This is a genomic window from Achromobacter sp. MFA1 R4 (assembly GCF_900156745.1).
Lineage (GTDB): Bacteria > Pseudomonadota > Gammaproteobacteria > Burkholderiales > Burkholderiaceae_B > Achromobacter.
In genome coordinates this window covers 4,887,445-4,945,115 of record NZ_LT707065.1, presented here as the reverse complement: position 1 = coordinate 4,945,115, position 57,671 = coordinate 4,887,445, and the positions used below count along the sequence as shown (strand labels likewise).

Annotated in this window: 43 protein-coding genes and 1 pseudogene (2 of these 44 only partly in view); 26 read left to right on the top strand and 18 right to left on the bottom strand. The window is 67.4% G+C overall.

Annotated elements, in window-relative coordinates; genetic code table 11:
* Together BXA00_RS22615 and BXA00_RS22610 are read right to left on the bottom strand one after the other, a co-directional pair.
* Window positions 1-1,134: the 5' portion of a NarK family nitrate/nitrite MFS transporter gene (locus BXA00_RS22615; RefSeq protein WP_076520634.1), read on the bottom strand. The gene continues 252 nt to the left of window position 1, outside the view; 1,134 of the gene's 1,386 nt are visible here — the first part of the coding sequence; its start codon is at window positions 1,132-1,134; its stop codon lies beyond the left edge, outside the window.
* 27 nt (window positions 1,135-1,161) lie between these two features.
* Window positions 1,162-2,421: a nitrate/nitrite transporter gene (locus BXA00_RS22610; RefSeq protein WP_076520633.1), complete on the bottom strand. Its 1,260-nt coding sequence runs from the start codon at window positions 2,419-2,421 to the stop codon at window positions 1,162-1,164.
* 241 nt (window positions 2,422-2,662) lie between these two features.
* On the opposite strand from BXA00_RS22610, the gene BXA00_RS22605 reads away from it, so the two are divergent.
* A complete protein-coding gene (locus BXA00_RS22605; RefSeq protein WP_076520632.1) occupies window positions 2,663-3,919 on the top strand; it encodes an NnrS family protein in 1,257 nt (418 codons plus the stop codon).
* A gap of 12 nt (window positions 3,920-3,931) precedes the next feature.
* Here the strand turns inward: BXA00_RS22605 and BXA00_RS22600 are convergent, their stop codons facing one another.
* The gene (locus tag BXA00_RS22600) at window positions 3,932-4,888 is read right to left on the bottom strand and encodes a molecular chaperone DnaJ (protein WP_076520631.1); all 957 of its coding nucleotides are present in this window, start codon (window positions 4,886-4,888) and stop codon (window positions 3,932-3,934) included.
* Window positions 4,889-5,062: 174 nt separating this feature from the next.
* Here BXA00_RS22600 and BXA00_RS22595 point away from each other — a divergent pair, with 174 nt between their 5' ends.
* The 11 genes and pseudogenes from BXA00_RS22595 to BXA00_RS22545 all read left to right on the top strand — a co-directional run bounded on the left by BXA00_RS22595 (window position 5,063) and on the right by BXA00_RS22545 (window position 24,107).
* On the top strand, window positions 5,063-6,244 hold the full coding sequence (locus BXA00_RS22595) for an efflux RND transporter periplasmic adaptor subunit (protein ID WP_076520630.1): 1,182 nt from the start codon (window positions 5,063-5,065) through the stop codon (window positions 6,242-6,244).
* A 15-nt stretch (window positions 6,245-6,259) separates the two neighbouring features.
* Window positions 6,260-9,340, top strand: coding sequence for a multidrug efflux RND transporter permease subunit (locus tag BXA00_RS22590; protein WP_076520629.1), 3,081 nt, complete (start codon window positions 6,260-6,262; stop codon window positions 9,338-9,340).
* Window positions 9,337-12,405, top strand: coding sequence for an efflux RND transporter permease subunit (locus BXA00_RS22585; RefSeq protein WP_076520628.1), 3,069 nt, complete (start codon window positions 9,337-9,339; stop codon window positions 12,403-12,405). Before BXA00_RS22590 ends, BXA00_RS22585 begins: the two co-directional genes overlap by 4 nt.
* Window positions 12,406-12,686: 281 nt before the next feature.
* The gene (locus BXA00_RS22580; protein WP_083714313.1) at window positions 12,687-15,644 is read left to right on the top strand and encodes a caspase family protein; all 2,958 of its coding nucleotides are present in this window, start codon (window positions 12,687-12,689) and stop codon (window positions 15,642-15,644) included.
* Window positions 15,645-15,664: 20 nt separating this feature from the next.
* A complete protein-coding gene (locus BXA00_RS28960) occupies window positions 15,665-17,479 on the top strand; it encodes a hypothetical protein (protein ID WP_076520626.1) in 1,815 nt (604 codons plus the stop codon).
* A 128-nt stretch (window positions 17,480-17,607) separates the two neighbouring features.
* A pseudogene (locus BXA00_RS28955) lies at window positions 17,608-18,408 on the top strand (efflux RND transporter permease subunit); the annotation flags it as partial.
* Window positions 18,409-18,530: 122 nt separating this feature from the next.
* Window positions 18,531-19,523: a polysaccharide pyruvyl transferase family protein gene (locus tag BXA00_RS22565; RefSeq protein ID WP_076520624.1), complete on the top strand. Its 993-nt coding sequence runs from the start codon at window positions 18,531-18,533 to the stop codon at window positions 19,521-19,523.
* A gap of 298 nt (window positions 19,524-19,821) precedes the next feature.
* Window positions 19,822-21,378 carry an efflux transporter outer membrane subunit gene (locus BXA00_RS22560; RefSeq protein WP_156902850.1) on the top strand — a complete coding sequence of 519 codons (1,557 nt, stop codon included), beginning with the start codon at window positions 19,822-19,824 and terminating at the stop codon, window positions 21,376-21,378.
* Window positions 21,375-22,538 (top strand): HlyD family secretion protein, encoded by a 1,164-nt coding sequence (locus tag BXA00_RS22555; RefSeq protein ID WP_076520623.1) that lies wholly within the window; start codon window positions 21,375-21,377, stop codon window positions 22,536-22,538. The genes BXA00_RS22560 and BXA00_RS22555 overlap by 4 nt, the downstream gene beginning before the upstream one ends.
* Entirely contained in the window at window positions 22,528-23,613 is a 1,086-nt protein-coding gene (locus BXA00_RS22550; RefSeq protein WP_076520622.1) for a DUF2955 domain-containing protein, read from the top strand. The genes BXA00_RS22555 and BXA00_RS22550 overlap by 11 nt, the downstream gene beginning before the upstream one ends.
* Window positions 23,610-24,107 (top strand): transporter suffix domain-containing protein, encoded by a 498-nt coding sequence (locus tag BXA00_RS22545; protein ID WP_076520621.1) that lies wholly within the window; start codon window positions 23,610-23,612, stop codon window positions 24,105-24,107. Before BXA00_RS22550 ends, BXA00_RS22545 begins: the two co-directional genes overlap by 4 nt.
* 54 nt (window positions 24,108-24,161) lie before the next feature.
* Here the strand turns inward: BXA00_RS22545 and BXA00_RS22540 are convergent, their stop codons facing one another.
* Window positions 24,162-25,094, bottom strand: a complete 933-nt coding sequence (locus BXA00_RS22540) for a LysR family transcriptional regulator (protein ID WP_076520620.1) — start codon at window positions 25,092-25,094, stop codon at window positions 24,162-24,164.
* A gap of 112 nt (window positions 25,095-25,206) precedes the next feature.
* Here BXA00_RS22540 and BXA00_RS22535 point away from each other — a divergent pair, with 112 nt between their 5' ends.
* Both BXA00_RS22535 and BXA00_RS22530 read left to right on the top strand, forming a co-directional pair.
* Entirely contained in the window at window positions 25,207-26,640 is a 1,434-nt protein-coding gene (locus tag BXA00_RS22535; protein WP_076520619.1) for a M20 family metallopeptidase, read from the top strand.
* A 17-nt stretch (window positions 26,641-26,657) separates the two neighbouring features.
* Window positions 26,658-27,638: a tripartite tricarboxylate transporter substrate binding protein gene (locus BXA00_RS22530; RefSeq protein ID WP_076520618.1), complete on the top strand. Its 981-nt coding sequence runs from the start codon at window positions 26,658-26,660 to the stop codon at window positions 27,636-27,638.
* An 84-nt stretch (window positions 27,639-27,722) separates the two neighbouring features.
* On the opposite strand, the gene BXA00_RS22525 is transcribed toward BXA00_RS22530, so the two are convergent.
* The 3 genes from BXA00_RS22525 to BXA00_RS22515 all read right to left on the bottom strand — a co-directional run bounded on the left by BXA00_RS22525 (window position 27,723) and on the right by BXA00_RS22515 (window position 31,421).
* Window positions 27,723-28,301 (bottom strand): YSC84-related protein, encoded by a 579-nt coding sequence (locus BXA00_RS22525; protein WP_076520617.1) that lies wholly within the window; start codon window positions 28,299-28,301, stop codon window positions 27,723-27,725.
* Window positions 28,302-28,418: 117 nt separating this feature from the next.
* Window positions 28,419-30,794 carry a catalase gene (locus BXA00_RS22520; protein ID WP_076520616.1) on the bottom strand — a complete coding sequence of 792 codons (2,376 nt, stop codon included), beginning with the start codon at window positions 30,792-30,794 and terminating at the stop codon, window positions 28,419-28,421.
* A 12-nt stretch (window positions 30,795-30,806) separates the two neighbouring features.
* Window positions 30,807-31,421 carry a hypothetical protein gene (locus BXA00_RS22515; protein ID WP_076520615.1) on the bottom strand — a complete coding sequence of 205 codons (615 nt, stop codon included), beginning with the start codon at window positions 31,419-31,421 and terminating at the stop codon, window positions 30,807-30,809.
* A 344-nt stretch (window positions 31,422-31,765) separates the two neighbouring features.
* Here BXA00_RS22515 and BXA00_RS22510 point away from each other — a divergent pair, with 344 nt between their 5' ends.
* The 4 genes from BXA00_RS22510 (at window position 31,766) to BXA00_RS22495 (ending at window position 35,332) form a co-directional block, all read left to right on the top strand.
* The gene (locus tag BXA00_RS22510; RefSeq protein ID WP_076520614.1) at window positions 31,766-32,116 is read left to right on the top strand and encodes a DUF3325 family protein; all 351 of its coding nucleotides are present in this window, start codon (window positions 31,766-31,768) and stop codon (window positions 32,114-32,116) included.
* Between the two features lie 171 nt (window positions 32,117-32,287).
* Window positions 32,288-34,282, top strand: a complete 1,995-nt coding sequence (locus BXA00_RS22505; protein WP_076520613.1) for a ribonucleoside triphosphate reductase — start codon at window positions 32,288-32,290, stop codon at window positions 34,280-34,282.
* A 95-nt stretch (window positions 34,283-34,377) separates the two neighbouring features.
* The gene (gene nrdD / locus BXA00_RS22500) at window positions 34,378-34,560 is read left to right on the top strand and encodes an anaerobic ribonucleoside-triphosphate reductase (protein WP_076520612.1); all 183 of its coding nucleotides are present in this window, start codon (window positions 34,378-34,380) and stop codon (window positions 34,558-34,560) included.
* Window positions 34,526-35,332, top strand: coding sequence for an anaerobic ribonucleoside-triphosphate reductase activating protein (locus BXA00_RS22495; RefSeq protein ID WP_172805884.1), 807 nt, complete (start codon window positions 34,526-34,528; stop codon window positions 35,330-35,332). The genes nrdD and BXA00_RS22495 overlap by 35 nt, the downstream gene beginning before the upstream one ends.
* On the opposite strand, the gene BXA00_RS22490 is transcribed toward BXA00_RS22495, so the two are convergent.
* Complete coding sequence (locus BXA00_RS22490) at window positions 35,323-36,762, bottom strand: PLP-dependent aminotransferase family protein (protein ID WP_076522075.1); 1,440 nt, start codon at window positions 36,760-36,762, stop codon at window positions 35,323-35,325. The genes BXA00_RS22495 and BXA00_RS22490 overlap by 10 nt on opposite strands.
* Window positions 36,763-36,878: 116 nt before the next feature.
* On the opposite strand from BXA00_RS22490, the gene BXA00_RS22485 reads away from it, so the two are divergent.
* The 3 genes from BXA00_RS22485 (at window position 36,879) to BXA00_RS22475 (ending at window position 40,109) form a co-directional block, all read left to right on the top strand.
* Window positions 36,879-38,168, top strand: a complete 1,290-nt coding sequence (locus BXA00_RS22485; protein ID WP_076522074.1) for a hydroxymethylglutaryl-CoA reductase, degradative — start codon at window positions 36,879-36,881, stop codon at window positions 38,166-38,168.
* Between the two features lie 70 nt (window positions 38,169-38,238).
* On the top strand, window positions 38,239-38,724 hold the full coding sequence (locus tag BXA00_RS22480; RefSeq protein ID WP_076520610.1) for a hypothetical protein: 486 nt from the start codon (window positions 38,239-38,241) through the stop codon (window positions 38,722-38,724).
* Window positions 38,721-40,109: a tripartite tricarboxylate transporter permease gene (locus BXA00_RS22475; RefSeq protein ID WP_076520609.1), complete on the top strand. Its 1,389-nt coding sequence runs from the start codon at window positions 38,721-38,723 to the stop codon at window positions 40,107-40,109. Before BXA00_RS22480 ends, BXA00_RS22475 begins: the two co-directional genes overlap by 4 nt.
* Here BXA00_RS22475 and tssI read toward each other — a convergent pair.
* A complete protein-coding gene (gene tssI / locus BXA00_RS22470; RefSeq protein ID WP_172805883.1) occupies window positions 40,093-41,202 on the bottom strand; it encodes a type VI secretion system tip protein TssI/VgrG in 1,110 nt (369 codons plus the stop codon). The two genes, BXA00_RS22475 and tssI, sit on opposite strands and share 17 nt — an antisense overlap.
* A 279-nt stretch (window positions 41,203-41,481) precedes the next feature.
* On the opposite strand from tssI, the gene BXA00_RS22465 reads away from it, so the two are divergent.
* Window positions 41,482-42,639 carry a nitronate monooxygenase family protein gene (locus BXA00_RS22465; RefSeq protein WP_076520607.1) on the top strand — a complete coding sequence of 386 codons (1,158 nt, stop codon included), beginning with the start codon at window positions 41,482-41,484 and terminating at the stop codon, window positions 42,637-42,639.
* 13 nt (window positions 42,640-42,652) lie between these two features.
* Here BXA00_RS22465 and BXA00_RS22460 read toward each other — a convergent pair whose 3' ends face one another.
* Together BXA00_RS22460 and BXA00_RS22455 are read right to left on the bottom strand one after the other, a co-directional pair.
* Window positions 42,653-43,321 carry an HAD family phosphatase gene (locus tag BXA00_RS22460; RefSeq protein WP_076520606.1) on the bottom strand — a complete coding sequence of 223 codons (669 nt, stop codon included), beginning with the start codon at window positions 43,319-43,321 and terminating at the stop codon, window positions 42,653-42,655.
* A 94-nt stretch (window positions 43,322-43,415) separates the two neighbouring features.
* Window positions 43,416-44,624, bottom strand: a complete 1,209-nt coding sequence (locus BXA00_RS22455; protein WP_076520605.1) for a CynX/NimT family MFS transporter — start codon at window positions 44,622-44,624, stop codon at window positions 43,416-43,418.
* A 118-nt stretch (window positions 44,625-44,742) separates the two neighbouring features.
* Between BXA00_RS22455 and BXA00_RS22450 the strand changes: the two genes are divergently transcribed.
* Entirely contained in the window at window positions 44,743-45,654 is a 912-nt protein-coding gene (locus BXA00_RS22450; RefSeq protein WP_076520604.1) for a LysR family transcriptional regulator, read from the top strand.
* Here the strand turns inward: BXA00_RS22450 and BXA00_RS22445 are convergent.
* Window positions 45,645-46,445: a DUF169 domain-containing protein gene (locus BXA00_RS22445; RefSeq protein WP_076520603.1), complete on the bottom strand. Its 801-nt coding sequence runs from the start codon at window positions 46,443-46,445 to the stop codon at window positions 45,645-45,647. The genes BXA00_RS22450 and BXA00_RS22445 overlap by 10 nt on opposite strands.
* 224 nt (window positions 46,446-46,669) lie before the next feature.
* Between BXA00_RS22445 and BXA00_RS22440 the strand changes: the two genes are divergently transcribed.
* Together BXA00_RS22440 and BXA00_RS22435 are read left to right on the top strand one after the other, a co-directional pair.
* Window positions 46,670-47,419, top strand: coding sequence for an SDR family oxidoreductase (locus BXA00_RS22440; RefSeq protein WP_076520602.1), 750 nt, complete (start codon window positions 46,670-46,672; stop codon window positions 47,417-47,419).
* A 27-nt stretch (window positions 47,420-47,446) separates the two neighbouring features.
* On the top strand, window positions 47,447-47,947 hold the full coding sequence (locus tag BXA00_RS22435; RefSeq protein WP_076522073.1) for a GNAT family N-acetyltransferase: 501 nt from the start codon (window positions 47,447-47,449) through the stop codon (window positions 47,945-47,947).
* Window positions 47,948-48,272: 325 nt separating this feature from the next.
* Here the strand turns inward: BXA00_RS22435 and BXA00_RS22430 are convergent, their stop codons facing one another.
* Window positions 48,273-49,079, bottom strand: coding sequence for a DNA-3-methyladenine glycosylase I (locus BXA00_RS22430; protein WP_076520601.1), 807 nt, complete (start codon window positions 49,077-49,079; stop codon window positions 48,273-48,275).
* Between the two features lie 289 nt (window positions 49,080-49,368).
* On the opposite strand from BXA00_RS22430, the gene BXA00_RS22425 reads away from it, so the two are divergent.
* Window positions 49,369-50,649, top strand: a complete 1,281-nt coding sequence (locus BXA00_RS22425) for a hypothetical protein (protein ID WP_076520600.1) — start codon at window positions 49,369-49,371, stop codon at window positions 50,647-50,649.
* A 470-nt stretch (window positions 50,650-51,119) separates the two neighbouring features.
* Here the strand turns inward: BXA00_RS22425 and BXA00_RS22420 are convergent, their stop codons facing one another.
* From BXA00_RS22420 to BXA00_RS22400, 5 genes are all read right to left on the bottom strand, one after another.
* Window positions 51,120-53,096, bottom strand: a complete 1,977-nt coding sequence (locus tag BXA00_RS22420) for a TRAP transporter large permease subunit (RefSeq protein WP_076520599.1) — start codon at window positions 53,094-53,096, stop codon at window positions 51,120-51,122.
* Window positions 53,093-53,716 carry a TRAP transporter small permease subunit gene (locus tag BXA00_RS22415; protein WP_076520598.1) on the bottom strand — a complete coding sequence of 208 codons (624 nt, stop codon included), beginning with the start codon at window positions 53,714-53,716 and terminating at the stop codon, window positions 53,093-53,095. The genes BXA00_RS22420 and BXA00_RS22415 overlap by 4 nt, the downstream gene beginning before the upstream one ends.
* A gap of 125 nt (window positions 53,717-53,841) precedes the next feature.
* The gene (locus tag BXA00_RS22410; protein ID WP_076520597.1) at window positions 53,842-54,969 is read right to left on the bottom strand and encodes a TRAP transporter substrate-binding protein; all 1,128 of its coding nucleotides are present in this window, start codon (window positions 54,967-54,969) and stop codon (window positions 53,842-53,844) included.
* A 293-nt stretch (window positions 54,970-55,262) separates the two neighbouring features.
* Window positions 55,263-56,786, bottom strand: a complete 1,524-nt coding sequence (locus tag BXA00_RS22405) for an amidase (protein ID WP_076520596.1) — start codon at window positions 56,784-56,786, stop codon at window positions 55,263-55,265.
* 12 nt (window positions 56,787-56,798) lie between these two features.
* Window positions 56,799-57,671, bottom strand: the 3' portion of a protein-coding gene (locus BXA00_RS22400; RefSeq protein ID WP_076520595.1) for a tripartite tricarboxylate transporter substrate binding protein. It continues 108 nt past the right edge of the window; the window shows 873 of its 981 coding nt (coding positions 109-981); the start codon falls outside the window, past its right edge — the gene reads right to left on this strand; its stop codon occupies window positions 56,799-56,801.

Sequence of the window (57,671 nt, the reverse complement as noted above, 5' to 3'; positions counted from 1 at the left end):
GGCCTGCGTGCGCTCACGCAGGAAGATCACGGGGATCATGCGGAACGTCGAGCCATTGCCCACGCCGGTCAGCGCGAACAGCACGATGAACATCGTCAGAAAGCCATTGAAGTCGCCCGCCCGGCCGCCGGCCGGCAGGAACATCATCACGCCGGCCACCGCGGCAATCATCCCGGCGAAGGTGAACAGCGTGACCCGCGCGCCGCCCAGCTTGTCCGAGATCCAGCCGCCCACGGGGCGCGTCAGGGACCCCACCAGCGGGCCCAGGAACGCATAGGCCATCGGGTTCACCGTAGGGAACAGGGTCTTGGTCAGCATGGCAAAACCCGCCGAGAAGCCGATGAAGGACCCGAAGGTGCCCACGTACAGCCAGCACATCAGCCAGTTGTGCTTGCGCTTGAAGATCACGGCCTGGTCGGCGAACGAGGCGCGCGCGTCGGCGATGTCGTTCATGCCGAACCACGCCGCGATCGACGCCAGCGCGATGGGCAGCACCCAGATGAAGCCGGCGTTCTGCAGCCACAGGTTCTGCTGCGCGCCGTTGGCGGTGATGACCTGGGGGTCGCCGCCGGCCACGCCGAAGACGCCCACCGAAATCACGACCGGCACCACGAACTGCACCAGCGACACGCCCAGGTTGCCGATCCCCGCGTTCAGGCCGGTGGCCAGGCCCTTCTTTTCCTTGGGAAAGAAGAAGCTGATGTTGGCCATGCTGGAACTGAAGTTGCCGCCGCCCAGGCCGCACAGCAGCGCCAGGATCAGCAGCGTCGGAAACGAGGTGGTCGGGTCGCGCAGGGCAAAGCCCATGCCCAGCGCCGGAATCAGCAGCGAGGCGGTCGAAATGGCCGTCCACCTGCGGCCGCCGAAGACGGGCACGAGGAACGAATAGAAGATGCGCAGCGTGGCGCCCGACAGCGCGGGCAGCGCCGTCAGCCAGAAAAGCTGGTTCTTGGACAGCATGAAGCCGGCGCGGTCCAGGTTGACCACGACCACGCTCCACAGCATCCAGATGCTGAACGCCAGCATCAGCGCCGGGATCGAGATCCACAGATTGCGGTTGGCGACGCGCGCGCCGGTCTGTTTCCAGAAACCGGGATTATCCGGCTCCCAGCGCGCAAGAACATGAGTGGACATGGGATTCTCTCAGGGGGTGGGGGTGGGTCAGGCGGCTTGCTGCCGGGCGATGGCCGCGCTTTCGGGCCGGAAACTGAAATGCATGAAGACGAGCGACACGCAGACGGTGCCGTACAGCAGCATGAACGCGCTGGAGCGGATGCCCGTCAGGTCCAGCAGCACGCCGAACATGATGGGGAGCACGAAGCCGCCCAGGCCACCGGCCAGGCCGACGATGCCGGACACGGCGCCGATGTTGCCGCTGAACTCATCGGAGATGAACTTGAAGACCGAGGCCTTGCCGATGGCCATCGCGATGCCCACGATGAACAGCAGGATGGTGAACGTGACGGGGCCCAGGGCGATGCCGAACGAGCGCGGGCCGCCGGCGGTCAGGATGGTGAACTCGGTCTGCGGGTAGCTCAGGATGAAGAACGCGACCCAGCACACCCACATCACCCACCACGTGGTCTTGTAGGCGCCGTAGCGGTCGGAGATCCAGCCGCCCAAGGCGCGCAGCACGCCGCCGGGCAGCGAGAAACACGCGGCCAGCAGCGCGGCCAGCTTCATGTCGAAGCCGTACTCGCCGATGTAGTACTTGGTCATCCAGAGCGCCAGCGCCACGTAGCCGCCGAACACCACCGAGTAGTACTGGCAATAGCGCCAGACGCGCGGGTCCTTGAGCATGGCGAACTGCGCCGACAGCGACGCGCCGCCCGCCACGCGGTGCGAGGGATCGGACGACGAAAACAGCCAGAAGAGGATCGCGGTGACCAGCAGCGCCACGGCGTACACCTGGGGCACGATGACCCAGGCGCCGCCCGCGGACGCGATCAGCGCGGGCGCCACGAACTTGGTGATGGCCGAGCCGGAATTGCCCGCGCCGAAGACGCCCATCGCCAGGCCCTGCTTGTTGCGCGGAAACCAGCGGGCCACGTAGGGCGTGCCCACCGAGAACGAACCGCCGGTCAGGCCGACAAAGAGCGCCAGCACCAGGAAGTGCCAGTACTCGGTGGCGTAGGACAGCAGCCAGATCGGCGCCACCGCCAGCAGCATCAGCACAAAGAAAACGGGACGGCCGCCGTAGCGGTCGGTCCAGATGCCCAGGGGCACCCGGACGAGAGAGCCGGTCAGGACCGGCATGGCGGCCAGCAGGCCGAATTGCGTTTCGGACAGGCCGAGCTGATTCTTGATGGGAATGCCCAGCACGGCGAAGATCATCCACACCGCAAAGCAGATGGTGAAGGCAAACGTACTGGATATCAGGACCCGCATCGGCGCGCCGGCCGAGGATTGATGTGCTGCCATGGTTAGTCTCGCTTTTGCTGACGAATTCCTATGTGGCTAGCCTAAGGAGGCCGCCTTCGGCTCACCATTCCCCAGCCGGCCAAAGGGGCATTTCCGATGTGCCTAGTCATGCGGGCGATCCGGCCAGGCTTGCGCTGGATCAATTCCGGCCGACACGGCGGCCGGCCCGCGGAGTTAATATGTATTTCAAATACACGTTAAAAACCGCAACCCCGCGCCGGCATGGCGCAAGGGCCAGACCATGACAACGCTGCTCTCCATCGAAGAACCCGCACGGCCCGCGCGCCGCCCGCCGCCCTCCTGGGCCGCCTTCACCGAGATGGGGTTTCGCCCGCTCTACCTGGCCGGGTGTTGCTGGGCGCTGATTTCCGTGCTGCTGTGGGTGCATGCGCCCGCGCGCCTGACGGGCGTGCTGAACGGCATGTTCTGGCACGCGCACGAAATGCTGTGGGGCTTTGTGGCGACGATTGCCGTGGGCTTTCTGCTGACGGCGGGGGCCAACTGGACCGGCAGGAACCCGCTGCGCGGCAATCCGCTGGCCGTACTGTGTGCACTGTGGATCGTGGCGCGCGTGGGCTACCTCGTGCCCGGACGGCCCGCCTTCCTGGTCGCCGCGGCGGCCGATGTGCTGTTCTTCGCGTGGGCGGCCGGCGCGCTCGGACGCGCGGTGGCCGTCACGCGCAATCAGCGCAACTACGGCGTGCCCTTCCTGCTGCTGGCGCTGGGCGCGACCAATGGGCTTTATCTGTGGGCCACGGTCCAGGGCGACTACCTGACGCTGATGCGCTACTTCAACGCCGGCCTGCTGTCCATGGCCGTGCTGACCCTGCTGATCGCGCGCCGCGTCATGCCCTTTTTCGCCAAACGCGCCGTCGCCGGGCTGGACATTCCCCCGCACACCCGCAGCGGTCATTGGCAATTGGGCGCCGGCATCGTCGCCATCGCCTGCCTGCTGGCGGGCGCGCAGCAGGCCGCCGCGCTGGCGCTGGCGGCAAGCGGCGCGGTCGCGCTGGTCCAGTGGGTGTCATGGAAGCCGTGGGCCGTGCGCCGCGTGCCGTTGCTGTGGATCCTCTATGCCGGCTACCTCGGCCTGGGCATCGGCTTGCTGGTGGGCGCCGCGCAACTGGGCGGATTTGTTGTGCGGCAGGCGTGGCCGGCCCACGTCATCGGCGTGGCGGGATTCTCGGTGCTGATCCTGGGGATGGTGACGCGCACGGCCCTGGGCCATCTGGGGCGGCCGCTGCAGACGGACCGCAGCATGGTCGTGAGCTACGCGCTGATGATCCTGGCGGCGCTATTGCGGCTGGCGGCCCTGCTGCCCACGGCCGCCACGCTGGGCCTGCTGCATGCGTCGGCGACCGCCTGGGCGCTGGCGCTGGGCCTGTACCTGTGGCGGTTCTTCCCGATGATGATCCGGCCGCGCGCGGATGCGGCCGCCAAACCGGCGGCCCCGGTCATGCGGGTGATGCCGGTGTCGCGGCCCAAGGGCGCCGATTGACGGCAGGCCCCGTCAACGCCGCCCTTCGCGGCGTTCCATCGCGGCGACTTCGCGCCGCATCGCCTTCACCCAGGCCTTGAGCAGCGACTCGTCCGAGAACTGCATGACCTCGTGCTCCAGTTCCTGGATGTATTCCTGGACATCCTTGATGTCGGCATCCAGCTCTTCCAGCACCGTGTCCGGGTCGAAGGACGCGAACGGGTCCAGTTCATAGCGCAGCTTGAAGCCTTCCTCGGCGAACTCGACCTGGCTGAGGACCTCGGCGAGCTGGGCGGCGAGCACCGTGTTGGCCTCCTGCAGCCCGCTGTCGGGAATGTCGCCGGCAGGCTGCACGGCGACCTGCAACGCGGGGTCCTGCGCGGCCTGGGCCAGCCGATCGTGTTCGGCCTGCTGCAACGCCTGCCAGGCCGCGGCGTTCGGCACGGACGGCAGCTTCACGGCGCGGGCGTACTCCAGCAATTCTTCTGCGTCCTCGTCGTCGTATTGATCCTGGATGACCTGAAGCAGCTGCATGGGCGACAGCGTGTCCAGGTCGGCGTCGTCCAGGTCCAGCGCGTCGGCCAGCTCGTCGCGCGCGCTTTCCACCAGTCCGCCCAGATGCGCATCGTAGTCGACGCCGCCATGCTTCTTGTAGAGCGTCCTGAGCCGCGCCGTGTCGCAGCCGGCGGGCAGCTCGGTCTTGGCAGACAGCACCAGCAGCTCTTCCGCGAATTCCGTGACCAGTTCGGACACGAACTGGCGTTCGGACTTGGACAGGCCCATTTCCTTGTACGCGTGATCAAAACACAGCACCAGCTTGTAGCGCAGTTGGTTGAGCTTTTCTTCCAGCGGACGCAGCGCCTGCGTGTACTTGCGCTGGTATTCCGATTCGACCTGCTGCCACTGCGCCAGCCGGGCGCGCTCGGCCGCCAGCCTTTCCTGCAGGCGCTCGCATAACTCACGCGGACTTTCGAGGGATTTTTCGCCCATGGACCCACTCCTTGCAAACTCGGTATTGAAAACAGCCGCCACTCTAAACGATACCGGCGCCCAAGGCCGGCGCGATACGCGCAAACCCTGCTTGATCGTCGGCCTTAATAACGCTAATCATTATTATTAATATAGAATCTCGCCTGTCCGCTACCCCCTTGCCTGGCAGCCTTGATGTCCCTGCGCTCCCTTGCGGGCCCCTCCCCGACACGCCCCCGCCTGATCCTGATCGCCGCCGCCCTGTTGCTGGCCCTGCTGATCGGAGCGGCGGCCTGGCTCGCGGGCGACAAGGGCTCTGCTGCTCCGCCGTTGCCCAACTACGGAAAACTGCCCGTCGCGGTCAGCGTCGCCGCCGCGCGCATCGGCCCGCTGCAGCGCGACCTGCACGCACTGGGCACCATCACCCCGCTGGCGCAGGTGACCGTGCGCAGCCAGGTCGACGGCGAACTGATCCGGCTGCACTATACCGAAGGCCAGGCCGTGGCCCAGGGCCAGCTGCTGGCGGAGATCGATCCGCGCCCGTACCTGGCCGCGCTGGCGTCGGCCGAAGGCGAACTGGCCCAGACGCAGGCGCTGCTGGACAACGCCGAAGCGGACCTGCGGCGTTACCGCAAGCTGGCGCGCCAGGAGGCCGTGGCGGGCCAGCAGCTCGATGCCGCCGAAGCCCAGGTGCGCGCCTATGCCGCGCAGCGCCAGAAGCACCAGGCGCAGGTCGCCGATGCCCGGCGCCTGCTGGACCTGACCCGCATCGTCGCGCCGCACGCCGGCCGCGTCGGGCTGCGGCGCGTCGACGCGGGCAACCAGGTGCGCGCGGCCGACGCCGACGGCTTGACCACCCTGGTGCAGATGGCGCCCATCTCGGCGCTCTTCAGCATTTCGGAGACCCGCCTGCACATCCTGCGGCAGGCCCAGGCCGACAACCCGGTGCTGCGCGTGCAGGCCTGGGACGCCGATGACCGCCGGATCCTTGCCGAAGGCACGCTGGAGGCGCTGGACAACCGCATCCAGGCCGCCAGCGGCACGGTGCGGCTGCGCGCCCGCTTCGACAATGCCGACGAATCGCTGTTTCCCAACCAGTTTGTGAACATCCGGCTGGCCGTGGTGCAGCGGGACAACGTGGTGACCATCCCGAGCGCCGCGGTGCAGTACGGTTCCGAGGGCGCATTCGTGTTCGTCATCGGCGACGATGCCCGGGCGACGCGCCGGGTGCTGGAACTGGGCCCGGCCAACGCCGGCCGCATCGTCGTGCTGGCGGGCCTGGCCCAGGACGAGCGCGTCGTGGTCGAAGGCGTGGACCGCCTGCACGATGGCCGCGCCGTGCAGGTCGTCGACCAGCGCATCGACCCGCAAGGCTAGCAAAAGGAATCCCGAATGAGCCTGTCGCGCCCCTTCATCCTGCGCCCGGTCGCCACGTCCTTCCTGATGATCGCCCTGCTGCTGTCGGGCCTGTTGGCCCTGCGCATGCTGCCCGTTGCCGCGCTGCCGCAGGTCGACTACCCCATCATCCAGGTGACCACGCCGTATCCGGGCGCCAGTCCCAACGTGACGGCGCGCGCGGTGACCGCGCCGCTGGAGCGCCGCTTCGGGCAGATCCCGGGCCTCAAGCAGATGTCGTCCACCAGCGGCAGCGGCATCTCGGTCATCACGCTGCAATTCGCCCTGGACGTGCCGCTGGGCGTGGCGGAACAGGAGGTGCAGGCGGCCATCAGCGCCAGCGATTCGCTGCTGCCGAACGACCTGCCCACGCCGCCCGTCTACCGCAAGGTCAACCCCGCGGACGTGCCGATCCTGACGCTGGCGGTCACGTCCGATTCCCTGCCCCTGCCCAAGGTCTACGATCTGGTCGACACGCGCATGACCCAGCGGCTGTCGCAGCTCTCGGGCGTGGGCATGGTCAGCCTGGCCGGTGGACAGCGCCCAGCCGTGCGCGTGCAGGTCAATCCGATGGCGCTGGCCGCGCGCGGGCTGCAATTGTCAGACGTGCAGGAGGCCATCACCAAGGCCAATTCCAACCAGCCCAAGGGCAGCTTCGACGGTCCGGTGCGGTCCGTCATCATGGACGCCAACGACCAGCTCCAGAGCGCCGAGGAATACCGCGAGCTGATCGTCGCCTGGAAGAACGGCGCACCGGTTCGCCTGGGCCAGATCGCCACGGTCGAGGACGGGGCCGAGGACCGCTACCTGGCCGCCTGGGTCGACAGCCAGCCCGCCGTGCTGGTGAACATCCAGCGCCAGCCCGGCGCCAACGTGATCGCCGTGGCCGACCAGGTCAAGGCGCTGCTGCCGCAACTGACCGCCAGCCTGCCCGCGGCCGTGCAGGTTCGCATCCTGACCGACCGCACCGACAGCATCCGCGCGTCGGTGCGCGGCGTGCAGTGGGAGCTGGCCTTCGCCGTGGGCCTGGTGGTGCTGGTGACGTTCCTGTTCCTGCGCAACCTGCCCGCCACCCTGATCCCCAGCCTGGCCGTGCCGCTCTCCCTGATCGGCACCTTCGGCTTCATGTACCTGGCCGGCTTTTCCACCAACAACCTCACGCTGATGGCGCTGACGATCGGCGCGGGCTTCGTCGTGGACGACGCCATCGTCATGCTGGAGAACATCGCGCGCTACCGCGAGCAGGGCCACAGCCCCATGGCCGCCGCGCTCAAGGGCGCGGGGCAGATCGGCTTCACGCTGGTGTCGCTGACCCTGTCGCTCATCGCGGTGCTGATTCCGCTGCTCTTCATGGAAGACGTGGTGGGCCGGCTGTTCCGCGAGTTCGCCATTACCCTGGCCGTCGCCATCCTGATCTCGCTGGCGGTGTCGCTGACCCTGACGCCCATGATGTGCGCGCGCCTGCTGCCCGCGCACGCCCCCGCGCGGCCCGGGCTGCTGGACCGCCTGCAGGCGCGCTATGCCGGATGGCTGGACGTGACGCTGCGCCACCAGCGGCTGACCCTGCTGGCGATGCTGGCAACCGTGGCGCTCACCGGCCTGCTGTACCTGGCGGTGCCCAAGGGTTTCTTCCCGGTGCAGGACGGCGGCGTGCTGCAGGGCGTGACCCAGTCGGCGCAAAGCACGTCGTTCGACGCCATGTCGCGCCGCCAGCAGGCGGTGGCGCAGCGCCTGCTGGCTGATCCGGACGTCGCCACCCTGTCGTCCTTCATCGGCATCGACGGCATGAACGCGACGCTGAACACGGGGCGGCTGCTGATCAACCTCAAGCCCTGGCACGAACGCAGCGCGCCGCTGGCCGACATCATGGCGCGGCTGGACGCGCGCGCCCGCGAGGTCCAGGGCATTTCGCTATACCTGCAACCCGTGCAGGAGCTCAACATCGAAGACCGCGTCAGCCGCGGCCAATACCAGTTCAGCCTGACCTCGCCCGACGGCGCGCTGCTGTCGCGCTGGACCGCCGCGCTGATGCAGCGGCTGGCCCAGGCGCCCGAGCTGGCCGATGTGTCGTCCGACCTGCAGGGCGGCGGGCGCCAGGCGTATCTGGAGGTCTCGCGCGACGCCGCCGCGCGCCTGGGCGTCACGATGGACGACGTGGCGCAGGCGCTCTACAACGCCTTCGGCCAGCGCCAGGTCGCCACGCTGTTCACCCAATCCAACCAGTACCGCGTGGTGCTGGAAGTGGACCGGTCGATGGCGACCAGCCCCGAAGCGCTGGAACGCATCCATCTGCAGACGGAAAACGGGCAGGCTATTCCGCTGTCCGCCCTGGCCACCGTGAGCGAGCGCGCCGCGCCGCTGGCGGTCAATCACCTGTCCCAGTTCCCGGCAGTGAACCTGTCGTTCAACCTGCCGCCCGGCGGCTCGCTGGGCCAGGCCATCGCCGCCATCGAGGCGGCCCGGCAAGAGATCGGCATGCCCGAAAGCGTGGAGCTGCACCTGCAGGGCGCGGCGTCCGCCTTCCAGGCCTCGCTGTCCAACACGCTGTGGCTGATGCTGGCGGCGGTGGTGACCATGTACCTGGTGTTGGGCATGCTGTATGAAAGCGCGATCCATCCGGTCACCATCCTGTCCACCCTGCCCTCGGCCACCGTGGGCGCGCTGCTGGCCCTGCTGATCACGGGCCGGCCGCTGGACCTGATCGCCGTCATCGGCATCATCCTCCTGATCGGACTGGTCAAGAAGAACGGCATCATGATGGTGGACTTTGCGCTGGAGGCCGAGCGCACGCGCGGGCTCGCGCCCCAGGACGCGATCCGCGAGGCCGCGCTGCTGCGGCTGCGGCCCATCCTGATGACGACGCTGGCCGCCCTGTTCGGCGCGCTGCCGCTGATGCTGGCGACGGGTTCCGGCGCCGAACTGCGCCAGCCGCTGGGCTGGGTCATGGTCGGCGGCCTGCTGGTCAGCCAGGTCCTGACGCTGTTCACCACGCCCGCCGTCTACCTCTTCTTCCACCGCCTGGGCCAGCGGCGCGCCCAGGCCACGCCCGCGCCCGGCGCCGAAGGCCCCGCCCCATGATCCGGGCGCTGCTGCACCGGCCGGTCGCCTGCATTTTCCTGGCGCTGGCGCTGACCCTGCTTGGCGCCGTCGCCTGGCGGCTGCTGCCGGTGGCGCCGCTGCCCCAGGTGGATTTTCCGACCATCGAGGTGCGGGCCGACCTGCCGGGCGCCAGCCCCGAGAGCATGGCCAGCACCGTAGCCGCGCCGCTGGAGCGGGCGCTGGGCAGCATCGCGGGCGTCAGTTCCATGAGTTCATCCAGCAACCAGGGATCGACCCGCGTGCAGCTCCAGTTCGAGCTGGACCGCAACATCGACGAAGCCGCGCGCGACGTGCAGGCCGCGATCAACGCCGCGCGGGCCGAACTGCCCGCGGGCATGCCGGGCAATCCCACCTACCGCAAGGTCAACCCGTCGCAGGCGCCCATTATGGCGCTGGCGATCAGCTCCCCCACCCGGCCCGCCGGCCAGCTCTACGACCTGGGGTCAACGGTGCTGGCGCAGAAGATTTCGCAGATCGGCGGCGTGGGCGAAGTGACCCTGGGCGGCAGCTCGCTGCCCGCGGTGCGGGTGCAGGTCAATCCCAATGCGCTGGCCCACTACGGCGTGGCGCTGGACGACGTGCGGGAGGCGATTTCGGACGCCGCGCCCATGGGCCCGCAAGGCCAGCTCGATTCGGCCGCGCGGCGCTGGGAAGTCGGCACGCCCGAGCAGCCGCGCCGCGCGCGCGACTACGACAGCCTGATCGTGCGCTACCAGGACGGCGCCGTGATCCGGCTGTCGCAGGTGGCGCGCGTCAGCGATTCGGTCGAAAACCGCTACAGCAGCGGTTTCCACAACGGCAATCCGGCGGTGGTGCTGACGATCAGCCGCCAGCCAGGTTCGAACATCATCGAAACCATCGACGCCATCAACCAGGCGCTGCCGGGCCTGCGCCAGCTGATGCCCGCCGACGTGGACCTGACCGTGGCGCTGGACCGTTCGCCCGGCATCAAGGCCACGCTGCGCGAAGCCCACATCACCTTGGGGCTGGCCGCCGGGCTGGTGATCCTGGTGGTGTGGCTGTTCCTGGGCAACGCCCGCGCCGCCGCGATTCCCAGCGTGGCGATTCCCGTGTGCCTGATCGCCACGTTTGCCGTCATGTTCGCGTGGGGCTTTTCGCTGAACAACCTGTCGCTGATGGCACTGATCGTGGCGGCGGGGCTGGTGGTGGACGACGCCATCGTCGTGCTGGAGAACATCTCGCGCCACCTCGAACGCGGGCTCACCCCGGTCAAGGCCGCGCTGCGCGGCGTGCGCGAAGTGGGCTTCACCCTGGTCGCCATGACGGTGGCGCTGAGCGTGGTCTTCGTGTCCATCCTCTTCATGGGCGGCCTGGTGGAGCGGCTATTCCGCGAGTTCTCCATCACGCTGGTGGCCGCCACCGTGATTTCGCTGGTGGTATCGGTGGCGATCATCCCGGCGCTGTGCGCGCGCTGGCTGCGCCCCGCGGGCCACGTCGCGCCGCGGCCTTCGCGCCTGCAGGCGGCCTTTGCCCGCGTGCACCACTGGTACGGGACGTCGCTGGCGCGCGTGCTGGGCCATGCCCGGCTGACGCTGCTGATCCTGGCCGGCGTCGTCGGCCTGAATGTCTACCTGTACGTGCAGGCCCCCAAGGGCTTTCTGCCCGTCCAGGACACCGGCCAGCTCATGGGCTTCGTGCGCGGCGACGACGGCTTTTCGTTCCAGGTCATGCAGCCCAAGATCGACCAGTACCGGCAACTGGTGCTCAGGCACCCGGCGGTGCAGGACGTCATCGGCTACAACGGCGGCGGCCTGGGCATCAGCAATTCGCTCTTCCTGATCCGCCTGAAGCCCGCGTCCGAACGTCGGGAGACCTCCACCGAGGTCATCAACTGGATGCGCATGAACACCCCCGCGGTGCCGGGCGGAATGTTCTTCCTGAACGTGGACCAGGACCTGCGCATGCCCGGCGGCCTCGGCAATTCCGGCGACCACGAACTGGCCATCATGGCCAGCGACGTGCCGGCTTTGCGCGAATGGTCGCGCAAGATCTCCCGCGCCATGCAGGACATCCCCGAACTGCGCGACGTGGACGCCCAGGGCGACGGCGCCACGCAGCAGGTCGTGATCGACATCGACCGCAGCGCCGCGCAACGGCTGGGGGTGGACATGGAGACCGTCAGCAGCGTGCTGAGCAATTCATTCAGCCAGCGCCAGGTCGCCACCCTGTACGACGCCATGAACCAGTACCGCGTCGTGCTGGAGCTGGACCCGCGCTACACCGAAGACCCCGAAGTCCTGGAGCAGGTGCATGTGGTGGCGGCGGACGGCAGCCGCGTTCCGCTGACCGCCTTTGCCACCTACGACAACGGGCTGGTCAACGACCGCGTCTACCACGACGGCCTGTTCGCGGCCGTGTGGGTGGGGTTTTCATTGGCGCCGGGCGTGTCGCTGGAACAGGGCCTGGCCGCCATCGACGCCGCCATGGCGAAACTGATGGTGCCCTCGCACATCCAGACCCGGCTGGGCGGCGATGCGCGCAATTTCCAGCAAAGCCTGCAGGACCAGCCCTGGCTGATCCTGGCCGTGCTGGTCGCCATCTACCTGGTGCTGGGCATCCTGTATGAAAGCCCCCTGCATCCGCTGACCATCCTGTCCACGCTGCCCTCCGCGGGCGTGGGCGCGCTGCTGGCGCTGCGGCTGGCCGGCATCGAATTCACCCTGATCGCGCTGCTGGGCCTGTTCCTGCTGGTCGGCATCGTCATGAAAAACGCCATCCTGATGATCGACTTCGCCCTCAGCCTGGAGCGGCGCGAAAACCTGACCCCCGAACAGGCCATCCACCGCGCCGCCCTGCTGCGCCTGCGGCCCATCGTCATGACCAACCTGGCCGGCCTGCTCGGCGCCTTGCCGCTGGTGCTAGGCATGGGCGAAGGCTCTGAACTGCGCCGCCCGCTCGGCGTCGCCATCGTGGGCGGGTTGATGATCAGCCAGTTCCTGACCTTGTATACGACGCCGATCGTGTATCTGGCGTTGGAAAGACTGCGGTTGCGCCTTCGCGCGCGCGCCAGCTTGCGTACCTAGCCTGCCATCCAGGCGGCCTGCGATCGGAACGTCGATCGTGGCCAACGAGGCTCCATACTCATATTTTGGTATGTCGCGCCGCTCGCGCGGGATTTAAAAGAACGACATTGCGTGGGATCACGGGAATCCGGCTGATTCCATCAGCGCCTCAAAAACGATAGTCGCGGCACTCGGCACCGTTGTCTAGCCATCGTTGTCCTCCAAGCATGGCGCCGGCACAGCCATAGACATGACGATACGCGCAGTCGTTCCCCCAATGCAGGCTCGATATCTGGAGTTCCATGATGGCCACTCCCACTTTCAAACGTGTCTCGCTGGCGCAATTCCAACAAATCATCAAGCAGTTTGCCTTCACGCGCGCCATCGACGAGGTGCACATGCACCACACATGGCGCCCCCGCAGACAGGATTTTCGAGGCCACGAGACGATCGTGGGGATGTGGCGCCACCATACCCAGACCAACGGATGGGCCGACATCGCCCAGCACGTGACCATCGACCCGGAAGGGTTCATCTGGCTCGGCAGGAATTGGAACACCCCGCCAGCGAGCGCAGCCGGTCACAATGGCACCCGCAACCAGGGACCGTTCATGTTCGAGATGATCGGCGACTTCGATGCCGGCGTCGATCTCTTCGATGGACCGCAGAAGGAGACTACCCTGGGCGTGATCGACGCCGTGCTGCGCCATTTCAACCTGCCCGACCGGGCGCTGCGCTTTCACAACATGATGTCCTCGAAGTCTTGTCCTGGCGGTGCCATCCGCTACCCGCAGCTCCTCGCCGACCTCGCCGACTATCGCCTGCGCCACGCGAAGGACGAGGGGCTTTCGCCCCAAGGACGAGCGATTCGGCCCTTTCCGACTGAATCGGGATTCATCGTGGAGGAAGCCATTCAGTCCCTGCATCGATCCGACATGGGACTTACCGAATCCGCAGACGCCGAGCCGCACGACGGCAATGGGGCACATGGGCATGACGGCGGCTACCCGACATACGGGGCGAGAACTGACGGAGCCGCCAACGGACACACGTCTGCGTTCGAAAGCCCCGTACGCCCGCGCGACAGCCTGTCCAGCGCCGATCTGGCCCGGCTGCGCCCCCACGTGGTCAACCTGACCGCCGGGCGGTTTTCCCACAACGGGATGATGACCACCACGCCCGAGGACGTCGACGCGATATTCGGCGACCACCTACCACGCGCCCTGCGGGAAGCCGGTGGACAGCCCGTCAAGATCCTGTTTTTTTCCCATGGCGGCCTGGTTTCCGAGTCAACCGGTCTCAAGATCGCTGCCCTGCAGATTCCGTGGTGGCTAAGCAATGGCGTCTATCCCATCCACTTCGTCTGGGAGACCGGCCTTTTTCACTCGATTGCGCAATTGCTGCAACGGCGGCCGTCCACGCGCGGTCTGGATCCGAGAGACCTCACCGACCCCGTGCTGGAACAGATCGCGCGGCGCCTGGGCGGCATCAACATATGGGGCGCGATGAAAACCAACGCGCAGCGGTCAGTTGACCCTCCCACGAACGCGAATCCGACGGGCGGCGGCGCGCACTATGTCGCGAAAAAGCTCGGGGCCTTGTGCGACGACCATCCGGGCAAATTCGAACTGCATGCCGTCGGGCACAGCGCGGGTTCCATCTTTCATGCGCACTTCGTACCAACTGCGCGCCAACTTGGCGCTTCCCGATTCAAATCGCTGCAGTTCCTGGCCCCGGCCCTCGCCGTCGACATATTCAAGGAACGCCTGCTTCCCCTCATTGGGAACGGCAGCCAGCACGCCGTCGAAGACCTCGCGGTCTTCACGATGACGCGCGAGTACGAGCGCAAGGATCATTGCGCCCGCATCTACGGCAAATCCCTGCTCTATCTGATTCATCACGCGCTTGAAGAGCGCTTCGATGCGCCGCTTTTAGGCCTGGAGGACAGCTTGCGGGATGACCCAGACCTCAGGCGGCTGTTCGGCCTGGGCACCACCACAAACGACGCCGCCAGAATCATCTGGTCGCCCAGTCCGGACAGCACGGGCCGCTACGCCAGCCGTGCCACCGCCCACGGCGATTTCGACAACGATGGGGCGACGATGAACAGCCTGCTGCGGCGCGTGCTGTCCAAGAACGATATCGATCCCATCGTCGACTTCCCCGCCGCGCGCGGGCCGTCCACGGCCGAATGGTCCTGGCTGGACGAGATCGACTGGCCCGACATCCTGCTTCCTTCTGGGCCACAAAAGCAAACCCATACCACGGAGATGGTGACCTACAACGATTCCTGGACACCCGCTCTCAGCCCCCCGAAGGCCGTTTCATCGACCGGCGGCCGCCGGGTGGCGCTCTGTGTGGGAATTGATGCCTACCCCGACCCGGACGATCAGCTGGCTGGATGCGTCAACGATGCTCAGCTTTGGGGCCAGGCTCTCGGCAACCTGGGGTTCGAAACCGCGCTGTTGCTGGACGGCGGCGCGAGCCGCGCCGCGATAGAACAATCCCTCAGGCGGCTCATCGGCAATTCCCGGCCTGGCGACGTGCTCGTCTTTCATTACTCCGGTCATGGCACCCAGGTCGATGACTGGGACGGAGACGAAGACGACGGATTCGATGAAGCCCTGTGCCCGTTCGATTTCCGCACCGGCGCCCTGTTCCTGGACGATGACATCGCCCGCTTGCTGGCAGACCTGCCGCAAGGCGTCAACATGACGCTGTTCATCGATTCCTGCCATAGCGGGACCGTCACGCGGTTCGCCGTGGGCCCCGGAGCACGACTCCCTCCGGGCACGCGTGCGCGGTATGCAAAGGCGACCGACGAGTTGCGGAAGGCAAATCGACGGTTTCGTGCGGCATTGCGAGCCCCCCGTGCATTGAACGGGCGCGGGGAACAATCCCCCATGAACCACACGAAATTCTCCGCCTGCCGGGATGACCAGCAAGCGCTCGAAAGCAATGGCAACGGCGAATTCACGCGTAGGGCGCTGCGGATTCTGCAGGAGAGTGTCGCGGGCATGAATCATGCTCAATTCCAGGCCCGGCTGGAGAAATCGTTCGGGCCGAACTCCCGGCAAAATCCCCGCCTCGATTGTCCGCGGGGCATTGAAACGCATTTGCTGTTGCAACCCTTGGCCGACGCGGTGCAAGCCGGGCCCATACGGCAAATTCGGGAATTGGACACGACCGTCCAGGGCGTCCCCTCGATGGAAGCCATCCAACTGATGTCCCGGGCGATCCACGTCCTCGCGCAACACTGAGGACAGCCATGCCGTCTTCAATGTCGAACGGACACTACCAGATTGCGGCGGCGTTGATGCGCCGGCCCCCCATCCCCTACGCCCGGACGAAGGACGACCCCTTGCATCGGCGGCTGCGGATCTATGCAGCAGATCCTTCGCTTCCAAAACTGGATGGCGCAATTGCGACCGTCCAGGTGGACTACGAACCCTTGGCGCCGGGACCCGTGGGCGCGCTGTTTGAAGTGGATTGCAACGATCCCGGACAAGGCGAAACGTATCGAAGCGCCAATCTGGACGCTCCGGCCGTCTTATTGGCCGATGGCTACCCGCCGTCCATGTCGGACCCGCGTTTCCATCAGCAGATGGTCTACGCCGTGTGCAGCACGACCTACCGCAGCTTCAAGGACGCATTGGGCCGGAACCCGACCTGGGGCTTCGGCTCCGCGGACGCCCCGGCAAAACTTCGCTTGAGACCTCACTATGGCGATGACCGCAACGCGTACTACTGTAGCGAGCCGAGCCAGGGAGAACTGAGGTTCGGCTACTTTCGCGCCGAGGACGGGCCGCTCGACAACCGGTCGCTTCCTGGAGGCTATGTGTTTACCTGCCTATCGCACGACATCGTGGTGCATGAAGCCACGCATGCCCTGCTGGACGGGCTGCGTGCGCACTTCATGGAGCCCACCACTTCCGACGTGTTGGGCTTTCATGAGGGATTCGCCGATCTCGTCGCGATCTTCCAGCGGTTTCGTCATACCGAGGTGGTCACCCAGGCACTGCGCCAGTTTCGTGGGGCACCGGAAAAGTCCGAGTTGCTGACGCACCTGGCCACGCAGTTTGGCTACGCGACGGGGCGCAACGGCCCGCTTCGGCTTGCCATCGAACAAGATCCGACCAAACCCCTGCAATACGATGGGAGCTTGGGCCCTCATGCGCTGGGATCCGTGCTCCTCAGTGCGGTGTTCGAGGCCTATACGCAGGTATACCGGCGCAGGACCGAGCGGCTGATGAGATTGGCCACCAAGGGAACTGGTGTGCTGCCGCCGGGCGAACTGCCTTACGATCTGCTGGTGCTGCTTGCCGGCGCCGCCAGCAAGCTGGCGCGCCAGTTCCTGACCATCTGCGTCCGGGCCGTCGACTACTGTCCCCCGTCCGGCCTCACCTTTGGAGACTACCTACGCGCCTTGATCACTGCCGACTACGATCTGGTCCCCGACGATCCGTGGGACTATCGCGGCGCCCTGATAGACGCATTCCGCAGGCGCCGCATCTATCCGAGCTCGGCCTCTAGCCTGTCCGAAGACGCCCTCCTCTGGCGACCTCCGCGCATCGCCATGCCGAAGATCGAAGACATGGATATCGCGGCGCTTCGTCTGTCCGACGACACGGACACGGCCAAGCAGGTCGAGGAGCTGCTGACCCTGGCGCATGTTCTGGGAACGTACGTCACGCAGCCTGACCGTCTTCAGGAATTTGGACTCGCCCTGCCCGGGGACCCGCGATTGGACGGCGATCACGTTGACGCGCCCTGCGTGCAATCAATCCGCCCCGCCCGACGCGTCGCCCCCCAAGGACAGGTGGCCACGGACGTGGTCGTCGAGATCACGCAGGCGCGCCAGGTGGCTCCCCGGCCCGGACAGCCCGGCTTCGAGTTTCATGGAGGCGCGACCGTTATTCTCGGGACGGACGGCAGGATCCGCTATTCAATCCTGAAAAGCGTGGTCAGTCCCAATGCCGTCCAGGACCGGCGGGCCTGGCTGGCCAGTCCGGCGGCACAGCCTACGTGGCGCGTCGAAGAGAACGCCTATCTGCGGCAACGCGATCTACTTCTGTCCTTGCACCGCCAGGACTAGTCCCCTGCACCCATGTGCTCCTTCGTCTTGCACGGGACCATCCTTCCAGACGAGGCTCGTGCACGCGCGCAGCTTGGCATTGCCCGCAGCGGCGCCTGTCCGCAATCGCAGGTGGTCGGCGCGGACGCGTCCTCAGCGTGCTGAGCAACTCGTTCAGCCAGCGCCAGGTCGCCACCCTGTACGACGCCATGAACCAGTACCGCGTCGTGCTGGAGCTGGACCCGCGCTACACCGAAGACCCCGAAGTCCTGGAGCAGGTGCATGTGGTGGCGGCGGACGGCAGCCGCGTCCCGCTGACCGCGTTTGCCACCTATGACAACGGACTGGTCAACGACCGCGTCTACCACGACGGCCTCTTCGCGGCTGTGTGGGTGGGGTTTTCACTGGCGCCGGGCGTGTCGCTGGAACAGGGGCTGGCCGCCCTCGACGCCGCCATGGCGAAGCTGATGGTGTCCTCGCACATCCAGACCCGGCTGGGCGGCGATGCCCGCAATTTCCAGCAAAGCCTGCAGGACCAGCCTTGGCTGATCCTGGCTGTGCTGGCCGGCATCGAATTCACCCTGATCGCGCTGCTGGGCCTGTTCCTGCTGGTCGGCATCGTCATGAAGAACGCCATCCTGATGATCGACTTCGCCCTCAGCCTGGAGCGCCGCGAAAACCTGACCCCCGAACAGGCCATCCACCGCGCCGCCCTGCTGCGCCTGCGGCCCATCGTCATGACCAACCTGGCCGGCCTGCTCGGCGCCTTGCCGCTGGTGCTGGGCATGGGCGAAGGCTCTGAACTGCGGCGTCCGCTGGGCGTCGCCATTGTGGGCGGGTTGATGATCAGCCAGTTCCTGACGCTGTATACGACGCCGATCGTGTATCTGGCGCTGGAACGGCTGCGCCTGCGATTCGGGTCGGCGTGGCGGCGGCGAGCGCCGCGCTGACGGGCGCCGGCGCGCCGGGCGCGGAACCGCCGCCCAGGACGCGCATCTCAATAATTTACAATTTGTGGCGGACGTAATCACCGATGACCGCTCACCGTCCGGACTCCACCCACGCAGAACCTATGACCACGCAGAAAATCGGCTACCTCGAATTCAGATACGGCGCCAACCCGAAGCGCCGCACCGCCAATGTCGGCGACAGCATCCAGTCCATCGCCGTGCGACGCTTGCTCAAACGCCTGGGCGTCGACGACGCCAACATGGTCGGCATCGATCGCGATTCCCTGCGCAACTACGATGGCGCGCCGGTCAAGCTCATCATGAACGGCTGTTTTCACGAGGGTTGCTTTCCCCTGTCCCCCCAGATCGAGCCCGTTTTCTTCGGCTTCAACGCCGAGAGCGAATCGGTCGTCGCCGACAACAAGGCGCTGTTTCGCAAGCACCAGCCCATCGGCTGCCGGGACAACGCCACCAAACGCCTGTTCGACAAGCATCGCATCGCGGCCTTCGTGACGGGCTGCGCGACGCTCACCCTCGACCGGCGCGAACAAGCCGTGGAAGCCGGCAAACCGGTCATCGCGTTCGGCGCGGGATCCGGCGTGCTGCAGCAAAAGCTGCTGGAGAACATTCCCAAGCCCATCCTGGAACGCGCGCGCCTCATCTACCAGCGCGAACCGGTCAGCGAGATCCCGCTGAGCGACGCGTCGGTCGCCAAGATGGACGATTTGGCGCAGTCCTATCTGGACATCTACAAGAACGAGGCGTCCATCGTCGTGACGCCGCTGCTGCACGTTGCCAGTCCCTGCATCGCCATGGGCATTCCGGTCGTGCTGGCGCGGCGCGACCGGGACGATCGGTTTACGGCGATCGACCGGCTGCTTCCGGTGTATACGCCCGCCGAGTTCTCATCCATCGACTGGCAAGTGCGGACCCTGAACGTCGAGGAACTGAAAGCCGCCATGGTGAACGTGGCGCGCCAGCTCCTGCAGGACGCCCCGCCCGCGCAGGGCGATCTCGACGTCCTGGCCACGCGCTACAGCGCGCCCCCGTTGCTGCAGCCGCCCCACGCCTCGTCTCCTGGCTGGCGACTGCGCAAACTCTTCGGCCGGCGCTGACCGGCACGCCCGCCGGCGATGGCCCGATCCGGCGGGCCGCCTGGCCAAAAAACGTTTTGCTGGCACCGGCGGAAAAAGCTCAATAGAATCGATTGGCATGCGGACGCAAGCCCGTTCGCCCCGGCCGCTCGCGGATCCCCGGATCCCGCGCGTGGCCGGCGCGCACCGGCCGCTTCCCCGCCGGCACTGGCGCCGCCTTGGCGCCCGCGCCAGGCAATCCGGCATCCATGCCGCGCGGCAACATCGGGCCGTGCGACCTGGGTCGTTGCAGTTAGGCTTTTGACAGACCTGGTGCCCAATGTGGCCGATGACTGGTTCGAATCGACTGCTGCTGACCGGCGTGCTCTGCCTCGGCGGTTGCGTGCAAGTGGGGCCGGACTTCGAGCCTCAGCGGGTCGCTTGGTCCGACCAATGGGACACCCCGGCGCTGCAACAGGCCACCGCAGCCGGCGCCCAGCCCGATGCCCGCGAATGGTGGCGCATCTTTGACGACCCCATCCTCGAATCGCTGATCGCACAGGCCGACGCGCACAATCCCGGCGTGCAGGTGGCTGGCCTGCAGATCATGGAGGCGCGCGCGCAGCTTGGCATTGCCCGCAGCGGCGCCTATCCGCAAACCCAGGTCATCGGCGCCGATGCGTTCTACCAGCGCCGCTCGTCCCGGTCCGCCGAGGGCAATCCCCGGCCCAGCAGTTTCTGGCAATACAGCGCGGGGTTCGACATCGGCTGGGAACTCGATTTCTGGGGCCGCTTCAGCCGCGCCATCGAATCCGCCGACGCGGCGTACTTCGCGTCCGAGGCCAACCGCGAGGACGTGCTGGTGCTGCTGCACGCGCAGGTGGCCGACAGCTACTATGCGCTGCGCACGACCGAGGCCCGGCTGCGCATCGCCCGCGACAACGCGGCCATCCAGAAGCGCAGCTACGAGATCACCGAGCGCCTCTTCAACAGCGGCGAAACCGACGAACTGGACCTGCAGCAGGCGCGCACCCAGTATCTCGGCACGCTCGGCACCATCCCCGAGTTCGAAAGCCAGATCGCCCGCACCCGTAACGCGCTCGCCGTGCTGGTGGGCAAGCCGCCCGGCCCGATGCCGGAATTGCCGGACCTGGCGCCGCAGGAAGCGGTCATCCCGCTGATCGACCGGGCGGTCCTGCAGGACGTGCCCGCCAACCTGCTGCTGCGGCGTCCCGACATCCGGGCCGCGGAGCTGCGGATCGCGGCGCAGTCGGCGCAGGTGGGCGTGGCCAAGGCAGACCTCTACCCGTCGCTGACCCTCTTGGGCAGCATCGTCTGGACCGCCACGTCGCTGGCCGGGACTTCGGGCGCCTCGGCGCTGCTGGGCGGCCCCAGCCTGACCTGGAACGTGTTCGACCACGGCCGGATCACCAACACGGTGCGGGTGCAGGACGCCCGGTTGCAGCAGCTCATCGTCGTCTACCAGGACGCCGTGCGGCAGGCGGCGCGGGAAGCCGACGATGCGGCCACGGGATTGATCAAGTCCCTGGAACGCGACGGCATCCTGTATGACGCGGCGCTGGCGGCCAAGCGCTCGCTGACGCTGGCCAACGCCCTGTACCGCGAGGGCTATTCCGACTTCCAGCGGGTGCTCGATGCCCAGCGCGCCCTGGCCACGCAGCAGGACACCTATCTGGTGAACCGGGGCAATGCCGTGCGCGACCTGATCGCGCTGTACAAGGCCCTGGGCGGCGGCTGGCACAGCGACCAGCCGCTGCTGGATCCGGCCACACGAGAGCAGATGCAGCAACGCACCAACTGGGGCGACCTGCTGTCCGACGCCGGACGGCCAACGCCCGTTTCCGCGCGCCCCCCGAACACCGAGGCGATCCCATGACTAGTCCCAGGTCCGCGGCGCCCGCGCCCTCGTCGGCCCGCCCCGCCACACCCGCCCCGCCCGAGCCGCCCGCCGCCCCGCCGCCGCCCGCGGATCCGGCCAGGAAGGGCATCCGCTGGGTGCTGCTGGTGATCGTCCTGAGCCTGGTCTGGTATTTGCTGGCCGACCGCTACACGCCCTATACGCAGCAGGCGCGCGTGGAGGCTTTCGTGGTGCCGGTGGCCTCGGAGGTATCGGGCCGCGTCGCCAAGGTGCACGTGCGCAACAACCAGGACGTGGCGGCGGGCGCGGTGCTGTTCGACGTCGACCCGGAGCAGTACCGGATCGCCCTGGACCGCGCGCGGGCAGACCTGGACGCCACGCGCCGCCAGATCGGCGCCAGCACGGCGGGCATCGATTCGGCGCAGGCCTCGCTGCGCGCCGCGCAGGCCAATGAGGTGCGGGCGCGGCAGGACAGCACCCGCCTCGAACGCCTGTACCGCGAAGACCGGGGCACGATCTCGCTGCGCCGGCTGGAGATCGCGCGCGCGAACCTGGCGCAGGCGGTGGCCCAGGTCGCGGCGGCGCGCGCCGAGGTCCAGCGCGCGCGCGAGCAGGAAGGCGGCAGCGAGGAAGACAACGCCAAGCTGCGCAGCGCCGCCGCGGCGGTCGAGAAGGCCGAGCTGGATCTGGCCAACACGCAGGTGCGCGCCCGCGCGGCGGGCCTGGTCACGGACCTGCGCACCGACGCGGGCCAGTTCGCGGCCGCGGGCAAGCCGGTGATGACGCTGATCGCCATCCACGACGTGTGGATCAACGCCGACATGACGGAGAACAATCTGGGCCATGTCGAACCGGGCACGCCCGTGGCCATCATCCTGGATGCATTGCCCGGACGCGTCTTCGAAGGCCGGGTGCGCAGCGTGGGCTACGGCGTGAGCGTGGGCGCCGCCACGCCGCCAGGCACCCTGCCCACCGTGCAAAACAGCCGCGACTGGCTGCGACCGGCGCAGCGCTTTCCGGTCGCCATCGACCTCGATCCCGGGCAGCTCCCGTCCCTGCGCGGCATCCGGGTCGGCGGCCAGGCCGAAGTCATGGCGTTTCCCCGGCCCGGCAATCCGCTCAACCCGCTGGGCCGCGTGTACCTGCGGCTGATGAGCTGGCTTTCCTATGCCTACTGACGCCCCGCCCCTTCCCCGCGATCCCCGCGGCCAGCGCGCCATGCGCCTGGGGGTCGGGACGGCGCTCTGCCTGGCCGTCAGCTTCGGCCTGGACATGCCGATCCCGATGGTCGCGCCGGTGCTCGGGGTCTTCCTGCTGGCGCAGATGAACCGGCCGCTGTCCCTGAAGGCCGGCCTGGGGCTGGCGCTGGTGGCGATGTTCACCACCGGCACCGGCCTGCTGCTGATCCCCTTGCTGCGCTACTACCCGGCCGGCGGCGTGCTGCTCGTCGGCCTGTGCCTGTTCCTGGCGTTCCGGCATGGCTTGCGCGGCGGCAACAATCTGGTGTCCACCTTTCTCATCATCGGCCTGACCATGATTTCCGCGGCCGGCACCTTCGACTTCGGCCTTGCCGTGACGGTGATCGAGGCGCTGGTCAAGGGCCTGCTCCTGGCCGCGCTGGTGCTGGGCGTGTGCCACGCGCTGTTTCCCGAGCCGCCCGGTGTGCCGGCGCCGCCTCCCGCCCCCGTCCTGCCCGCGGCCGAAGCCACCCGCATGGCCGTGCGCGCCGCGCTGGTGGTGCTGCCGGCCTTCCTGCTGGCGCTGACCGATCCGCTGGGCTACATGCCCATCATCCTGAAAGCGGTCAGCCTGGGCCGCCAGAGCTGCGTCACGGCCGCGCACGGCGCCGCCCGCGAGATCCTGGGATCGACGCTGCTGGCAGGCGTGCTGGCCGTGGCGTTCTGGGCCGCGCTGCGGCCCTTTCCCAGCCTGTGGATGTACTTCCTGTGGATGCTGCTGTTCGCCCTGGCGATCGCGCGCAAGCTCTATCGGCTGAGTCCCACGCCCCATGCGCCCAGCTTCTGGCTGAACACGCTGGTCACGCTGATCATCCTGCTGGGCCAGTCGGTGCAGGACAGCATCGCGGGCAAGGACGTGTACACGGCGTTCGCCGTGCGCATGGGGCTGTTCATCGCCGTCACGCTGTATGCCTGCCTGATGCTGCAGTTGCTCGAACCCCGGCCGCGCGCGCCGCGCCAGTCCCGTTTTTCGTTCCGCCGACCGTTCACACGACTCAAAAGGAGCCCGCCATGACTACCCAAGACATGCCCACCCCACCCGCGCCGGCGATGGGCTGGCGCTTCAAATGCGGAATCGGATTGTTCATCCTGGCGTTCGCGCTGTGGTTCCTGATTCCCGTCGGCGCCGCCATGGACATTCCCGGCTCACGCATCGCGGCGCTGACCGGAGCCATCTTCATCGCCAACAAAGTCCTGCTGATCACCTGCATCGCCGTGATGGGCAAAGAGGGATTCCAGCAGCTCAAGGCCATCATCGGCGGCCACGCGAAAAAGCTCGCGCCCGTGCAAAAGGTGGGGCCGGTGCGCCACGCCATCGGGATGGTGATGTTCATCCTGCCCATCGTGACCTCGATGCTGGAACCCTACGTGGACCAGATCTGGCCGGGCCTGCGGCCCAAGCTGTGGCAGGCGCAGTTGCTGGGCGACGTCATGCTGGTCGCCAGCTTTTTCGTGCTGGGCGGCGACTTCTGGAGCAAACTGCGCGCGCTGTTCGTGCGGTCGGTGTAGCGGCGCGAGCCCGCACGGCCCTAGTGCGCCGCCCCCCGCGCCTAGCCCCCGCGCTTAGCCCCTCGCCCCGCCGCCGTCCTGGTCCGGCGCCCGCGGCGCGGCGGTCAGCCGCCGCGCCATGAATTCCAGGAACTCCTTGGCCAGCGGCGGCAAGGTGCGGCCCTGCAGCGTCACCGCCTGGATGCTGCGCTGGCGCATTTCCGGATTGCTGAACGGCACCGCCGCCAGCGCCGCCCCCTGCGGATCGCCCATCAGCGTCAGGTAGCCAGACAGGGCGACGATCCGGCTGCCCGGCAGCATGGGCAGGAAGGCCGCGGAATGATTGGATACGTAGGCGGGCTCGATGTGCAGGCCCGCATTGGCGCAGGCCGTGTCAAACAGCTGCCGCACCGTGGTGCCCTGGTCGCCCAGCGACAGCGGCACGTCCGCGAGATCCCGCAGGCTGATCGTGCGCCGGCTGGCGAGCGGGTGCTGGCGGCACATGACCGCGTACACCGGCGCGCGGGTCAGCAGCTCGGTCTTCAACCGGTCGTCCTGCCCGACCGTGTAGCGCAGCGCGATCTGCGACAGGCCTTCCAGGATCAGGCGCGTGACCTCGTCCGGACGCTCCACATGCAGATGAAAGCGCGCCTCGGGGCGAAGCTGCTTGAAATCGGCCATGCACATCGGCATGAAACGGTGCGCGAACCCCTCGGTGCAGGCCAGCCGGATCGTCACGTCGCCCAAGGCGCTGCGCCGCCGGATGTCGGTGGTGACGCGCTCGGCCTCCAGGGCGGCGGCCTGGGCATAGGCCGCGAGCTGCCGGCCGGCTTCGCTCAGTGTCATGCCGCGCGCCTGCCGCTCGAAGAGCACGATGCCCAGGCTGTCTTCCAGCTTGGCGATCTGGCGGCTGACGGCCGACGCCGCGACATGCTGCGCTGCCGCCGCGCCCGCGATCGAGCCGCAGCGGGCCACTTCCAGGAAATATCTGAGACTCAGGGAAATCACGGATGCCTCGGTGTGAGATGCCTTTATGGCAACGCTAAAGTGCGAATTATCTAATTGTGGCACGCGATGAAGCGTAATAACTTTGTGCCTCCCCACCGCACGAAGAACCGCCGTGACCCGCGAACAAGCCATCCTCCAAGCCGTACAAGCCTATGACAGCGGCGCCCTGCAGTCCGCCCTGGCGCGCCGCGTCGCCTTCGCGACCGAAAGCGAAGTGCCCGAGCAGGCCCCCGCCCAGCACGCCTACCTGAACGACGAGCTGGTCCCGCTGCTGTCGGAACTGGGCTTTGCCTGTGACGTCCACGCCAATCCGGCCGGCGTCGATCTGCCGATCCTGGTGGCGCGCCGCATCGAGGCGCCCGGATTGCCGACCGTCCTGATGTACGGCCACGGCGACGTGGTGCGCGGCAACGCCGCCAAATGGGCAGACGGCCGCGACCCCTGGCGCCTGCAGGTCGACGGCGACCGCTGGTACGGACGCGGCACGGCCGACAACAAGGGCCAGCATTCAATCAACCTGGAGGCCCTGGCCCGGACGCTCGCCGCGCGCGGCGGCGCGTTGGGATTCAACACCACCTGGCTCATCGAGACCGGCGAGGAAGCCGGTTCGCCCGGCCTGGCCGCCTTCTGCGAGGCGCGGCGCGACCTCCTGGCCGCCGACGTCTTCATCGCCAGCGACGGGCCGCGCCTGCATGCCGAACGGCCGACGCTGTTCATGGGTTCGCGCGGCGCCGTGAATTTCGAACTGAAAGTGCGGGCGCGCGAACGCGGCTACCACTCGGGCAACTGGGGCGGGCTGCTGTCCAATCCGGCCATCCGGCTCATGCACGCCATCGGCTCGCTGGTCGACGCCCAGGGCCGCATCGCCGTGCCCGGCCTGCGCCCGCCTCCCATCCCCGAGGCGGTCGCCGCCGCGCTCGCCGACCTGGACGTGGGCGGCGGCGAAGACGATCCCGAGATCAACGCGTGGTGGGGCGAACCCGGCCTGTCCGCGCCCGAAAAGGTGTTCGGCTGGAACAGCCTGGACGTGCTGACCTTCGGCGCCGGCGACCCGGCCAAGCCCGTGAACGCCATCCCGCCGGAAGCCGTGGCCTGGTGCCAGTTGCGCTTTGTCGTGGGCACCGACTGGCGCGCGCTGCGCACCCACGTCGCCGAGCACCTGCGCCAGGGAGGTTTCGACGACGTCGAGATCCGCGTCGGCATGCAGGCGGGCGCGACCCGCCTGTCGCCCGACAGCCCGTGGGTGCGCTGGGCCGCGGCTTCGCTGCAGCGCACCACCGGCAAGCGGCCGGCGTTGCTGCCCAACCTGGGCGGCTCGCTGCCCAACGACATCTTCGCCGACCAGCTCGGCCTGCCCACCCTGTGGGTGCCCCACTCCTATCCCGCGTGCGCGCAGCATGCGCCCAACGAGCATCTGCTGGGCAGCGTCGCCCGCGAGGGCCTGGCCATCATGGCGGGCCTCTTCTGGGACCTGGGCGACCAGGGCAGCTCAGTACGCGATTCGGTACGCGAGCTTGCCGCCACCACCTCTTCCGCCAACACCTGACCCTGACCGAGCCCCCCATGACCGCTAGATTCTGCACCGCCCTGTTGGCGTTCACGCTTGCCGCCGCCGCCCATCCCGGCGACGCCCATGCCGCGTACCCGGACCAGTCCATCAAGATCGTCGTGCCCTTCACGCCGGGCGGCGCCACCGACGCCGTGGCGCGCCTGCTCGCCACCCGCCTGTCGGGCAAGCTGGGCCAGCCCGTCATCGTGGAAAACCGCCCTGGCGCGTCCACGGTCATCGGCGCCGACGCGGTGGCGCGCGCCAAGCCCGACGGCTACACGCTGATGCTCTCCGGCAGCACCACCTACACCGTGCTGCCGGCGCTCAAGCCGTCGCTGCCCTACGATCCCGTGCGCAGCTTTGAACACATCGGCATTGTCGCCATGGCGCCCATCGTTCTGCTGGCGCAGAACGCGGTGCCCGCGACCACCCTGCAGGAGGCCGCGGCGCTCGCCCGCGAGCAAAGCGCCAAAGGCGGGCTGATGTACGGCACCTTCGGCCCCGGCTCGGCCCCCCACCTGGCCGGCGAAATGTTCGCGCAGGCCGCGGGCGCCAAGATGATGCCGGTGCCGTACAAGGGCAGCGCGCAACTCGTCACCGCATTGATCGGCGGCGAGGTCGCGCTGGGCGTGGACACGGTGTCCTCGGCCGCCCCGCAGGCGCGCGCCGGCAAGCTCCGCGCGCTGGCAGTCTCCGGCGATCGCCGCGTGCCGCAATTGCCCGACGTGCCGACGTTTGCCGAGGCCGGCATGGCGGACGCGTCGTTCGTTGGCTGGTATGGATTGGTCGCGCCCGCGCAGACGCCGGCCCCGGTGGTGGATACGCTGAACCGCGCCGTCGCCGAAATCATGCAGGACGAGCAGGTGCGCAAGACCGTGTCGGACCTGTCGCTGGACCCGGTGTTCCTGCCCGGCAAGGCGTTCCGCGACCAGATCGCCAAGGAAGTCGGTACCTTCACCGAGGTCGCGGCGCGCGCGGGTATTACGCTGGATTGACCCGCGCACGAGGCGCGCAGCCGCGCCTCTGCCCCCCGCACTACCCGGCCGCCCGGCCCGGCCGTCATGGCGACGGCAACGGGTTCAGTTCGGATTGATGCGGCTGATCTTGGAGCCTTGCAGCCCCATCCCGGCCATCAGGCCCTGTTCGCCGAACGGCACGGCGTACACGTCCTGCGTCAGCGTGGTGGTCGTGATGCTGGCGGCATAGCCCTGGTCCACCACCACCAGGCTGGGCCCCGCGCCCAGCGACCAGCCGTCGCTCTTGTCCAGGTAGGCCATCGCCTCCTCGTTCATGAAGAAGAGCGCATAGCTGAACTGCTGCGCGCCGGCCTGGAATCCGAAAGACAGGGCCGAAATCGAGTAGTACCCCTCGACCTGCCCGCGGCGGATCAGCGCGCCTTCGCCGCGCTCGCCGCCCACCAGCAGCCCCCCCTTGATGATGCTGGGAAACACCAGCACCCCGACGGCCTTGTCGCCCAGCTCGCGCGTGCGCGGCGCCTGGGCGTAGAGCTGCTCCAGCGCGGCCAGCGAATCGGCGCTGAGCTCCGCCGCCGAGGCCGCGTGCGCGGGCGGCGACACCCAGGCCAGGGCCGAAAACGTCAAAAGGCTGGCGCAAAGCCAGCCCAGAAACTTCACAGGCAACACGGACGCGCGGTTCATACGGCCCCCCGGGGTAAGGAGAGCGAGCGCCGGTTGCGCTCGCCCGACCTGCCAACGCAGTATTCGCAGCCGCCACGTCGGTGTCAATGGTCCTTCCTTACCCGTGCTGCCGCGCCCTCATACCTTGGGCGGTGTCGTCTCCCGCTCCGGATGGCGGTGCTTGCCCAGCGCTTCAATGAACGCCTTGGGCGCCTCGCCGCCCAGCAGCAGGCCGCCGTCGTTCGGGTCCGGATCGATGCCCGCCGCGGCGAACACCTGCACGCCGTCCCCGACGCCCATCAGCGTCTTGCCGTGGCGATAGGCGTCGCGCAGGAACTCCAGCGCCCGCCCGTCCGCCGCAAGACTCGCCATGGCGGCCTCACCGCCGGGCACGACCGCGCCGTCGAACAGTCCCGACGGGTGATTGTCCAGCGAGGCGTCCGCGTCAAAGCTGCCGCCGTCGGCCGCCTGCACCGGGCCGATGCGCTGGCCCACCAGCCGAACGACGGCGCCCGCCTGGATGAGGGCATCGGCCACGGCGGACACCGCCTTGCCATCCACGCCTTCGGCCGCCAGGATGGCCACCTTGCGCGTCGCCACGCCGCCATCCCCGGGTCGCGCGGTCAACGACAGCGTCGGCGACACCTCGACTTCGGACTTGGGCGGATTGGGCATGGCGCGCGGCATCGGATCGGGCAGAGGCATGCCCAGTTGCTGCGCCACGCCCTGCGCCAGCTCGTCGGACACATTGCGCAGCGACGACACCATGCGCGCCCGGATCTGCGGCACCGTCACCTTGCTCAGCTCAAACGCAAAGGCATCGACGATGTGCTGCCGTTCCCATGCGGTCTGGCTGTTGTAGAACAGCGTGGCCTGGTTGTAGTGCTCGGCGAATTTCTCCGGATGCCCGCGCAGCTCATCGCTCGTCACCGGCTCCGGGAACGACACGAACCCGTCCATGCCCGCCTGGAACGGGCAGCCGCCGGCCAGGGAATTCGGCTCATACGCCACCCGGCCGCGATGGATGGTCTGCCGGTGCATGCCGTCGCGCTGGTTGTTGTGCACCGGCGCCAGCGGCGCGTTGATCGGGATCTCGTGGAAGTTCGGGCCGCCCAGACGCGAGATCTGCGTGTCGACGTAGGAATGGATGCGGCCAGCCAGCAGAGGATCATTGGTGAAGTCCACACCGGGCACCACATGCGCGGCGCAGAACGCTACCTGCTCGGTCTCGGCGAAGAAGTTGTCGGGATTGCGGTCCAGCACCATGCGCCCGATGGGCACGACGGGCACCAGTTCCTCGGGCACGATCTTGGTGGCATCCAGCACGTCGAAACTGAAGCCTTCGGCCTGGTCGTCGGTGAACACCTGGACGCCAAGCTCCCATTGCGGGCCGTGGCCGGCGTCGATCGCCTCCCACAGGTCGCGCCGGTGATAGTCGGGATCGGCGCCCGACACCTTGACCGCTTCGTTCCACACCTGCGAATGCGTGCCCAGGATGGGATTCCAATGGAACTTCACCAGCCGCGATTCGCCCTGGGCGTTCACAAAGCGGAAGGTATGCACGCCAAAGCCCTGCATCATGCGGTAGCTGCGCGGAATCGCCCGGTCCGACATCACCCACATCAGCATGTGGGTCGATTCGGGCATGAGCGACACGAAATCCCAGAAGGTGTCGTGCGCGGACGCCGCCTGGGGCATGCCGTGGTGCGGTTCGGGCTTGACCGCGTGGACCAGGTCCGGGAACTTCATCGCGTCCTGGATGAAGAACACCGGCATGTTGTTGCCCACCAGGTCCCAGTTGCCCTCGTCCGTATAGAACTTCACGGCAAAACCCCGGACATCGCGCGCGGTGTCCTTGGACCCGCGTTCCCCGGCCACCGTGGAAAAGCGCACGAAGACCGGCGTGCGCTTGCCCGCTTCGGCAAACAGCGACGCGGCGGTCAGGTCGGTAAGCGGCTTGTAGCACTCGAAGTACCCATGGGCGGCCGACCCGCGCGCGTGCACGATGCGCTCGGGGATCCGCTCATGGTCGAAATGCGTGATCTTCTCGCGCAGGATGAAGTCCTTGAGCAGCGCGGGTCCGCGCAGCCCGGCCTTGAGCGAATGCTGATTGTCGCTGACCCGCACGCCCTGGTTCGTGGTCAGTTCCTGGCCGCTGGCGTCCGCGCGCACGCGGGGCAACGTGCCGTCGACCTGATTGACGCCGGGCGTGGCCGCGTCCCCGGTCTTGGCCGAGGTCTCGCTTTCGGACAGCGAGCTCGCGCTCACGGCCGGGTCGACCGCGCCGACGTGCGCGCCCGCGTAGGGACAGCGCGCCGCCTCTTCGCCGTACTCGGCCTCCTTGTTCGTGTTGTGGGGCATGGCGCCCGCCGTGGCGCCCACGGCCGCCGCGCGCTTGAGCGCGGGATGCGAGGGCTTGCCGGCCGGCCCGCTGGCGGGGCCGCTGTCGGTGTTCATGTATGCGGTATCGAGCGCGCCGCCCGATCCACCCTTGCCTGGCTTCTTGCTTGCCATGAGTCGTTCTCCTTAATGGGCCAGCATCGAATCGCGCGCCTGTTCGGCGCGGGATGCGCCAATGGCGGTTTCCACCTTCTTGACCTCTTCGGGCGGCGGCAGCACGGCCGGAAAGCCGAGCGATTCGATCCACAGCTCGCGGGACCAGCCCTGCGTGTGATAGAGGTGATGGTCCTCGTCGGTCGACACGGCGTCATAGGCGTGCTTGAGGATCTTGGCCTGCTCGCCCGACTGCTGCTCGGCGATCAGTCCGATCAGCGACCAGTTGGCGTGGTCCTTGGTTTCGGCCAGCACCACGCATTCGGTGGCGACCAGCTGGGCGGCCTGCGCATCGCCCGCGCTCAGCGCCATCTTCATGGCGCGCACGAGCGATTCGCCCATATGCCGCACCACATCGCGGCCCGGCGAACTGGCTTGCGGGTCCAGCTTGAGCTGCTCGAACACGGTCATCAGCACGCGGCGATGCGTCCGCGTTTCTTCCAGATAGCCCAGCCATTCCTTCTTCAGGTCTTCATTGACGGCACAGGTCACCGCAGTCTCGTAGATCGCGAGGCCGCCGATTTCCGTCTCCAGGGCCTGGTACAGCAGTTCCTTGATTTGTGCGGCGTTTCCGGCTTTGCGTTTCATGGTGGCGCTCCTTTGTGTTGGGTCATCGCTGGGGTCATCGCTGGGGTCATCGCTGAGCTCGTCGCGCGGGCCGTCGCCCGGACCTCCGGCAATCGGCATGGCGACGATCAACCCGGCTGAAGGCGCGTATTCAGCAACTGCCGTTCCTGCTTGCCGCGGCGGCCGCGCGCCCGTCCGCAGGCGCATCGCCCCGGCCTGCCGGGCCAGGCACCGTGAAAAAAATACAAAGTCCCCGCGCACGGGTCGCGCCGCCGATTCCCGTAGAATCGGGGTCATTACCCACCACCGCGCAAGGGCGCCGACCCACCCGGCCGGCGCCGAGAACCGCGCATGACTGCGGCCGCATGCCCATGAATGACTTCGTCGCCATCGCGATGGCCCTGCTGCTGATCTACGCCGGCATGGCCTGCCTGGCCCTGGCGGCGCCCCGCCACTACGACCAGGTCTGGACGCGCGATCCCCGCGCCGGCCACACGCGCGTGCTGCGCGGGGCCGGCGTATTGCTCCTGGGCCTGGCCATCCTGCCCTGCGTGGGGCTGTGGGGCGACACGCACGGCATGGTGGCCTGGCTGGGCTGGCTGTCGGCGGGCGCGCTGCTGTGGATCGGCAAGCTCTCGTGGGCGCCGCATCCGGCGGCCACCGCCGCGGCCCTGGCGGTGGCGATATCGCTGGTGGGCGTCGGCATCGGGTTTTGACCGGGCGGCGGCCATCGCGCCGCGCCCGCACGCGCCGTGTTGCGCGATTTCGCAACCGCATGCGGGCGTTTGATGCGGGTCAATCCGCGCGCATATCCGCCCATCCCTTTCCGAATCCAGCACCATATGTGGTGGTAGAGTTTTCGCACTCCACTACATATGGTGCCAACAATGGAAATCCAACACATCCTCAAGCGCGACGGCCGCGTCGTTGCATTCGATAGCGAGAAGATCGCGCAGGCCATGGCGGCGGCGGGCCAGAGCACGGGGGAGTTGGACCTGGAAGGCGCCCGGGCGCTGACCGGCCCGGTAATCGCGGCGCTGGCCGGCAACGTCTGCCCCGGCGTCGAAACCATCCAGAACCGCGTGGAGGAAGCCCTGGTCCAGGCCGGCCACTGGCGCACGGCGCGCGCCTATATCGTGTACCGCGAACAGCACGCCCGCCTGCGCGCGCTGCGCCACACGCTGGTGGACGTCGAAAGCGCCATGGAAGAGTACCTGGAGCAGCGCGACTGGCGCGTCAATGCCAACGCCAACCAGGGCTACAGCCTGGGCGGCCTGATCCTGAACGTGGCGGGCAAGGTCACCGCCAACTACTGGCTGTCGAACGTCTTCACGCCCGAGGCCGGGCAGGCGCACCGCGAAGGCGACATCCACATCCATGACCTGGACATGCTCAGCGGCTACTGCGCCGGCTGGTCGCTGCGCCAGTTGCTGACCGAAGGCTTCAACGGCATCCCGGGCAAAGTCGAGTCCACGCCCCCGAAGCACATGTCGGCCGCCATCGGCCAGATCGTGAACTTCCTGGGCACGCTGCAGAACGAATGGGCCGGCGCGCAGGCGTTCAGCTCGTTCGACACCTACATGGCGCCCTTCATCCGCCGCGACGCCATGACCTACGCAGACGTAAAGCAATCCATCCAGGAACTGATCTTCAACCTGAACGTGCCCAGCCGCTGGGGCACACAGACGCCGTTCACCAATCTTACGTTCGACTGGACCTGCCCGGCCGATCTGAAGGACCAGATCCCCTACGTGGGCGGCGAGGAAATGCCCTTTTCCTACGGCGAGCTGCAGGCCGAGATGGACATGATCAACCGTGCCTACATCGAGGTCATGATGGCGGGCGACGCGAAGGGACGCGTGTTCACGTTTCCGATCCCCACCTACAACATCACGCCCGATTTCGACTGGGACCACCCCAACACCGAACGCCTTTTCGAAATGACGGCGCGCTATGGGCTGCCCTACTTCCAGAATTTCCTGAATTCCGACCTGGAGCCGCATATGGTGCGCTCCATGTGCTGCCGCCTGCAGCTCGACCTGCGCGAACTCCTCAAGCGCGGCAACGGCCTGTTCGGCTCGGCCGAGCAGACCGGCTCGGTCGGCGTGGTCACCGTCAACTGCGCGCGCCTGGGCCACACCTGCCGGGGCGACGAGGCGCTGCTGATGGAACGCCTGGACTACCTGCTGGGACTGGGCCGCGACGTGCTGGAAACCAAACGCAAGGTGGTGCAGCGCTACATCGACCAGGGCCTGTATCCCTACACCCGCCGCTACCTGGGCACGCTGCGCAATCACTTCAGCACGCTGGGCGTGAACGGCATCAACGAGATGATCCGCAACTTCACGGGCGACGCCGACGACGTCACCACGCCCGCCGGCCACGCATTCGCCGTGCGCCTGCTGGACCGCGTACGCCAGCGCATGACCGAGTTCCAGGAAGAAACCGGCCACCTCTACAACCTGGAAGCCACGCCGGCCGAAGGCACCACCTACCGCTTCGCACGCGAAGACCGCAAGCGCTACCCGGGCATCCTGCAGGCCGGGACCGACGCCCAGCCCTACTACACCAACTCCAGCCAGTTGCCCGTGGGCTACACGGACGATCCCTTCCACGCGCTGCAACTGCAGGAAGCGCTGCAAGGCAAGTACACCGGCGGCACGGTGCTGCACCTGTACATGAACGAAGCCGTGTCGTCCGCCCAGGCCTGCAAGCAGCTCGTGCGCCGCGCGCTCAGCAACTTCCGCCTGCCCTACATCACGGTCACGCCGACGTTCTCGATCTGCCCCCATCACGGTTACCTGGCCGGGCATCACGAGTTCTGCCCCAAGTGCGATGCGGAACTGCTGGCCAAACAATCGGCGTGCTGCGCCCCGGCCTAGCCACGCCCTCACCCGGGCAGGCGCGCAACCCTCGCGGCGCGCGCCGGCCTCCATCCCGCCGGACCTGCGCCCGGCGCCCCTACCGAGGAAATCCTATGCAAACCTTGACCGCCCCCATCGCCGCCTCTGCGCCCGCCCTCCGGCTGGACGACAGCCAGCGCGTGCGCTGCGAAGTCTGGACCCGGGTGATGGGCTATCACCGCCCGGTCTCTTCTTTCAACACCGGCAAACAGGGCGAATTCAATGAACGCCGCTTCTTCGTCGAACGCAGTGCCTGAAGGCGCTTCGCCCAAGGGCGCCGGCCCCGCCACGCAGGCCGTGCGCCGGCTGGCGGACCGGCCGGCCTATGCCGCGCCGCCCCAGCCGGTCATCCAGCCCCTGCCCCGGCACTCGGCCGCCGTGGGCGGGCTGGTGCCCTTTTCCACCGTGGACTGGCCCGGCCAGCTTGCCGCGGTGGTGTTCATCTCGGGCTGCCCGTGGCGCTGCCACTACTGTCACAATACCGAACTGCAGACGCGCGCCGCCCGCTACGACTGGCGCGAGGTCCGTGCGTTCCTCGAAACCCGCAAGGGCCTCCTGGACGCGGTGGTGTTTTCGGGCGGCGAGCCGCTCAGCGAACCGCGCCTGCCCGCCATGATCCGCGACGTCAAGCGCATGGGATATCGCGTAGGCCTGCACACCGCGGGCATCTATCCGCTGCGGCTGGCGGACGTGCTGCGCCACCTGGACTGGGTGGGCATGGACATCAAGGCCGATGCCAAAGGCTATGACGACATCACGGGCCGGCGGGATTCGCAGCGCCCGGCGCTGGCATGCCTGACGCAATTGCTGTCGGCCGGGGCCGACTTCGAGTGCCGCATCACCTGGCATCCCGACTGGCTGGACGAAGCGCGCCTCCTGGCATTGGCCCGCGAACTCGCCCGCCGGGGCGTGCGCCGCTTTGCGGTGCAGGCGGCGCGCAGCGGCCCCTCCACGCCGGCCGCACGGGCCTTGAGCACCACCGCGCAGGCCGAGTTGCGGCAGGCTTTCCAGGAATTCGCCTATCGCTGAGCCAGGTACGCGGACAGCGTGGCGTGGAACCGCGGCGACACCACAGCGCCGACATTGCAGCGGGACCACGGCGACACGGCCGTGGGATCGACGCTGAACACACGCCCCGGCGCCATGATGACCTTTTCGGGCATCAGCGCCTCGGCCATCGTCAAGGAGTCGTCCACGCCCGGAAACGACGACCACAGGTAAAGCGAACTCGTCGGCCGGGTGAACACGCGCGCGCCCAGCGCGTCCAGCACCTGCAAGGCCTGTCCGGTCGCGGCCTCCAGCCGCTGGCGCAGGCGCACCAGATGCCGCTCGTAGTGGCCTTCGCGCAGCATCACGTCCACCATGCGCTCGCAGTACTCCGAGCTGCTGACGTGTACCAGCGCCTTCAGGTCCGCCAGATCGCTGGCCAGCGCCGCATTGCAGGCAATGAACCCCACGCGCAGCGCCGCCGAAAAGGACTTCGAGAAGCTGCCGATGTAGATCGTCCGCTCTAGCTGGTCCAGCGCCGACAGGCGGACGGACGACGTCGGCTTGAAGTCCGCCAGCGGATCGTTTTCGACCAGCATCAGGTTGTAGCGCTCGGAGAGCTGCAGGAGCTTGTAGGCCCTGGCCGGGGAAATGTCCGAGCCGGTCGGGTTATGCGCGATCGACTGCGTAAAGAACAGGCGTGGCTTTTCGCGCTGCAACAACGCTTCCAGCGCGGCCAGATCGGGACCGTCCGGCAGGCGCGGCACGCCCAGCATCCTCACCCCGGCCAGCTTCAGTTTGCCAAAGAGCGGGTAATAACCGGGGTTGTCGACCAGCACGGTCGAGCCGGGGGGCAGGAAATACCGGATCACCAGATCCATCGCCTCGTTCGCGCCATGCGTGAGCACGAGCTGCGAGGGCGCCGCGCTGATGCCCACGTCGCCCAGCTTGCGCACCAGGCTTTCGCGCAGCGGCGCATAGCCAAAGCGGCTTCCGTAGCGGAACAAGGCGCCCAGCCCCGTGCGCACCACCTTCTGGTGATAGCGGTCCATGCGCATGTCGGCCAGCCACTCCACCGGCGGAAAGCCATCGCCCACCGCCACCGCGTCGGGCTGGGTCTTGAGCTGTTCGCGCATGAGCCAGACGATGTCCATTGCCCGGCTCAACTGCCCGGGCTCTTCGTCCGCCGCCGGGCCCGCATGCTTGACGTCCAGCACATAAAAGCCCGAACCGCGCCGCGGCTCCACCAGTCCGCGCGCCACCAGCAGTTCAAAGGCCACCACCACCGTGTTCTTGGCATAGCGGTGCAGTTGCGCCAGCTCGCGCAAGGAGGGCAGCTTGTCGCCCGCGCGATAGACGCCATCGGCAATCTGCTGGCCGATCAGGTTGGCTAGGCTCTCGGCGATGGGCGCCGCGCGTTGCGGCCTGCCGGGCGGTTTGGCTGGTTCCACGCGAATTCCCCGTTCGTTCATGGCCAAAATTGGTGCAGTGCGATGGTACTGTTTGCCCAAACTGTACCTCTCAATGGCGGTACAGTTTACCTAGAATCGGGCCACTCGATTTTCAGATTTCTATACGGAGACATGCCATCGTGGCCGATTCACGCCTGCCCAATTTCCGGGCCCTCACCCCTGCCCAACGTCTCGCCGCCATCGCCGACGCCGCCTCGCTCACGGCCGAGGAGCGGCAATTGCTTGCCGCGCCCGGCGCGCTGGGCCTGGCCCGCGCCGACGGCATGATCGAAAACGTGCTGGGCACGTTCGAGCTGCCGTTGGGCGTGGCGGGCAACTTCCAGGTCAACGGGCGCGACGTGCTGGTGCCCATGGCGGTGGAAGAACCGTCCGTAGTGGCCGCCGCGTCCTACATGGCCAAGCTGGCGCGCGAATGCGGCGGCTTCGAGACGTCCAGCACCCGGCCGCTGATGCGCGCGCAGGTGCAGGTCCTGGGCCTGACCGACCCGCATGGCGCGCGCCTGGCCCTGCTGCGCGAGCGCGAACGCATCCTGACGCTGGCCAACAGCCGCGACAAGGTGCTGATCGAACTGGGCGGCGGCTGCCAGGACATCGAGGTCCACGTCTTCCCGGACACGCCGCGCGGCCCGATGATCGTGATGCACCTGATCGTCGACGTGCGCGACGCCATGGGCGCCAACACCGTCAACACCATGGCCGAGGCCGTGGCCCCGCTGGTCGAGGAAATCGTCGGCGGGTCGGTGCGCCTGCGCATCCTGTCCAACCTGGCCGACCTGCGCCTGGCCCGCGCCCGCGTGCGCCTGACGCCGCAGGCGCTGGACACGAAGGACCGCAGCGGCGCCGAAATCATCGAAGGCGTGCTGGACGCGTACACGTTCGCCGCCATCGACCCGTACCGGGCCGCCACGCACAACAAGGGCATCATGAACGGCATCGACCCCATCATCGTGGCCACCGGCAACGACTGGCGCGCGGTCGAGGCCGGCGCGCATGCCTACGCCAGCCGCTCGGGCCGCTACACCTCCCTCACCCACTGGGAAAAGGACACCTCGGGCGCGCTGGTCGGCACGATTGAAATGCCGATGCCCGTCGGTCTGGTGGGCGGCGCCACCAAGACGCATCCGCTGGCGCGCCTGGCGCTCAAGATCATGGACGTCCGCTCGGCGCAGGAACTGGGCGAAGTCGCCGTGGCCGTCGGCCTCGCGCAAAACCTGGGCGCGCTGCGCGCACTGGCCACCGAAGGCATCCAGCGCGGCCACATGGCGCTGCATGCCCGCAACATCGCGCTGGTGGCGGGCGCAACCGGCGCGGAAATCGACGAGGTCGCCAAGCGCATGGCCGCGGAGCAGGACGTCCGCACCGACCGCGCGCTGGCCTTGCTGGAGGAACTGCGCGCTTCCCGATAATCCCGCCGGACAAAAACCCGAGGCGGCGCCGGAGATCCCCGCGCGCCGCCCGCAGACCTAGGAGAGAGACATGAAACACATCCCCCCGGCGCCCTCCGCGCGCCTGGCTGAAGTCTGGAGCGACACCGTGGACCTCAGGCACCTGGCCTGGGCCATCGGTATCGGCATCTCGGTCAGCGTGGCCGGATTCTTCGTCGCCAGCCGCTGGCTGCGCGGCGTGGTCGCGTCGCCCGAACTGGCCCACGCCTACGCCATGCTGGCCGGACTGGCGGGCTGCGTGCTGGCCGGCGTCATTTGCGCCCGCCTGTTCCCCCCCAAGCGCGAAGTCCTCGAGCACAGCGCCACGCACGACCCGGCCTGGCGCGCCGAAGTGCTGGCCGAACTGGCCGAGCAGCCTGGCGGCCTGGGCACGCTGGCCGACCTGCCCGATGCCGTGGTGCGCGAACTGAAGGAGCTGGACCTGTACGACCTCTTCGCGCAACCGGCGGCCCAGGCCGCCGCCCCCGCCGCGGCCGCCGATGCGCGGCGCGGCGCCGGCAAGGAGGCGCTGGCATGAGCGACCCCGTACTGCTCGAACAAATCATGGTGGCCGCCGGGATGGGGCTGCTGGGCGCGGTGGTGTTTGCCGCGATCGGGCTGGTGTCCGGCACGGACGAAACCACCACCCTGGCGCCGCTGACCCTGCTGGTGGTCCTGCTGGGCGTGCCGCCCGCCGGCGTCTTCACCTTCTTTCTGGCCGGCGCGGTCGCCAAGCACATGACGCACGCCGTGCCCACCGCGCTCCTGGGCATTCCCGGCGACACCATGGCCACTCCCTTGCTGCAGGACGCGAACATGCTGCGCAAGCTGGGCGTGCCGCACATCGCGCTGCGCAAGATGGTGTCCGGCGCCATTGTCGCGGCCTTCGTCGCGGTGCCCCTGGCGGTGCTGTTCGCGGTGCTGCTGGCGCCGTTCGGCGCGGCGATCACCAAATCCGCGCCGTGGATCTTCCTGGCCGCGGCGCTGCTGATCGCGTACTTTTCGGCCGGACGCTGGGCCGCCGTGGCGCTGCTGGTGCCGTTCGTCATGGTCATCATCGCGCTGCAGAGCCTGACCGCGAAGTACGGCGTCAAGCTCAGCATCAGCTACTTCCTGGGCATCGCCATCGGACCGCTGATCGCCGACCTGTTCACCGTGCTCTCGCCCCAGGGACGCGGCAAGATGCTGCGCGACAAGGTGCGCACGTTCTCGCTGGCGCCCGACGTGAAGGGCTGGTCGGGCTACTTCCCCAACCCGCTCAAGGTGATGGACCGCGTGCAGACCCGCTGGACGCTCGCCACCGCCGCCGTGTCCAGCGCCACGTTCGTGTTCAGCCCGGTCGCCATGACCGTCGTCCTGGGTGAACTGGTGGGCTCGCGCGTCAAGCACGCCTATCACCGCCTGACCACCGTGCTCAGCGCGCGCAACGGCGTCACCGAGGCCACCTACATCGCCGAGGCGCTGATCCCGCTGATCGCCTTCGGCCTGCCCCTGAGCCCGGTGGCCGCGGGTCCTGCGGCGCCGCTGTTCAACGCGCCGCCGCGGTTCACCGTGGATGCGGCGACCGGCCAGACGCACAACCTGCACAACCTGCTGAACCACTGGGAGTTCCTGGGCTACGGCATGCTGGCCGTGCTGCTGGCGGCGGTCGTGTCCTACCCCTTCGCGATGAACTTCGCGCGCCGCGCCGCGCTGTTCGTGTCGCGCAAGGTCAGCCACGAGGCCATCATCGCCACCTTCGTCGGGCTGATCATCGTGATCAGCGTCTGGGAAGGCCAGTTCCTGGGCCTGCTCGTCATCCTGACCATGGGCCTGATCGGCGGCCTGCTGTCGCGCCTGTTTGGCTTTAACACCGGCGTGCAGTTCATGGGCTACTACACCGCCGTGCTGTCCGTGCCGGCGATCGTCAAGCTGTTCGGCTGAAGCGGTCTGGCTGTAGCGGGGCGGATGGGCGGGGCTTGAGACCGGGCTCCGGTTTCCAGTCGGCCGTCTCGGGGATGAGTTCGGCGGCGCAGTGGTACCGCGTGCCGCGTTTCCCGCCCGCCCCCGCTTCGTCGTGGCCGCCGTGCTGCACGCCTTGATGGCGCAAGCGCACCGGCCGCCACGCCTTGTTCCATTCTTGCCGCGGATGTCCGATCAGATTGAACGCCAGGCCGGGGACGAGGCGCGCGTCGTCGCCCTGCGCGAAGGCCACGCGCGCATCGCGGCGCAGTCCCGGCAGCAGCGACGGCGCGAACGGCTTGCCGGCCTCGTTGCGCGGGTACGCCCCGGGGTAGGCGTATCGACCTGGGCGCGCGTCATGCATGCCCAGGTCGGCGGCGACGCGGGCGGACGGCGGGACGTCGCGCAGATTCGTGTGGGCGGCGTCGCGTTGGAGCGGCACGCTGGTGCGCACCCGGACGGCGAACGTGAACCGGCGCAACGCGGGTTCGCGCGGCGCGCCGCCGCAGGCGGCGTTGTAGACGACGGGGCCGCCCTGGATTTCGCCCAGGCCGCGGATGCGATCGGCGTGGATAAGGCGATGACTGCGCTCGGTGTGGTCAAAACGGTAGAGATAGCCTTCTTCGGCGGCCAGGCGGTTCAGGAACTGCAGGTCCGTGTCGCCGGCCTGCACGCAATACGCCCGCCGCGGATGATCGGCGGCGGTGTGTTGCTCGTAGTCGGCGATGCCCAGGCGCTGGAGGACGTCCGCCATGATCTCGGGCACCGTCAGATACTGATAGATGCGCCAGCCGGAACAGCGGGCCGCGCGGACGAGCGACGGCGCCATCACGGCCCGGTAACATGTCCGCCGACACCCGGTATCGGCCCGTTCGCATTCCGACACGATGCCATGGATATGCCGTATGGGCTGCCCGCCGCGCCAGATCGTGAACAGCGCGGGCTGGTCCAGCAGCGCGCCGGCATTCGCGGCAGCGTCAAGACTGGAAAGCTGCACGCACAACCGGTAGGGCTCGGACAGGGCCTCCTCGAACGTGAACGCATTGACCTCGAACGCCCCGCCGTGCTCGGGCACGAAAGTGAAGCGCAGGTCTCTTGAATACGCAGGCAATACCCCACCTGGGCGGTAACGGAATTGTCGACATGTTCCTCGCTGGCGATCCGCCCTGTCCATCGGACGCGTCTGATGGGAAAGAGATAACCCCGAGTCCGGGGCCGGAGCCGGGCCTTGGAAACCCCGGGCGCGCCGGCCGCCAGGTCTGGCCCCATTGCCGCGCCACTTGATCCTTCGCAAGGCGGCGCACCCTGCCTTGCTCTAGCCTCTGGTCTCTTGACCAGAGGAAAGACTCATATCATGACGTGGTTCAAATCACTCTCCCTCGCCGGACGCGAGTTGCTGCCCATCGTTCAGGGCGGGATGGGCGTCGGCGTATCTGCCCATCGCCTGGCCGGCGCGGTTGCCAGCCAGAACGGCGTGGGCACCATCGCCAGCGTCGATTTGCGCCATCACCACGCCGATCTCGTGGAGCAGACCGAAAAATGCAATGACCGCGACACGATCGACACCGCCAACCGCGAGGCCTTGCACCGCGAGGTGCGCGCCGCGCTGGAGACCGCGCAGGGCCGCGGCCTGGTGGCCGTGAACGTCATGAAGGCGGTGCGCGACCATCCCGCGCTGGTGCGCCAGGCGTGCGAAAGCGGCGCGCAAGCCATCGTCATGGGCGCAGGCCTGCCCCTGGACCTGCCCGAGATGACAGCCGATTTCCCCAAGGTGGCCCTGGTGCCCATCCTGTCCGAAGCGCGCGGCGTGGCCGCCGTGCTGAAGAAATGGATGAAAAAGGGCCGGCTGGCCGACGCCGTGGTCATCGAACACCCGGGCTACGCCGGCGGCCATCTGGGCGCGGCGCGGCTGGACGACCTGCACAGCGAACGCTTCGACTTCAAGCGCGTGCTGGCCGATTGCCACTCGCTGTTTAGCGAATTGCAGCTCGGCCGCGACGCGCCGCGGCTGATCGTGGCGGGCGGCGTCGGCAGCCATGAGCAGGTGCGCCACTGGCTGACAAACGGCGCCGACGGCGTGCAGGTGGGCACCGCGTTCGCCGTCACCCACGAAGGCGATGCCCACGAAAACTTCAAGCGCGTGCTGATCGACGCCGATCCCGACCAGCTCGCCGAATTCACCAGCGTGGCCGGCCTGCCCGCGCGCGCGGTGGCCACGCCGTGGCTCACGCGCTATCTGCGCCAGGAAGGCACGCTGCAGGCCAACACCCGCGCCGATCCGCGGCGCTGCAGCCAGCGCATGGACTGCCTGACGCAATGCGGCCTGCGCGACGGCATCGCCAAGTTCGGCCAGTTCTGCATCGATTTGAAGCTGGCCGCGGCCATGCGCGGCGAAGTCAGCCGGGGGCTCTTTTTCCGCGGCGCGTCCAAGCTGCCGTTCGGCAACGCCATGCGCTCCGTGCGCGAACTGATGGACTACCTGCTGCACGGACAGATGCCCGCGACGGCGTAGTCCGGCAGGCGGCTCAGATGATCTCCGGCAGCCGCCGCAGATCGTCGATGACCTCGAAAGCGCCCTCGTCCAGCAAGCGCTGCCGCTGCTGCGGCCCGTTGTGCGAGGCGCCCACGAAACCCACCGCCCGCATGCGCGCCGCGCGGGCGGCGCGCACGCCGGGCACGCTGTCCTCGACCACCACGCAATCCAGCACCGCCGCCCGCATCTGCCGCGCGGCGTAAAGAAAGACGTCCGGGGCCGGCTTGCCCTTGGCCACCTGCGCCGTGCTGAACACGTGGGGCGCAAACGCATCCCACAGTCCCACCATCCTGAGCGCCGCCTCCAGCTTGCGCGGCGTGCTGCTCGAGGCCACGCACAGGTCCAGGCCGCGTTCGCGCAGGATCGTCAGGGTTTCGTGCACGTGCGGCAAGGCGCGCAGCTCAGCGCGAAAAGTGTGCTCCAGCCGGTCGGCGTACTGGCGCGCGAATTCCTCGGGCAGCGCGCAGCCGTTCTCCGCCTGCAGCGTGCGCCACATGTCCGCATCCGGGATTCCGGCAAAGCGCGACGCCGCTTCTTCGGGCGTGATCGTGATGCCATGTTCGGCCAGCGCGCGGGACTGGGCCCGGGCGGCAATGATTTCGCTATCGATAAGGACGCCGTCGCAATCGAAGATGACCAGGCGTGGGGCGGACGTATGCATGTAACCTCCAACGTGTCGTCCGAGCCATGATAGGCCAGCCGGGTTACCGCGGCATGCCAGCCCGGCGCGCGCACGTCGGGCGAGCCCCGCGCCGTCACAGCCGCGCGCCGTCGACCCGCCGCAGGCGCCACGCGATGGCCACGCCCGCCAGCCCCGCCGCCGCCACGATGAACGACGCGGACGTCCAGCCAAAGCGGTCGATGGCCCCGCCCACCGCCACCGGCCCGATCACCTGCCCCAGGTTGCTCCCCTGCATGACCAGCCCCACCGACGCCGCGCCGAGCGCCGGGCGCGGCGCCACCAGCGGCGCGGTGCCCAGCAGCGTGGCCGGAATCAGCCCGCCCACCGCCGAGAACAGCACGCACAACAGAAAGGTCGGCATGGCCGGCAGCGCGGACCCGAAGATCAGCAGCGCCACGGCCGCCATCGCCGCGCTGGCGCAGGCGATCAGCGTGGACCGCCGCCAGCCGCGCGCCAGCAGCACCCCGGCGCCCAGGTTGCCGACCACGTTGGCGGCGCTGGCCAGCGCGCTGTACAGGCCGGCCGCGGCAAGCGTCAATCCCAGCGCCTCCATGAGCAGCACCGGCAGGAAGGTGAACAACGCAAAGAACATCACGCTGTACAGCATGAAGGACAGCGCCAGCAGCGCGGGACCGGCGGCGCCCAGGGTGTCGGCGGTGTCCTGGCGCAGGCCGCGCCAGGACAGCCTGCCCCCGCCCGGCGTGGGCGGCGACAGCAGGGCCACGCCGGCAAGCGCCACGCCCGCGGCGAGGCCCGCGCACCACCAGTAGGCGTGCCAATCGGAAAACGCCTGCGAGGCCAGCATCGCAATCGCCATCCCGGCGGGCATGTAGCAGCTCCACAGCGCAAAGGCGAAGTCGCGCCGGCCGCCCGTGACAATGCGCTGCAGCAAAGCGGGACCTGCCACCGTGATCATCAGGAAGCCCAGCCCTTCGAGCACCCGCGTCGCCAGCAGCACGCCGTAACCCGGCGCCAGCGCGCCCGCCGCCGTGCCGAAAGCCGTGGCGGCCAGCCCCAGGATCAGCATGCGCCGCGCGCCAAAGCGCGCGATCACGCCGCCCGCCGCGATGCCCCCGACCATGCCCAGAAGCGAGAACACCGCCGTCAGGGTGCCGATGGACGCCAGGTCCAGCCCCATGTCCTTGCGCAGCAGCGGCGCCGCGATGATGACTTTGCCGACCTGCAGGGCCGCCACCACCCCCGCGCCGACGACGGCCGCCACGGCGCCCCAGCGGACCTGCGCCGCGGGACCGCTTGCCGTCGCGAATTCGACTTTTTCCATGCTGACCTCGATGTCCAGACGATCCCGGCATCATGCCGGCTTGAGCCTATCCTGCGAAGTGATAACCTTTTGACGTTCTTGATCGAAAAAATAGATCACTGCTTAGGCCACCGCTCACATGATCGACGCCCTCACCCTGGACCAATTGCGCATGTTCGCCGCCGTGGCGGACACGGGCAGCTTCCGCGCCGCGGCGCGCCGGCTGGCCCGCGTGCAATCGGCCGTCAGCCACGCCATTGCCAACATGGAGGCGCAGCTTGGCGTGCCGCTCTTTGACCGCGGCGGGCATCGCCCCGTCATGACGCCGCAGGGCCAGGCCCTGCTGGCCAATGCCCGCGACATCCTCCTGCGCGTGGACGCCCTGCGCGCCCGCGCGCAAGGGCTGGGCGAAGGCGTGGAACTGGCGCTGTCGCTGGCGGTGGATACGTTGTTCCCGATCGAACACGCGGGCGCAGCGCTGGTCCGGATGCGCGCGGCGTATCCCTCGGTCGCGATACGCGTGTCGGTGCTGCCCCTGGGCGGCCCGGTCGAGGCGCTGCTGGACGGCACGCACACCCTGGGCATCCTGGCCGGCGAACACTTCCGGCATCCCCGCATCGCCGTGCAGGCGCTGGGCGCGGTGCAGATGGTGGCGGTCGTCGGCGCCGCGCATCCGCTGGCGCGGTTGGCGCGCACCGGCGCCGCATTGTCGGAGGCCGACCTGGCGGATCATCTGCAGATCGTGCAGGTCGATCCGTCGCCCCTCTCCGAAGGCCGCGATTTCGCGGTCCTGTCGCCCCAGACCTGCCGCGTCAGCGGGCAGGACACCAAGCACGCGCTGATCCGCGCCGGGCTGGGTTGGGGCCGGCTGCCGTTCTGGCAGGTCGAGCGCGACCTGGCCGAGGGCCGCCTGCTGCGCGTCCCCGCCGCCAGCCTGGGGCGCGACAGCCAGATCGCCACCGAGACCTACCTCGCGCATCGCATCGACCGTCCGCTCGGCCCGGCGGCGCGCGCCCTTGCGGCGGCGCTGCACGCGCAGGCTCAACCCTGAGCCCTGGGCGCCTGCGCGTAGCTCACGCCCATGCCCGCGCGCACGTCGTTCTGGATGCCATAGGGCGCGATGGGATAGCGCAGGCCATTGGCCGACAGCGCCTTCATGCCTTCGATGGCAATCGGCAGATAGCGCGGCGGCAAGGCCATCAGCATCTCTTCGTCGGGCACGCCGCCATAGCGGCGCTCGGCGAAACAGGGCAAGGACAGGCTGGGCTCGCCGGTGGCCAGCGCCCGGCCCCAGGAATCCGCACAGGCGGTCTCGCCCACCACGCTGAAGTCAAAGCGCCGGTAGTTCTTCCATTGCAGGCCGTTGATCAGGATGATCATCTGGCCGGGCGTTGCGTACACCAGGCAGATGTCGGGCGGATCGAGGCGGCCGGACGCCAGGGGCGACACCACCATGGCGCGATATTTGCCCGCGGGCACACAGGACAGCGCCTCCTGCCGCGCCTGCGCGTCCGCCTGCGTCGCGTGCCACACGCCCACGTAGTCCTCGCCGCGCTTCCAGGCTTCGTCCTGCGGCCCCAACCCGATGACGGCCCGGCACTGCGCGCCGACCAGGTCGTCCCCGGTAATGCCCACGGTCCAGCCCAGCCGCGCCGCCATGCCGACGATCTGGTCGGTGGTATGGGTGGCGCTGGGCCGCCGCAGGCCCTTCACGCCCGCCATGTCCGCCTCGTGCTCGTAGAGCTTCATGCCGATGACCGTGGTCTTCAGCCGCAGCAGCCGGTTCAGATCGTCGACCAGCGCCGCCCAGTTCAGCGGGGTTTCCTGCCTTGTCTCTTCCATGATCGTCCTTTGGACTGTTGTACGCGGTCGGGCCGGCTCGATCCCGGCGCTGCCGCAAGCGGATAAGACTACAACGAATGGCCGCCGCGTCGCTGGCGAGGGGCAGGCAACGGGCGGCGCCGTCGCGCCTTTCAGGCAGATTCATGCGAAATATCGTGCGGCGCGCGCCCTGAAAGGCGCAACATGACTCTTCCTCTCGCCTCCCCTGCAAAAAGGAACCCGACATGAACCGCTTCGAAGACAAAACCGTGCTGGTCACCGGCGGCACCAGCGGCATCGGCCTGGCCGCCGCCCAGGCCTTCGCCGCCGAGGGCGCCCGCGTCATCGTGACCGGCCGCGACAGCGCCGCGCTGGAGAAGACACGCGCCCTCCTCGGCGCCAAGGCGCTTGCCATCCAGAACGTCGTGGGCGCGCCCGAAGCCCCGGCCGCACTGGCCGCGGCCCTGGCCTTCGCGGGCGTACGCCTGGACGCCGCCTTCATGAACGCCGGCGTCGCCCGCTTCGCCCCGCTGGCCGATGCCACCGAAGCAATGTGGGACGACATGTTCGGCACCAACGTGAAAGGCGTGTATTTCCAGCTCCAGGCGCTGGACCCGCTGCTCAACGATGGCGCGTCCATCGTGCTCAACGGTTCCATCAACGCCCGCATCGGCATGCCGGCCACGTCGATCTACGCCGCCACCAAGGCCGCGCTCATTTCACTGGCCAAGTCCTTGTCCGCCGAACTGCTGCCGCGCGGCATCCGGGTCAACGTCGTCAGCCCCGGCCCCGTCGCCACGCCGATCTATGACAAACTGGGCCTGGACCGCGCCGCGCTGGAGAAGACCGCCGCCGGCATCAAGGCGCAGATCCCGCTGGGCCGCTTCGGCACCCCCCAGGAAATCGCGGCGACCGTATTGCACCTGGCCGCGCGCGAGTCCGCCTTCATCGTCGGCACGGAAATCATCGCGGACGGTGGAATGAGCCAGCTTTGAAACCCTACCCTGTTGATGCGGATATCCATGCCCCACTCCCCGACCGTCACCCTGCGCCGCCTCCAGATCGCCGACATTCCCTTGGTGCTGTCCATGGAATCCGACCCGGAAGTCATGCGCCACAGCACAGGCGTAAAGCCGGCCGATGAGGCAAGACGCCAGGAGCTGCTGGCTTGGCTGGATGAACCAGTGACGGACATAGGCCATTGGGCGGTCGAGGCGGACGGCATCGCCGTCGGGTGGGTCAGCCTGACGCCGCTCGGCACCACGGGCAGGCTCCAACTTGCGTACCGCCTTTGCCAGCCTGCGTGGGGCCGGGGCATCGCCACGCGAGCGGGCGCGCAGCTTTGCGACTATGTGTGGCAAAGGCTGGACGTCCCGAAGCTTGTCGCCGTGGTCTGGCCAGGCAATGAAGCGTCCATGCGCGTGCTGGAAAAGCTCGGATTTGCGTTCGTTGGGCGCGAGTGCCATTACGGTCGCGAGACCAATGTGTATGTGCTGTGCCGGCCTGGTTTGGCGTCTGGATGAGGCCGAGGATGTGTAGTGGGTCTTGGCCTTTGGTGGCGCACGTGTGTAAAAACGAGCGGTAAGGTCGGACCGCTTTGCTCACCGTGCTTGGCCGGCGCCGCAGCTTTAAATCTCGGCCATGTGCCTGCTCGCGCGTCGACGCTTGTTACAGGAAGCCGATAGGCTGAGTTCCGGTCTCTGCGCCGTGCGGAAAATGCCCGCTTGCGACCCCTCACGGTCATTCGCTTTGTGCCTGCGAATGACCGCTCTGCAGCGGAAAGTGCCGGTCGCCGGTTCCTCACGCACTCACGCGGCCGACTCAGGGTAGTCGTCAGGTGATACCGCATCAGTTAACGCATTGTTCTTTTTCGCTTTCTCCGTAGCGGCAGAGCGAGGGCCTCAGATCGCACGCCGAGCACCGCGGCACGGTCAAGCACACGCCTTCGGAGATGCCGTAGGCGGTCGCACTTACTTGACCGTATAACACGAACACGATATCGATGTATCGGATCGGCAGGCCTGTCGAAGCCGCGAATTTTTGGCCCTGAAGCACTGTTTTGAGCAACTGCTGCTCGTCTTCGATCAGCCCAAGCCGCTGGAAGATGCGGGTGAGCACGCGATCTGGCTTGAGCACCGGCAGGCCAGCGTCGGTCATGAAGTGGTAAACCGTGATCCCACCGAGAAAGGCAAAACTGGCTTCTAAAGTTTCTTTCAGCAAGAGGACGTCTTCCAGCGTCTCCAGCGCCCCGAACGAATAAAGATAATCGCGAAACGAGCCGTGCTGTTTAATCAGTTTTTGCATCAAGCGGGCGTTGTCGACACAGGCGTTGAGCTTGCGCCGGTTTCGGATCATCGAAGGATCACCAAGGATGTTCTCGATATCTTGCTCACCGTAGGACGCCGTGGTGTTTAGGTCAGGGAAATGCTTCAGAATCACCCCCTCCTTCGCCTTTACCGTCTCAGCGCGGAACCCCGAGTAGAACACTACCTTGACCATGATATGGAAGTAGTTTTCGTCGGAGAGTTTCCTTGTCCCATATTTCTTAAACTCCTCCAGCTTGCCGAGCTGGACATCAGCATCAATATTGGGAGAGCGTAACTCGAACAGCTTGAGCTCAACGCGCTTGAATACTTCCTCATAGGGGTACGTCACGGATAATCCTCCATCTTGCCCACGACTTTATGCGCTCTCGATTTGTGAAGTGTTCGGTAGATTAACCGCCCGAACAAGAGGCGCCTAGTGACGTACGCTCGTCGTTGGCCCCGCCCAAGCCGACTTGCATCGTCGCAGCTCAATAGCGACGTACGAATTTTTCGCTTGAACAATCGTTCCTGGCTGGGAGCGGCTGCCGACGGACGGACGACTTCGACCCTGAGCGGACGTTCGATGCTGCGGCCAGTCATGCAGTTCGAATATCATCCTGGAAACAAAGGAGAGCGACATGCGCACTTTCGAGGTTTTCGGCATCCAGCCCGAAGTCAGAGAAAATTCTTACATCGACCGAGGCTCATTGGACCGCGAGTTCAAGAAGCTCGTTGAGCGTAAGCAGACGCACGTCGCCGTCCGTGGAGCGTCGAAATCCGGCAAGTCATGGCTCCGGCAAAAGGTGCTCGTCGACCCGATCGTCGTCCAGTGCCGCCTCTCCTACACTACGCTAGACGTATACCGAGACGCCCTTGCGCGGCTCGAAATCCGTCTCGAAGCGGAGCGGACCGTTGAAAACAACTGGGGTGGCAAGATCAGTGCTACCGGCGAGGCGGGCTTCAAGCTGATCGCAAAGGTGGAGGGAAGCGCTGAGGGTAGCTACGAGCGGTCGACTGCCGTTACGGATCGGGTGGTCGGCAAGGACGTGACAGACCTCGAGTTTATCTCGGCTCTGATCCGGGAGTCTGGTCGAACCCTTGTCATCGAGGACTTCCACTACCTGCCCGTCGAGGAGCAGACGAAGTTCGCGTTCGATCTGAAGACCCTATGGGACTACAAGACTTTTGTCATCGTGGTAGGTGTCTGGATTAGCGAAAACATGCTGATTACGCTTAACCCAGATCTCTCCGACCGAATGGAGGAGCTGTCCGTGACGTGGTCAGAGACCGAGCTGAAACAGGTATTTGAAAAAGGATGCGCGGCGCTTAACCTTCGGCCGACTGATCCTGTTGTGACGAAGTTGGCCGCGATCTCATACGGCAGCGTTGGCCTTTTCCAGAAGCTCGCCCTGCGATATCTCGACGACGAGCTCGGTATCACAGAAGGCGCACCAAATGGTGAAGAAATCATCGTGAGCGATGAGGCGAAGATCGACGACGCAGCCATGCACTCCGCCGAGCAGCTCAACCAGCTCTACCAGACGTTTGCTAAACGCGTATGTGACGGGATTCGAGCCCGGAAAAACTCTACTGGGATTTATGCGCACGGAATGGCGGCTATCATGGCCGCCTCCGACCAAAATTTGTCTGTTGGTATCTCAGCGCGGGACATCTATACGGTCGCGCACGAACGGCAGCCGAGGATCCTGTTTAGCAACCTCAAGTCGGCGCTTAGCAAGTTTCCTGAACTGCAGGTAGACCAGGAAGGGCGCGGTCTTGTCCTTTTCTACGATACACAGGGTGAAATGGTCAGCGTCGTTGACCGGCAGTTGTTGCTGTACCGGCGTTTCGCGACGGTGCGCTGGCCGTGGGAAGAACTGATCGAAGAAGTTTCGAATAATCAGGGAGCTTTTGACTGAACGTTCGCTGCAGCTGTGGGGAGGCGAAGGCGGAGACTGTTTTCATCAGGAACTCTCAATGTCCACTTCTGGCCGATAGCGGTCTCACAAGGACGCCATCGGAGGCATCGCCGGCATCCTGAATGCGCGCTGTTTCGCCTGGCACGAAGGCTGCGTGGGCCACGTGGCAGGCCGTCCTTTACATAGCTCAGCCGCCTGCACTTTCCAATACCCCTTCCCTGCGACCGACTTTTGTTCGCTTATCTTGCGTCGAAGGCGGGATCGACCTGGGTGCGACCGGCATGGCTCCGAGTTTTCTAATCTCGGAAGTCCCGTCAAAAACAAGCACTTGCAAGCAACGTTTGCGACCGACTTTTTTCTCTCCTGCATGTGGATGACGTTCGCTGTCGCAGTCGCCAGTGGCACAACAAGGCCCACCAGCCCCCCTGAGCCCCGCCCCTCGGCCGCCCCCCACGGAGGCCGCCCCCCCATCAACGGTACAGCACCGTCGGCAGCCACATCCCAATCCCCGGAAACACATACAACAGAAAGATCGCAACGATCTGAATCCCCATGAACGGCAGCATCCCCAGAAAAATCTGGTTCAGCGTCACATGCGGCGGCGACACGCCCTTCAGGTAGAAGGCCGACATGGCGACCGGCGGCGACAGGAATGCGGTCTGCAGGTTCAGCGCCACGAGCAGCCCGAAGAACAGCGGATCGATGCCGAACGTGTTGAGCAGCGGCACGAAGATCGGCATGAAGATCACGATGATCTCGGTCCATTCCAGCGGCCAGCCCAGCAGGAAGATGATGACCTGCGCCAGCAGCAGGAACTGGATCTGCGTCAGGCCTAGCGACAGCACCCATTCCTCGATGATGCGCTGTCCGCCCAGCAGCGCGAACGCCGCCGAGAAGATGGACGACCCCACGAACAGCCAGCACACCATCGCGCTGGTCTTGGCCGTCAGGAACACGGATTCGCGCAGCACCGGCAGGTTCAGCCTGCGGTACGCCAGCGCCAGCAGCGCCCCGCCCATGGCGCCCATGGCGGCGGCCTCGCTGGGCGTGGCCAGGCCGAAGCCGATCGATCCCAGCACGGCCGCGATCATCACCGCCAGCGGGAAGAACGACCCCATGAGCATCTTGAAGATTTCCAGCCGCGCCCAGGTCAGCGCCGCGTAAAACACCGCCAGCATCACCGCGCAGATACCCGCGAAGATCCAGAAGCCGGTGGGCGCGGGCAGACGGCCGTCAGCCACGGCGGGCGCCGCCTGCGCGGGCGCGGGAGCGGCTGCCGGCGGTTGCGCGGCAGGCGTTCCCGGGGGTTCGCTCAGGCCGGACGCGGCGGGCGTGCCCGGCGGCTCGGCCAGATCATTGGACGGCGGCTCGGGCAGGTCGTTGGACGGTGGCTCGGCCAGCCCGTCCACGGGCGGCTCGCTCAGGCCGGAATCGAAACCGCTGGAACCCAGCCGGAGTTCCGCGGGTATCTCGTACACCACGGGCGGCTTGGTCAGCGCCTGATGCACCACCCCCAGCATCAGGACCGTGACCGCCAGCGGGGTCAGCGCGATTGCCATGTTGCGCGTCAGATAGCCGAACGGCACCGCGGCGTTGCGCCTGCCCTTGAACATGGCGGCCAGCATGCCCGAGACCGCGCGCGTGTAGCGTCCCGCGGCCATCGCCGCCGAGGGCGGCGGCAAGGGCACGCCGCGCTCTTCCTTGGGCAGAGGCGGCGCCAGATCGGGCCGGAGCTTCGCCACGACAATCACGTACAGCATGTACAGGAAGGCAAGGAGCACGCCGGGGAACAGCGCGCCGGCATAGAGCTGGACCACTGACACGCCGGTGGTGGCGCCATAGACGATCAGCATGACGGACGGCGGCAGGAGGATCCCCAGGCAGCCGCCCGCGGTGATGGACCCGGCCGTCAGGCGCACGCTGTACCCCGCTTTCAGCATGGCCGGCATCGCCAACAGGCCCATCAGCGTGACCACCGCGCCGACGATGCCTGTGGCCGTCGCGAAGATCGCGCAGGTGGCCAGCGTGGCGACCGCCAACGCGCCCGGCAGGCGCGCCAGCGCCAGGTGCAAGGATTTGAAGAGCTTTTCGATCAGGTTGGCGCGTTCGACCAGATACCCCATGAACACGAAGAGCGGTATCGAGATCAGCGAATCGTTCGTCATGGTGGCGTACGTGCGCTGCACCATCAGGTCCAGCGTCTGGCCGAGGGACCGTCCGGGGTCCGAACTCTGCATGTAGTACGCCAGGAACGTAAAGAGCACGCCCATGCCCATCAGCGTGAACGCCGTCGGAAAGCCCAGCATGATGGCCACGACGATCAGCGCCAGCATGAGCAGCCCGATGTGACCCGTGGTGAGGTTGTCCCACGGCGTCAGGAACGCGATCATCAGGAGCACCAGCGCAATACACGACAGGCCGAACCACAAAGCCTTGTGGATTTTCATCGCTGGGACTCCCCGTGGTTGACGTAGCGATCGAGCTTGGCGATGTCTTCGTCCTTCACGTGCACCATCTCCTTGAGCTTGTCGACGTCCACTTCCTCGACGTCCTCTTCACGCGATGGCCACGCCCCCTGCTTCAGGCACAGGATGCAGCGCATGACTTCCGCCACGCCCTGCAGCAGCAGGATGGCGCCGGCGGCCGGTATGAAGGCCTTGAAGGGATAGATCGGCGGCCCGTTGGCCATGAGCGACGAATGCTCGCGGATCGCGATGGAATAGCCCGCGTAGTACCAGCCTGCCCAGACCAGGGCGATCACGCCGGGAAAGAAGAAGACGATGAAAAGCAGCAGGTCCAGCCCGGCCTGCACGCGCGGCGCCAGAAACCCGTACAGGATGTCGCCCCGCACATGGCCATTCTTGGCCAGCGTGTACGCGCCCGCCATCATGAACAGGATGCCGTAGTACATCATCTGCAGGTCGAACGCCCACGCGCTGGGCTGGTTCAGGATGTAGCGCGCCGCGACCTCCCAGCACACATGCAGCGTCAGCACCACGATCAACCAGGCGAAGGTCTTGCCGACAAAGGTGGAAAGGCGGTCTATGAAACGTACGATTCGGATCATCGAAGGTCCTGGAGTCGGGCCCGCTTACGCCACGGCAAGCCTGCCGTAGGCGCGCGCGGACCCGGGACGCATGGTGAGGCGCCGCGCGCCGGCCAGGCGGCGCGCGGGAGTGGCGCAGGACTGCGTCAGGCCTGCTTGGTGCTGCGCGAGAAGTAGTGGTTGTAGGCCATGCGGAAATTGACCGTCGTGTCGCCCTGCCAGCGCCCCACCCGCTCCGCAAACGCGCGCTGCGATTCCAGCACCTTCTTGAACAGCGGATTCTCGGCCGACCGCTTGGCGATCATGTCGTCCCAGATCTTGAGCTGTTGCTGCAGGATCGCGTCCGGCGTCTTGTAGAACTTGACGTTGTGATCCTTCTGCAGCTTGATGTAGTCCTGCGAGTAGCGGTTGGCCGCCTTCCAGGACATGTCGGCGCTGGATGCCTGGGCCGCATAGCTCAGGATGTGCTTCAGGTGTTCGGGCAAGGCGTCGTACTTCGCCTTGTTGAACAGCACCTCGAACTGTTCCGCGCTCTGGTGAAAGCTCTGCAGCATGCAGATCTTGGAGACGTCCTGGAAGCCAAGCGCCAGGTCGGACGAGGCGTTGTTGAATTCCGCGCCGTCCAGCAGGCCGCGGTCCAGCGCGGGCACGATCTCGCCGCCGGGCAGCGCGTTCACCGCCGCGCCCATGGCCGTGTACATATCGATGGCCAGGCCCACGGTGCGGAACTTCACGCCCTTGACGTCCTCGACCTTGGTGACCGGCCGCTTGAACCAGCCGAAGGGCTGCGTCGGCATCGGCCCGTACATCAGGGACTGCACGTTCACGCCCATGGCCTTCTGGATCTCGACCAGCAGCTCCTTGCCGCCGCCATACTCGTGCCAGGCCAGCAACGTGTTGGCGTCCATCCCGAACGAGGGACCCGAGCCCCACAGCGCCACGGCGGTGTTCTTGCCGTACCAGTAGGCCACCACGCCGTGGCCGCCATCCAGCGTCCCGGCCGACACGGCATCCAGCAGGTCGAAGGCCTTGACCACGGCGCCCGCGGGCAGGACCTCGATCTTCAACTGGCCGCCGGCCATCTCGTTGACCTTGTTGGCGTAGTCGCGCGCGAATTCGTGGAAGATGTCGTTTGCGGGCCAGGTGCTCTGGAACCGGAAGGAGATGGGTGCGTTCTGCGCCTTGACGACGGCGGGAAATCCTAGCGCCGCGGCGCCGGCGGCGGCTGCGCCGGAGATGAATTTGCGGCGGCGGGGCTTTGTAACGTGTTGCATGGCTTGTTGTCTCCTGGGGTGGACTACATGGACCAGCGTGTAGTTACTACTCCTGCATGGGCGCGGGATGGAAACGCCTGCTGCGGGCTTCCCGGTTCCTGACGATGCGTCTGATGCATCTGATGCGTCTGATGCGCAACTTTGGAGTGATTAAACCTGCCTGACTAACGGCTGACAATCCGCTTTTGGTCAGGAGTTACCCTAGCAGATGAACTAGCCCAAAAATGCGAAAGGCCAGCGGCCGCAGTGCGCGGCGCTGGCCCGATGGCCGACGCGGACGATATCCGCGATCGCTACACCGCCGACACCTCTCCCGCGTCGCCGCCGCCCTGCAACAGCGGCGGCGCCGTCACGATGGAGGTCAGCGCCGGCTCGGCCGGGCGCAAGGCGGCAAGGTCCGGACGCGGACGCCGCAAGGCTTCCATGCCCGCGAACGCCTGCTCCATCGCCTGCGCCGCGGCCAGCACCTCGCGGTCGCCGCGAAAGCGCCCGACGATCTGCAGCCCGAACGGCATGCCCGCTTTATCACGTCCGCACGGCAGCGTCAGCGCCGGATGCGTGGTCAGCGTGACGACGTAGGTCAGCGCAAGCCAGCGGTAGTAGTTCTCCTGGGCGACGCCGTTGATCTTGTCCGCATACAGCTGCGTCCACGGAAACGGCGAGACCGGCGTGGTGGGCGACAGGATGAGATCGTAATCGTCGTAGGCGCGCTGGAAGCGCTTGATCAGGCGCGTCTGTTCGGCCTGTGCCCAGGCGCAATCCTTCAGGCTCATCGCCGCGCCCATTTCGAAGTTGGCGCGGGTGTTGGGACCCAGGCTGGACGGGTCTTTTTCGTAGGCGTCGCGCATGCCGGCCACGAAGGCCTCGGCGCGCAGCACGTCGAAACAGCGATGGGCTTCGCCCACGTCCAGCTCGATGGGATCGCAGGCGGCGAACAGATGCCGCATGGCCGCGATCTTTTCCCGGAAGGCGGCGCGTATGCCGTCATCCACGTCGCACGCGCCGAAGTCTTCCGTATACGCCACCCGCAGCGAGCCCAGGTCCGCAACGCCGGGGTTCAGGAATTGCAGCGGGTCCAGCGGATAGCTGAGCGGATCGCCCGCGTGCGGCCCCGCGCTGGCGGCCAGTTGCAGGCAGGCGTCGGCGACGGTGCGGCCCATCGGGCCCACCACGGAGATCGGCGTCCAGCCCAGCGGCTTGCGCACGCTGGGCACGATGCCGGGCGACGGCCGGAAGCCGACGACCCCGCACTTGGACGCGGGAATGCGCAGCGAGCCGCCGGTATCCGAGCCCGTGCACACCGGCAGCATGTCGCTGGCCAGCGCGGCCGCGGAACCGCCCGACGAGCCGCCCGCGTTCAGGTTGGGGTTGAACGGATTGCCGGTCGCGCCCCACACGGTGTTGCGCGAATTGGCGCCCGCGCCCATTTCGGGCACGTTGGTCTTGGCGGCGACGATGGCGCCTGCGCGGCGCAGGCGGGCGACCAGCTCGATGTCCTCATCGGGCACATAGCCGCGATAGAGCGGCGAGCCGTAGGTGGTCAGGACGCCCGCGGTGGGTTCCAGGTCCTTGACCCCCATCGGCAGGCCGTGCAGCAGGCCCAGGGGCTCGCCTGCCATCACCGCGCGTTCCGCCTCGCGCGCCTCCGCCCTCGCCCGCTCATAGGCGGTGGCGGTGACGGCGTTCACGTACGGATTGACGGCCTGGATGCGCGCGATGCAGGCCTCCAGCAATTCCACCGGCGAAAGCTGCCGCGCGCCGATCATGCGCCGCAGTTCAACCGCGGTCAGCGATACCAGGGTGTCGTCCAATGCCATCGTCGTGTTCCTTCAATCGACCTTGATGTTGGCCCGCTGCGCGACTTCACGCATGATGGGCAGTTCCTTCTTGATCAGCGCCTCGCCCTCGGCGGCGCTGGAGTAGTCGGCTTCGAAGCCCTGCGCCTCCAGGCTCTTGACCACTTCGGGCGATTCGACCGTGGCCTTGAGCGCCTTTTCCAGGCGGGTCTTCACGTCCGCCGGCAGGCCGCGCGGCGCGGCAACCATCAGCCACGTATCCATCGCCACCGACGGATAGCCCTGTTCGGCGAACGTGGGCACGTCCGGCAGGAACGTCGAACGCTTGGGGCTGGACACGGCCAGCACGCGCACCTTGCCCTGCTTGCTTTGCGGCAGGGCCGCGGCCACGGTGTCGACCGAGAACGGAATCTGACCGCCGATCAGGTCGGTCATGGCGGGCGCGCTGCCCTTGTAGGGGACGTGCGTCATTTTCAGATTGGCGGCCGCGATGAAGGCTTCGCCGACGAAATGCGACGTGGTGCCGGTGCCGAACGAGCCGTAAGGCGGCTGGTCATGGGCCGGATCCTTCACATAGGCCACGAACTCCTTCACGTCCTTGACCGGGATCTTGGGGTTGGCCAGGAGGGCCAGGCCCGTGCGGCCGACGATGCCGATGGGCTCGAAGCTCTTGACGGGGTCGTACGGCAGCTTGCTCTGGATGGCCGGGTTCACCGTGAAGGTCGTGCCCGAGCTGACCAGCAGCGTGTAGCCATCCGGCGCGGCCTTGGCGACGTACCCGGCGCCGATCACCGTGCCGGCGCCCGCGCGGTTTTCCACCACGATGGTTTGGCCCAATTCCTGGCCCAGCTTCTGCGCCACCACGCGGCCCAGCACATCCGTGGCGCCTCCTGGCGGAAAGGGCAC

What these genes read in the sequence shown, in the direction of transcription:
- BXA00_RS22440 (WP_076520602.1), top strand. Translation starts at nt 46,670, where the DNA reads ATGAACCGCTTCGAAGACAAAACCGTGCTGGTCACCGGCGGCACCAGC.
- BXA00_RS22435 (WP_076522073.1), top strand. Translation starts at nt 47,447, where the DNA reads ATGCCCCACTCCCCGACCGTCACCCTGCGCCGCCTCCAGATCGCCGAC.
- BXA00_RS22465 (WP_076520607.1), top strand. Translation starts at nt 41,482, where the DNA reads ATGACGTGGTTCAAATCACTCTCCCTCGCCGGACGCGAGTTGCTGCCC.
- BXA00_RS22480 (WP_076520610.1), top strand. Translation starts at nt 38,239, where the DNA reads ATGAAACACATCCCCCCGGCGCCCTCCGCGCGCCTGGCTGAAGTCTGG.
- BXA00_RS22445 (WP_076520603.1), bottom strand. Translation starts at nt 46,445, where the DNA reads ATGGAAGAGACAAGGCAGGAAACCCCGCTGAACTGGGCGGCGCTGGTC.
- BXA00_RS22525 (WP_076520617.1), bottom strand. Translation starts at nt 28,301, where the DNA reads ATGAACCGCGCGTCCGTGTTGCCTGTGAAGTTTCTGGGCTGGCTTTGC.
- BXA00_RS22415 (WP_076520598.1), bottom strand. Translation starts at nt 53,716, where the DNA reads ATGATCCGAATCGTACGTTTCATAGACCGCCTTTCCACCTTTGTCGGC.
- BXA00_RS22580 (WP_083714313.1), top strand. Translation starts at nt 12,687, where the DNA reads ATGATGGCCACTCCCACTTTCAAACGTGTCTCGCTGGCGCAATTCCAA.
- BXA00_RS22560 (WP_156902850.1), top strand. Translation starts at nt 19,822, where the DNA reads ATGTGGCCGATGACTGGTTCGAATCGACTGCTGCTGACCGGCGTGCTC.
- BXA00_RS22450 (WP_076520604.1), top strand. Translation starts at nt 44,743, where the DNA reads ATGATCGACGCCCTCACCCTGGACCAATTGCGCATGTTCGCCGCCGTG.
- BXA00_RS22410 (WP_076520597.1), bottom strand. Translation starts at nt 54,969, where the DNA reads ATGCAACACGTTACAAAGCCCCGCCGCCGCAAATTCATCTCCGGCGCA.
- nrdD (WP_076520612.1), top strand. Translation starts at nt 34,378, where the DNA reads ATGCAAACCTTGACCGCCCCCATCGCCGCCTCTGCGCCCGCCCTCCGG.
- BXA00_RS22600 (WP_076520631.1), bottom strand. Translation starts at nt 4,888, where the DNA reads ATGGGCGAAAAATCCCTCGAAAGTCCGCGTGAGTTATGCGAGCGCCTG.
- BXA00_RS22460 (WP_076520606.1), bottom strand. Translation starts at nt 43,321, where the DNA reads ATGCATACGTCCGCCCCACGCCTGGTCATCTTCGATTGCGACGGCGTC.
- BXA00_RS22405 (WP_076520596.1), bottom strand. Translation starts at nt 56,786, where the DNA reads ATGGCATTGGACGACACCCTGGTATCGCTGACCGCGGTTGAACTGCGG.
- BXA00_RS22545 (WP_076520621.1), top strand. Translation starts at nt 23,610, where the DNA reads ATGACTACCCAAGACATGCCCACCCCACCCGCGCCGGCGATGGGCTGG.
- BXA00_RS22515 (WP_076520615.1), bottom strand. Translation starts at nt 31,421, where the DNA reads ATGAAACGCAAAGCCGGAAACGCCGCACAAATCAAGGAACTGCTGTAC.
- BXA00_RS22585 (WP_076520628.1), top strand. Translation starts at nt 9,337, where the DNA reads ATGATCCGGGCGCTGCTGCACCGGCCGGTCGCCTGCATTTTCCTGGCG.
- BXA00_RS22475 (WP_076520609.1), top strand. Translation starts at nt 38,721, where the DNA reads ATGAGCGACCCCGTACTGCTCGAACAAATCATGGTGGCCGCCGGGATG.
- BXA00_RS22490 (WP_076522075.1), bottom strand. Translation starts at nt 36,762, where the DNA reads ATGAACGAACGGGGAATTCGCGTGGAACCAGCCAAACCGCCCGGCAGG.
- BXA00_RS22520 (WP_076520616.1), bottom strand. Translation starts at nt 30,794, where the DNA reads ATGGCAAGCAAGAAGCCAGGCAAGGGTGGATCGGGCGGCGCGCTCGAT.
- BXA00_RS22590 (WP_076520629.1), top strand. Translation starts at nt 6,260, where the DNA reads ATGAGCCTGTCGCGCCCCTTCATCCTGCGCCCGGTCGCCACGTCCTTC.
- BXA00_RS22605 (WP_076520632.1), top strand. Translation starts at nt 2,663, where the DNA reads ATGACAACGCTGCTCTCCATCGAAGAACCCGCACGGCCCGCGCGCCGC.
- BXA00_RS22495 (WP_172805884.1), top strand. Translation starts at nt 34,526, where the DNA reads ATGAACGCCGCTTCTTCGTCGAACGCAGTGCCTGAAGGCGCTTCGCCC.
- BXA00_RS28960 (WP_076520626.1), top strand. Translation starts at nt 15,665, where the DNA reads ATGTCGAACGGACACTACCAGATTGCGGCGGCGTTGATGCGCCGGCCC.
- BXA00_RS22455 (WP_076520605.1), bottom strand. Translation starts at nt 44,624, where the DNA reads ATGGAAAAAGTCGAATTCGCGACGGCAAGCGGTCCCGCGGCGCAGGTC.
- BXA00_RS22565 (WP_076520624.1), top strand. Translation starts at nt 18,531, where the DNA reads ATGACCACGCAGAAAATCGGCTACCTCGAATTCAGATACGGCGCCAAC.
- BXA00_RS22420 (WP_076520599.1), bottom strand. Translation starts at nt 53,096, where the DNA reads ATGAAAATCCACAAGGCTTTGTGGTTCGGCCTGTCGTGTATTGCGCTG.
- BXA00_RS22425 (WP_076520600.1), top strand. Translation starts at nt 49,369, where the DNA reads ATGCGCACTTTCGAGGTTTTCGGCATCCAGCCCGAAGTCAGAGAAAAT.
- BXA00_RS22595 (WP_076520630.1), top strand. Translation starts at nt 5,063, where the DNA reads ATGTCCCTGCGCTCCCTTGCGGGCCCCTCCCCGACACGCCCCCGCCTG.
- BXA00_RS22505 (WP_076520613.1), top strand. Translation starts at nt 32,288, where the DNA reads ATGGAAATCCAACACATCCTCAAGCGCGACGGCCGCGTCGTTGCATTC.
- BXA00_RS22530 (WP_076520618.1), top strand. Translation starts at nt 26,658, where the DNA reads ATGACCGCTAGATTCTGCACCGCCCTGTTGGCGTTCACGCTTGCCGCC.
- BXA00_RS22550 (WP_076520622.1), top strand. Translation starts at nt 22,528, where the DNA reads ATGCCTACTGACGCCCCGCCCCTTCCCCGCGATCCCCGCGGCCAGCGC.
- BXA00_RS22555 (WP_076520623.1), top strand. Translation starts at nt 21,375, where the DNA reads ATGACTAGTCCCAGGTCCGCGGCGCCCGCGCCCTCGTCGGCCCGCCCC.
- BXA00_RS22510 (WP_076520614.1), top strand. Translation starts at nt 31,766, where the DNA reads ATGCCCATGAATGACTTCGTCGCCATCGCGATGGCCCTGCTGCTGATC.
- BXA00_RS22610 (WP_076520633.1), bottom strand. Translation starts at nt 2,421, where the DNA reads ATGGCAGCACATCAATCCTCGGCCGGCGCGCCGATGCGGGTCCTGATA.